The sequence below is a fragment of the Aquipseudomonas ullengensis genome, assembly GCF_014174475.1.
Classification (GTDB): Bacteria; Pseudomonadota; Gammaproteobacteria; order Pseudomonadales; family Pseudomonadaceae; genus Aquipseudomonas; species Aquipseudomonas ullengensis.
This window is the reverse complement of record NZ_JACJUD010000005.1, coordinates 169,045-225,431: the sequence shown is the minus strand read 5'-3', so window position 1 is coordinate 225,431 and position 56,387 is coordinate 169,045. Positions and strand designations below refer to the sequence as shown.

50 protein-coding genes (2 of these 50 only partly in view) are annotated in these 56,387 nt (G+C 64.0%); 33 read left to right on the top strand and 17 right to left on the bottom strand.

The window, feature by feature from the left end:
- Positions 1-505, top strand: partial view of an iron-sulfur cluster carrier protein ApbC gene (gene apbC / locus H3H51_RS16130; RefSeq protein ID WP_183090082.1) — the 3' portion only. The gene continues 590 nt to the left of window position 1, outside the view; only the last 505 of its 1,095 coding nucleotides appear in the window; its start codon lies beyond the left edge, outside the window; its stop codon occupies positions 503-505.
- Here the strand turns inward: apbC and qhpR are convergent.
- Positions 492-1,550 carry an AraC-like transcriptional regulator QhpR gene (gene qhpR / locus H3H51_RS16125; RefSeq protein ID WP_183090081.1) on the bottom strand — a complete coding sequence of 353 codons (1,059 nt, stop codon included), beginning with the start codon at positions 1,548-1,550 and terminating at the stop codon, positions 492-494. The two genes, apbC and qhpR, sit on opposite strands and share 14 nt — an antisense overlap.
- Before the next feature lie 149 nt (positions 1,551-1,699).
- Entirely contained in the window at positions 1,700-2,716 is a 1,017-nt protein-coding gene (locus H3H51_RS16120; protein ID WP_183090080.1) for a phosphotransferase enzyme family protein, read from the bottom strand.
- Between the two features lie 215 nt (positions 2,717-2,931).
- Here H3H51_RS16120 and fabG point away from each other — a divergent pair, with 215 nt between their 5' ends.
- The 3 genes from fabG (at position 2,932) to dcd (ending at position 5,699) form a co-directional block, all read left to right on the top strand.
- Entirely contained in the window at positions 2,932-3,705 is a 774-nt protein-coding gene (fabG, locus tag H3H51_RS16115) for a 3-oxoacyl-ACP reductase FabG (protein ID WP_183090079.1), read from the top strand.
- Entirely contained in the window at positions 3,705-5,018 is a 1,314-nt protein-coding gene (locus H3H51_RS16110; RefSeq protein ID WP_183090078.1) for an aspartate aminotransferase family protein, read from the top strand. The genes fabG and H3H51_RS16110 overlap by 1 nt, the downstream gene beginning before the upstream one ends.
- Before the next feature lie 114 nt (positions 5,019-5,132).
- Positions 5,133-5,699: a dCTP deaminase gene (gene dcd / locus H3H51_RS16105; RefSeq protein ID WP_183090077.1), complete on the top strand. Its 567-nt coding sequence runs from the start codon at positions 5,133-5,135 to the stop codon at positions 5,697-5,699.
- Positions 5,700-5,786: 87 nt separating this feature from the next.
- Here the strand turns inward: dcd and H3H51_RS16100 are convergent, their stop codons facing one another.
- Genes H3H51_RS16100 through H3H51_RS16080 form a run of 5 tightly spaced genes read right to left on the bottom strand, consistent with a single transcriptional unit; the run spans position 5,787 to position 10,968 of the window.
- Positions 5,787-6,233, bottom strand: coding sequence for a potassium channel family protein (locus H3H51_RS16100; protein WP_183090076.1), 447 nt, complete (start codon positions 6,231-6,233; stop codon positions 5,787-5,789).
- Entirely contained in the window at positions 6,224-7,261 is a 1,038-nt protein-coding gene (locus H3H51_RS16095; protein ID WP_183090075.1) for a DUF2955 domain-containing protein, read from the bottom strand. Before H3H51_RS16095 ends, H3H51_RS16100 begins: the two co-directional genes overlap by 10 nt.
- Complete coding sequence (locus H3H51_RS16090) at positions 7,261-8,370, bottom strand: HlyD family secretion protein (protein ID WP_183090074.1); 1,110 nt, start codon at positions 8,368-8,370, stop codon at positions 7,261-7,263. Before H3H51_RS16090 ends, H3H51_RS16095 begins: the two co-directional genes overlap by 1 nt.
- Complete coding sequence (locus tag H3H51_RS16085) at positions 8,367-9,887, bottom strand: efflux transporter outer membrane subunit (protein ID WP_183090073.1); 1,521 nt, start codon at positions 9,885-9,887, stop codon at positions 8,367-8,369. The genes H3H51_RS16090 and H3H51_RS16085 overlap by 4 nt, the downstream gene beginning before the upstream one ends.
- Complete coding sequence (locus tag H3H51_RS16080) at positions 9,877-10,968, bottom strand: AI-2E family transporter (protein WP_183090072.1); 1,092 nt, start codon at positions 10,966-10,968, stop codon at positions 9,877-9,879. Before H3H51_RS16080 ends, H3H51_RS16085 begins: the two co-directional genes overlap by 11 nt.
- Before the next feature lie 166 nt (positions 10,969-11,134).
- Between H3H51_RS16080 and H3H51_RS21190 the strand changes: the two genes are divergently transcribed.
- Positions 11,135-11,266 carry a hypothetical protein gene (locus H3H51_RS21190; RefSeq protein WP_407926512.1) on the top strand — a complete coding sequence of 44 codons (132 nt, stop codon included), beginning with the start codon at positions 11,135-11,137 and terminating at the stop codon, positions 11,264-11,266.
- 3 nt (positions 11,267-11,269) lie between these two features.
- Here H3H51_RS21190 and nadE read toward each other — a convergent pair whose 3' ends face one another.
- Entirely contained in the window at positions 11,270-12,097 is an 828-nt protein-coding gene (nadE, locus tag H3H51_RS16075; protein ID WP_183090071.1) for an ammonia-dependent NAD(+) synthetase, read from the bottom strand.
- 301 nt (positions 12,098-12,398) lie between these two features.
- Between nadE and H3H51_RS16070 the strand changes: the two genes are divergently transcribed.
- From H3H51_RS16070 to H3H51_RS16045, 6 genes are all read left to right on the top strand, one after another.
- A complete protein-coding gene (locus H3H51_RS16070) occupies positions 12,399-13,073 on the top strand; it encodes a methylamine utilization protein (protein WP_183090070.1) in 675 nt (224 codons plus the stop codon).
- Complete coding sequence (locus tag H3H51_RS16065) at positions 13,057-15,405, top strand: putative bifunctional diguanylate cyclase/phosphodiesterase (RefSeq protein ID WP_183090069.1); 2,349 nt, start codon at positions 13,057-13,059, stop codon at positions 15,403-15,405. The genes H3H51_RS16070 and H3H51_RS16065 overlap by 17 nt, the downstream gene beginning before the upstream one ends.
- Before the next feature lies 1 nt (position 15,406).
- Positions 15,407-16,267: a DUF3034 family protein gene (locus tag H3H51_RS16060; RefSeq protein WP_183090068.1), complete on the top strand. Its 861-nt coding sequence runs from the start codon at positions 15,407-15,409 to the stop codon at positions 16,265-16,267.
- Between the two features lie 2 nt (positions 16,268-16,269).
- Positions 16,270-16,689 (top strand): group I truncated hemoglobin, encoded by a 420-nt coding sequence (locus H3H51_RS16055; protein WP_183090067.1) that lies wholly within the window; start codon positions 16,270-16,272, stop codon positions 16,687-16,689.
- Positions 16,690-17,158: 469 nt separating this feature from the next.
- Complete coding sequence (gene putP, locus H3H51_RS16050) at positions 17,159-18,649, top strand: sodium/proline symporter PutP (RefSeq protein ID WP_183090066.1); 1,491 nt, start codon at positions 17,159-17,161, stop codon at positions 18,647-18,649.
- 173 nt (positions 18,650-18,822) lie between these two features.
- On the top strand, positions 18,823-19,761 hold the full coding sequence (locus H3H51_RS16045) for a class I SAM-dependent methyltransferase (RefSeq protein ID WP_183090065.1): 939 nt from the start codon (positions 18,823-18,825) through the stop codon (positions 19,759-19,761).
- 226 nt (positions 19,762-19,987) lie between these two features.
- On the opposite strand, the gene H3H51_RS16040 is transcribed toward H3H51_RS16045, so the two are convergent.
- From H3H51_RS16040 to H3H51_RS16030, 3 genes are all read right to left on the bottom strand, one after another.
- On the bottom strand, positions 19,988-20,518 hold the full coding sequence (locus tag H3H51_RS16040) for a flavodoxin family protein (RefSeq protein WP_183090064.1): 531 nt from the start codon (positions 20,516-20,518) through the stop codon (positions 19,988-19,990).
- A 217-nt stretch (positions 20,519-20,735) separates the two neighbouring features.
- The gene (locus tag H3H51_RS16035; protein WP_183090063.1) at positions 20,736-22,088 is read right to left on the bottom strand and encodes an SPFH domain-containing protein; all 1,353 of its coding nucleotides are present in this window, start codon (positions 22,086-22,088) and stop codon (positions 20,736-20,738) included.
- A 96-nt stretch (positions 22,089-22,184) separates the two neighbouring features.
- On the bottom strand, positions 22,185-22,325 hold the full coding sequence (locus tag H3H51_RS16030) for a hypothetical protein (RefSeq protein ID WP_183090062.1): 141 nt from the start codon (positions 22,323-22,325) through the stop codon (positions 22,185-22,187).
- Between the two features lie 135 nt (positions 22,326-22,460).
- Between H3H51_RS16030 and H3H51_RS16025 the strand changes: the two genes are divergently transcribed.
- Both H3H51_RS16025 and H3H51_RS16020 read left to right on the top strand, forming a co-directional pair.
- Complete coding sequence (locus tag H3H51_RS16025; protein ID WP_183090061.1) at positions 22,461-23,312, top strand: substrate-binding periplasmic protein; 852 nt, start codon at positions 22,461-22,463, stop codon at positions 23,310-23,312.
- Positions 23,309-26,167 carry an HD domain-containing phosphohydrolase gene (locus tag H3H51_RS16020; RefSeq protein WP_183090060.1) on the top strand — a complete coding sequence of 953 codons (2,859 nt, stop codon included), beginning with the start codon at positions 23,309-23,311 and terminating at the stop codon, positions 26,165-26,167. The genes H3H51_RS16025 and H3H51_RS16020 overlap by 4 nt, the downstream gene beginning before the upstream one ends.
- Positions 26,168-26,270: 103 nt before the next feature.
- On the opposite strand, the gene lpxH is transcribed toward H3H51_RS16020, so the two are convergent.
- Both lpxH and H3H51_RS16010 read right to left on the bottom strand, forming a co-directional pair.
- Positions 26,271-26,993, bottom strand: a complete 723-nt coding sequence (gene lpxH / locus H3H51_RS16015; RefSeq protein ID WP_183090059.1) for a UDP-2,3-diacylglucosamine diphosphatase — start codon at positions 26,991-26,993, stop codon at positions 26,271-26,273.
- Positions 26,994-26,997: 4 nt separating this feature from the next.
- Positions 26,998-27,492 carry a peptidylprolyl isomerase gene (locus H3H51_RS16010; RefSeq protein WP_183090058.1) on the bottom strand — a complete coding sequence of 165 codons (495 nt, stop codon included), beginning with the start codon at positions 27,490-27,492 and terminating at the stop codon, positions 26,998-27,000.
- Positions 27,493-27,826: 334 nt separating this feature from the next.
- Between H3H51_RS16010 and H3H51_RS16005 the strand changes: the two genes are divergently transcribed.
- The 7 genes from H3H51_RS16005 to H3H51_RS21290 all read left to right on the top strand — a co-directional run bounded on the left by H3H51_RS16005 (position 27,827) and on the right by H3H51_RS21290 (position 39,006).
- Entirely contained in the window at positions 27,827-29,509 is a 1,683-nt protein-coding gene (locus H3H51_RS16005; RefSeq protein ID WP_183090057.1) for a glutamine--tRNA ligase/YqeY domain fusion protein, read from the top strand.
- Positions 29,510-30,895 carry a cysteine--tRNA ligase gene (gene cysS / locus H3H51_RS16000; protein WP_183090056.1) on the top strand — a complete coding sequence of 462 codons (1,386 nt, stop codon included), beginning with the start codon at positions 29,510-29,512 and terminating at the stop codon, positions 30,893-30,895.
- A 462-nt stretch (positions 30,896-31,357) separates the two neighbouring features.
- A complete protein-coding gene (locus H3H51_RS15995) occupies positions 31,358-32,581 on the top strand; it encodes an OmpP1/FadL family transporter (RefSeq protein ID WP_183090055.1) in 1,224 nt (407 codons plus the stop codon).
- A 590-nt stretch (positions 32,582-33,171) separates the two neighbouring features.
- Positions 33,172-35,094 carry an alkyl/aryl-sulfatase gene (locus H3H51_RS15990; RefSeq protein WP_220791037.1) on the top strand — a complete coding sequence of 641 codons (1,923 nt, stop codon included), beginning with the start codon at positions 33,172-33,174 and terminating at the stop codon, positions 35,092-35,094.
- A gap of 229 nt (positions 35,095-35,323) precedes the next feature.
- Positions 35,324-35,992 carry a DUF3313 domain-containing protein gene (locus H3H51_RS15985; RefSeq protein ID WP_183090054.1) on the top strand — a complete coding sequence of 223 codons (669 nt, stop codon included), beginning with the start codon at positions 35,324-35,326 and terminating at the stop codon, positions 35,990-35,992.
- 93 nt (positions 35,993-36,085) lie between these two features.
- Positions 36,086-36,907 (top strand): transporter, encoded by an 822-nt coding sequence (locus H3H51_RS15980; RefSeq protein ID WP_183090053.1) that lies wholly within the window; start codon positions 36,086-36,088, stop codon positions 36,905-36,907.
- A 164-nt stretch (positions 36,908-37,071) separates the two neighbouring features.
- Positions 37,072-39,006 carry a putative bifunctional diguanylate cyclase/phosphodiesterase gene (locus tag H3H51_RS21290; protein WP_183090052.1) on the top strand — a complete coding sequence of 645 codons (1,935 nt, stop codon included), beginning with the start codon at positions 37,072-37,074 and terminating at the stop codon, positions 39,004-39,006.
- A 45-nt stretch (positions 39,007-39,051) separates the two neighbouring features.
- Here the strand turns inward: H3H51_RS21290 and H3H51_RS15970 are convergent, their stop codons facing one another.
- On the bottom strand, positions 39,052-40,659 hold the full coding sequence (locus tag H3H51_RS15970; RefSeq protein WP_183090051.1) for a methyl-accepting chemotaxis protein: 1,608 nt from the start codon (positions 40,657-40,659) through the stop codon (positions 39,052-39,054).
- Positions 40,660-40,895: 236 nt separating this feature from the next.
- Here H3H51_RS15970 and H3H51_RS15965 point away from each other — a divergent pair, with 236 nt between their 5' ends.
- Positions 40,896-41,318, top strand: coding sequence for a YciI family protein (locus H3H51_RS15965; RefSeq protein ID WP_183090050.1), 423 nt, complete (start codon positions 40,896-40,898; stop codon positions 41,316-41,318).
- Positions 41,319-41,328: 10 nt separating this feature from the next.
- Positions 41,329-41,751: a VOC family protein gene (locus H3H51_RS15960; protein ID WP_183090049.1), complete on the top strand. Its 423-nt coding sequence runs from the start codon at positions 41,329-41,331 to the stop codon at positions 41,749-41,751.
- Positions 41,752-41,762: 11 nt separating this feature from the next.
- Here H3H51_RS15960 and H3H51_RS15955 read toward each other — a convergent pair whose 3' ends face one another.
- A complete protein-coding gene (locus tag H3H51_RS15955) occupies positions 41,763-43,010 on the bottom strand; it encodes an MFS transporter (protein WP_183090048.1) in 1,248 nt (415 codons plus the stop codon).
- A 121-nt stretch (positions 43,011-43,131) separates the two neighbouring features.
- On the opposite strand from H3H51_RS15955, the gene arfB reads away from it, so the two are divergent.
- Complete coding sequence (arfB, locus tag H3H51_RS15950; RefSeq protein WP_183090047.1) at positions 43,132-43,545, top strand: alternative ribosome rescue aminoacyl-tRNA hydrolase ArfB; 414 nt, start codon at positions 43,132-43,134, stop codon at positions 43,543-43,545.
- A 97-nt stretch (positions 43,546-43,642) separates the two neighbouring features.
- Complete coding sequence (locus H3H51_RS15945) at positions 43,643-44,623, top strand: sensor domain-containing diguanylate cyclase (RefSeq protein WP_183090046.1); 981 nt, start codon at positions 43,643-43,645, stop codon at positions 44,621-44,623.
- Positions 44,624-44,860: 237 nt separating this feature from the next.
- On the opposite strand, the gene H3H51_RS15940 is transcribed toward H3H51_RS15945, so the two are convergent.
- Together H3H51_RS15940 and phhA are read right to left on the bottom strand one after the other, a co-directional pair.
- Entirely contained in the window at positions 44,861-45,217 is a 357-nt protein-coding gene (locus H3H51_RS15940; protein ID WP_183090232.1) for a 4a-hydroxytetrahydrobiopterin dehydratase, read from the bottom strand.
- Positions 45,218-45,436: 219 nt separating this feature from the next.
- Positions 45,437-46,222 carry a phenylalanine 4-monooxygenase gene (phhA, locus tag H3H51_RS15935; protein WP_183090045.1) on the bottom strand — a complete coding sequence of 262 codons (786 nt, stop codon included), beginning with the start codon at positions 46,220-46,222 and terminating at the stop codon, positions 45,437-45,439.
- Positions 46,223-46,490: 268 nt separating this feature from the next.
- Here phhA and H3H51_RS15930 point away from each other — a divergent pair, with 268 nt between their 5' ends.
- The 9 genes from H3H51_RS15930 to H3H51_RS15890 form a co-directional block, all read left to right on the top strand.
- On the top strand, positions 46,491-48,047 hold the full coding sequence (locus tag H3H51_RS15930) for a sigma-54-dependent transcriptional regulator (RefSeq protein ID WP_183090044.1): 1,557 nt from the start codon (positions 46,491-46,493) through the stop codon (positions 48,045-48,047).
- A 162-nt stretch (positions 48,048-48,209) separates the two neighbouring features.
- Positions 48,210-48,788, top strand: a complete 579-nt coding sequence (locus tag H3H51_RS15925) for a hypothetical protein (protein ID WP_183090043.1) — start codon at positions 48,210-48,212, stop codon at positions 48,786-48,788.
- Positions 48,789-49,059: 271 nt separating this feature from the next.
- Positions 49,060-51,015: an acetate--CoA ligase gene (gene acs / locus H3H51_RS15920; protein ID WP_183090042.1), complete on the top strand. Its 1,956-nt coding sequence runs from the start codon at positions 49,060-49,062 to the stop codon at positions 51,013-51,015.
- Between the two features lie 506 nt (positions 51,016-51,521).
- Positions 51,522-52,298, top strand: coding sequence for an ABC transporter substrate-binding protein (locus H3H51_RS15915; protein ID WP_183090041.1), 777 nt, complete (start codon positions 51,522-51,524; stop codon positions 52,296-52,298).
- 100 nt (positions 52,299-52,398) lie between these two features.
- Complete coding sequence (locus H3H51_RS15910) at positions 52,399-53,088, top strand: ABC transporter permease (RefSeq protein ID WP_183090040.1); 690 nt, start codon at positions 52,399-52,401, stop codon at positions 53,086-53,088.
- A gap of 16 nt (positions 53,089-53,104) precedes the next feature.
- Positions 53,105-53,803, top strand: coding sequence for an ABC transporter permease (locus tag H3H51_RS15905; protein WP_183090039.1), 699 nt, complete (start codon positions 53,105-53,107; stop codon positions 53,801-53,803).
- A gap of 36 nt (positions 53,804-53,839) precedes the next feature.
- Positions 53,840-54,604 carry an ABC transporter ATP-binding protein gene (locus H3H51_RS15900; RefSeq protein WP_183090038.1) on the top strand — a complete coding sequence of 255 codons (765 nt, stop codon included), beginning with the start codon at positions 53,840-53,842 and terminating at the stop codon, positions 54,602-54,604.
- Between the two features lie 16 nt (positions 54,605-54,620).
- Entirely contained in the window at positions 54,621-55,607 is a 987-nt protein-coding gene (locus tag H3H51_RS15895; protein ID WP_183090037.1) for a GlxA family transcriptional regulator, read from the top strand.
- A 403-nt stretch (positions 55,608-56,010) separates the two neighbouring features.
- Positions 56,011-56,387, top strand: partial view of an aspartate aminotransferase family protein gene (locus tag H3H51_RS15890; RefSeq protein WP_183090036.1) — the beginning only. Its footprint extends 844 nt past the window's final position; 377 of the gene's 1,221 nt are visible here — the first part of the coding sequence; it begins with the start codon at positions 56,011-56,013; its stop codon lies off the right edge, out of view.

Below are 56,387 nucleotides of genomic sequence, written 5' to 3'. Positions count from 1 at the left end.
GCTGCAGCTGATCACCCAAACTGCCTGGGACAACCTCGACTACCTAGTCGTCGACATGCCGCCGGGCACCGGCGATATCCAGCTGACCCTGGCGCAGAAGGTGCCGGTGGCTGGCGCGGTGATCGTTACCACGCCGCAGGACCTGGCCCTGCTGGATGCCCGAAAGGGCGTGGAGATGTTCCGCAAGGTCAACATCCCGGTGCTCGGTGTGGTCGAGAACATGGCGGTGCACATCTGCTCCAACTGCGGGCATGCCGAGCACCTGTTCGGCGAAGGCGGCGGCGAAAAGCTGGCCAACCAGTACGGTGTCGACCTGCTGGCCTCCTTGCCGCTGTCGATGGCCATCCGCCTGCAATCAGATGGCGGCAAGCCGACCACCATCGCCGACCCGGAAAGCCAGATCGCCATGATCTACCAGGAAATGGCCCGCAGCGTCGGTGCGCGCATCGCCCAGAGCGGGCTCGGCGCCAGCGCCATGCCGAACATCGTTATCAGCGACGACTGAGCGGCGCGTCTGCGTTGCCGTGGGCCTGGCGCCACTGTCGTGGGCTGACCGCGAACCAGCGGCGGAAGGCTCGCGAGAAGGCGCTGATTTCCGAGTAGCCGAGCAGCACGGCCAGCTCGGAAATCGGCAGGCTGGCCTGTTGCAGGTAGTGGGTGGCCAGCTCGCGGCGCACCAGATCGACTAGGGCAGTAAAGCTCAGTCCCTGGTCGCTCAAGCGCCGTTGCAGGGTCCACACTGGCAAGCGCAGTTGTTCGGCGATGTGCTCCAGGCTCGGGTCGCCATCGGCGAGTTGCTGGTGTATCTGTCCCTTCACCTCATCCACCAGCGCCGGCCTGGCGTCGCCGCTGCTGCCCAGTTTCTGCATGCTTTCCAGTATCAGCGTCAGCAACCGGGGATCACGGCCGGGCATCGACCGGCCAAGCAACTGGCTGCGAAAGATCAGCGAATTGCTCGGCTGGTTGAACAGCACCGGCGCATCGAAGGATTTGCAGTGCTCGTGCCAGGCTTCCGGCTGTGCGTGCTCGAAATGCACCTTCTCCGGCGCCCAGCGCTGGCCGAGGGCCTGGCGCATCAGGTTGGCAAACATGCCCAGCGACAGCTCGGCGTCCTGGCGCTTGTGCGCGATGGCGCCGTGCAGCACCTGATAATCCAGGCGGCTGTATTCACCGAGTTCGACCAGTTGCAGGGTGCTGCCCTGCTGGTGGCAGGGGAACATGCGCACGACATTGCGCAGGGCCTGGCCGAGGGTGTCGGAGCACAGGCCAACGTAGCCGAGCAGGCCCAGTGATTCGGGGCGGAACTGGCTGCCGAAGCGCAAGCCGAAGTTGGGGTTGCCGGTTTGCTGCGCGGCGACCTCGAAGACCCGGCAGTACTGGCCGAGGTCGAGGTGCAGGGTCGGGTTGTGCAGGCGTTCGGGGTCGATACCGCTGTGGCCGAGGATACGATCGGCATCACCACCTTCGTCGGCGATGAACTCGATCAGGCCGCTGGCGGCGCTGGCCAGTACGCCGGCCGGGCGCTCGGAGCTGCGCGCTAGGCTGTCCACGGTTCCCTCCCGCTGATGAGGTTGTTACAGGCGGGCTGCAACTCCTGTACCAGCCGCTCAGGCGTGGTCTGGGCGGTGCGCTGCGCTGAACCGGCGGCAGGTGCGTGCCGCACGCCTGTGCGTGAGCAGGCGCGGCGCCCCGAACTGGTTCAGTCGGCGATCACCGCGCCCACCGGCTTGCCACGCAGGTAGCGCTGGCACAGCTGCAGGGTCGATCCCACCCATTCCCGGCCCAGTCCCTCGGCAGTCGGCGTGCCGCGGTGGCTGCCGAACCAGGCCAGCAGTTGCAGGCGGCGCTGCATGATCAGCGTGGGCAGGATCAGCAGGTCGTCGCGCTCCAGCCGCGCAACCCGCTCGTAGCCCAGCAGCCAGTTGTCCAGCCACATCGGCACATCCGCATGGTGTTCGTGAAAGCTCAGCGCTGCGGCGAGATCGTGAAGGTACCAGCCGAAACCGCAGTCATCGAAATCGATGGCGCGGGTCCGGCCGTCGTGTTCGAGCAGGTTGGCCAGGCGCAGGTCGGCGTGGATCAGGCCGAAGCGTTCCGGGCCTTCGCCGTAGCCCGCCATGCGCTGGCCGATCAGGCTCACGGTTTCGTCTACCAGCGCGGTCGCCGCGGCATCCAGGTACGGCGCAGCCTGCCAGCGGCCCCAGTGGCCGTGCTCGCCAAGCATGCTCGGGTGATTCCAGGTGATGCGCTGGAAGCCTGCCGGGCGCTGCCAGTCGCGGGCCTGGCGGTGCAGACGTGCGTTGATCGTGCCGAGGCGCTGGAAGGCAGGGCCGAGTGCCTGCTGCGGGTCCGGCTCATGGCCGTCGATCCAGTGGAACAGGACCACGAAGCGCGTGCCCGACTGCGCGTCGCCGGCGGCCTGGATCAGTTCACCGTCGGCACCGGCAATGGCTACCGGCACCTCTATATCGGCCTGTTGCAGGGCGGCCAGCCAGGCCAACTCACTGGCGATGGCACTGCGCGCGTGGTAATCCGGGCGGTGCACACGCAGCACATAGCGCTGGCCGCGGGGCGTGGTGACGGCGCAGGTGGCGTTTTCCGAATGGCAGAGCAGCTGCAACTGGCCTTGATAGACCGGGCCGTAGCTGGCCAGCGCCAGGTGGGCGATGCGCTCGATACGCGCCAGTTCCTGCTGCAAGGTGAGTTCGCTGAACATGTGGGTTTCCCGGGCCGGATAACGATGCATCGATGATGCGCGGCCAGCGCGGTGCCGGGCTTGACCTGCGGCCGCGATGATTTGACCGTGGAGCACAGGCGGCGCCCCGGCCGCCGGGAATTTGATCGCTGGCGGTGCAAGTTGTGGTCTGCGGTCAACTGTCTGCACGTGGGGCAGCCGCATCATCAGGCCATCAACCATTGATGGAGGCAGGCATGCTCACTTCGCTCGCAGGCAAAAGCGTTCTGGTGACCGGTGGCAGCAGCGGTATTGGTCTGGGCATCGCCCGGGTCTTCGCCCAGCAGGGCGCCAAGGTGGCGATCAGCGCCCGCAGCGCCGACCGGGTCGAGACGGTGGCGGCGGCATTGCGCAACGAAGGCCTGGACGTGCACGGCTACGTGGCCGACGTCGCCGATGCGGCGGCGGTGCGCTCCATGGTCGACGCGGTGGCCGCGGCGCAGGGCGGTATCGACGTGCTGTGCGCCAATGCCGGGATATTCCCCTCCGGTTCGATCGACGAGCTGACGCCCGAGGACTGGGACCTGGTGCTTAACACCAACGCCAAGGGCAGCTTCCTCGCCGTGCAGGCGTGCCTGCCTTACTTGCGCAAGGCCGAGTACGGCCGGGTCATCCTCACGTCTTCGATCACCGGGCCGATCACCGGCTTCCCTGGCTGGTCGCACTACGGCGCGAGCAAGGCGGCGCAACTGGGCTTTATGCGCACTGCGGCCATCGAGCTGGCGCGCGACAACATCACCATCAACGCCGTGCTGCCGGGCAACGTGCTCACCGAAGGGCTGATCGGCATGGGCCAGGCCTACTGCGACAGCATGGCCGCCTCGGTGCCACTGAAATGCCTGGGCACAGTGGAGGACATTGCCTACGCCGCGCTGTTCTTCGCTTCCCGCGAGGCCGGCTACGTCACCGGCCAGGCGCTGTCCATCGATGGCGGCCAGGTGTTGCCGGAGTCCCTGGCGGCGCTGGGCTGATGCTCAAGGTCAACGCGTTCGAAGCGGCCCAGGCCGCCGCGCTGCCGGCTGCCGAGCAGGCGCTGATCGCAAGGCGCGAGCGCCTGCTGGGGCCGGCCTACCAGTTGTTCTACGACCAGCCGCTGCACTTGGTGCGCGGGGAGGGCGTGTGGCTGTTCGACAGCAGTGGCCAGCGCTATCTGGACCTGTACAACAACGTGCCGTCGGTTGGTCATTGCCATCCCCATGTGCTGGCGGCGCTGACCCGCCAGGCTGGGCAGCTCAACATCCACACCCGCTACCTGCACGAAACCGTGCTGGATTATGCGGAGAAGTTGCTCTCGACCATGCCCGCCGCACTGGGCCAGGTGATGTTCACCTGCACCGGCAGCGAGGCCAACGACCTGGCGTTGCGCATCGCCCGTGACTTCACCGGTGGCAGCGGGGTGATCGTCACCCGTTATGCCTACCACGGCATCACGGCGTCGATTGCCGAGCTGTCGCCTTCGATGGGCGAGTACGTGCCGCTGGGCCGCGACGTGCGCGTGATTTCGCCGCCGTTGCACGATCCGGCCGACCCGGAGCGGGTTGGCCGCGAGTTTGCCGCCGAGGTGCGCGCGGCCCTGGCGGACATGCAGCGCTGCGGCATCCGACCGGCGGCGTTGCTGGTCGATACGCTGTTCACCAGCGACGGCGTGTTCGCCGACCCGCCGGGCTTTCTCGCCGAAGCGGTGTCGGCGGTGCGCGAGGCGGGCGGCCTGTTTATCGCCGACGAGGTGCAGCCCGGTTTCGGCCGCACTGGCAGCCACATGTGGGGCTTTCAGCGCCACGGCCTGGTGCCGGACCTGGTAACCCTGGGTAAACCAATGGGCAATGGTCATCCGCTGGCGGGGCTGGTGGCGCAGCCGCACATTCTCGAGCGTTTCGGGCGCAACGCCTGCTACTTCAATACCTTTGCCGGCAACCCGGTATCCGCCGCAGTGGGCCTGGCGGTGCTGGAGGTGATCGAGTCAGAAGGGCTGCAGGCCAACGCCGCGCAGGTCGGAGGTGTGCTGAAACAGGGGTTGGAGGCGCTGGCACAGCGCTTTGCCATGCTCGGCGAGGTGCGTGGTGTGGGCCTGTTCATCGGCGTGGATATCGTCGATCAGCAGGGCGAGCCGGATGGGGGAGGGGCGCGGCAGTTGGTCAACGCGCTGCGCCAGCGTGGCGTGCTGATCGGCGCCTCGGGCCTGTACTCCAACGTGTTGAAGATTCGCCCGCCGCTGTGTCTGGGGCAGGCGCAGGCGCAGCTTTTCCTCGATGCCCTGGAGCAGGTGCTGGCTGGTCTGCCCTGACGTGCCGCCGGTCACGGTGCGCCCGCCCGACGGATGTGGCCTTTGAACACGGCCCTGCCTCCCGGTAAGATGCGCGCTCAGTTTTTCACCACACCTTGAGTCAGGACGCCCGCCATGAGCATCAAATCGGACAAGTGGATTCGCCGCATGGCCCAGGAACACGGGATGATCGAGCCCTTCGTCGAGCGCCAGGTGCGCACCGAAGGCGCCGAACGCCTGATTTCCTACGGGGTTTCCAGCTACGGCTACGACGTACGCTGCGCCGACGAGTTCAAGGTGTTCACCAACATCCACTCGGCCACCGTTGATCCGAAGAACTTCGATGAGAAGAGCTTTGTCGACGTCAAAGGCCCGGTGTGCATCATTCCGCCGAACTCCTTCGCCCTGGCCCGCACCGTCGAGTACTTCCGCATCCCGCGTGACGTGCTGACCATCTGCCTGGGCAAGAGCACCTACGCGCGCTGCGGCATCATCGTCAACGTCACCCCGCTGGAACCCGAGTGGGAAGGCCACGTGACCCTGGAGTTCTCCAACACCACCACCCTGCCGGCGAAGATCTACGCCAACGAGGGCGTGGCGCAGATGCTGTTCCTGCAGTCCGACGAGCCTTGCGAAGTGTCCTACGCCGACCGTGGCGGCAAGTATCAGGGCCAGACCGGTGTAACCCTGCCGCGCACCTGATTCCCGTCGTACCCCGAAAAAGCCGAGCACTTGCTCGGCTTTTTCGTTTCCGGCCCCGTCATAAGGGATTTACGTTATTACGCGTGCTCAGTCCGCTTTCGCGTGAAAATGATCGCGGACGTAGTGCTTGAGCACGTCGCTCAGCGCGGCGGTCATCACGGCAGTGGACACGCCGAACATGAGAATGCCATTGGCCGCCTCCAGTGCGCTCAGCAGTTGCCGCGGCGGCGAGAGCACCAGGTCGCCGTAACCCAGGGTGGCGAAGGTCACGCCAGAGAAGTACAGGGCCTGGGAGAAACTCTGGAATTCGTCGAGCGCGACGAACAGGCCGGCCCACAAGGCCATCTGCAGGAAGTTGCCGAACAACAAGAACAGCATCACCAGGGCCAGGATCAGGGTGGTGCTACCGGGAGACGGCTGACTCAGGCCATGCCGGTACTCGACATAGCGGCGCAGGCTGAGGGCGACCATCACGGCCTGCAGCAGCAGGCACAGTACGGTCATGGGCAGGCCGATCAACAGGTTCAGGAGCATGGGGCTTCCTCTAAGGGGCGCTTGCCGCGCTGGTCGATCAGGTAGACCGCCGCGCAGGCGTACAGGGTAACCAGGACGAACAGGCCCATGCGGATGGCGAAGGCCGTGTAGACGTCCTTGCCGGCCGCACTGTCCTGTACCGACTGGCCGAGCAGGATGATCAGGGTCGTGGCGCTGTTGAGCCAGAAGCTGGCGCCGAAGCGCGTGCTGCTCAGCCGGTACAGGCGGCGGGCGATGAGCAGGATGAACAGCAGCATCAGCAGGAAGAACAGCCACAGGTGCGGCAGGATGCTCAGCAGCGTCCAGAAAATAATCGCCAATGCGCCGCCGAGCAGGGTCGAGCCGAGCAGTTCGCGGGCGGCGTCACGGGCATTGGTGCTGCACACCTGCTGGCCGAGGTTGACCGACTTCATCACCAGCGGCATGTAGCTGGCCGGGTCGATCAGGGCCAGCAGCCAGGCCGGCATCACCACCAGCATGGCGCGCAGGGCGATCCAGTTGGAGCGCTGGTTAGCCATGGCAGCGGGTTTGGCCGCTGGTGGCAGGTTCGCGGGTTCGGGGAACAGCAAATGGCTGAAGGCCACGCACAGGGTGGTCAGCAGCACCGCCTTGACCAGCGCCTCGACCACCGTCTGGCCCAGCGCCAGGGAGGCCGTGCCGGCGGCAGTGATCAGAGTCAGGCCGACGATCTGCAACGTCGCGAGCAGGCCGTTGCCGCCGCGCAGGCTGAAGCGAAAGATCAGGAACAGGCCCAGCGCCACCAGCAGCACGCCGCTGACCGGCGAGTGGCGCAGCAGGGGGCTCAGCAGCAGGCCGCTGCCGCAGGTCAGGGTGACCACCAGGGTCAGGCTCAGGCCGGCCTTGGCGCTCAACGGCTGGTTGCTCGACACCAGCAGCACCAGTACCAGCATGGGCGTGAGGAAGGGCAGCGGCAGGCCCAGGCCGAAGCCCAGCGCGTTGCCACAGGCCACGCCGCAGGCCAGGCGCAGGGCGCGGCGGGGGCGTGGATCGGCGGCCGAGGTGTCCATCAGTAGGCGAACGACAGCCAGCTCATCACGCGTAGAAAGGCGCGACCGAGCAGGTTCAGCGGATTGCCTGCGCTGGGGAAGGCCATCACTTCGGCCTGGCCGCCGACGCGCAAGCCGCGGTAGTCGCCCAGTTCGCCGGCCTCGAACTCGACGATCACCGGGAAGCGTTGCGCCGCGCGCAGCCAGTCGCGGTTGTTCTCCACGGTGGGCAGACTGCCGGGAGGTGCCGCCTGGCCGACGCTGATGCCGTAGCCGATGCTGCGGATGCGCCCGTGATAGACCTGCCCGGGGCGGGCGTCGAGGACGATGGCCACCGGCGTGCCGGGTTGCAGGTGGCCGAGGTTGTTCTCGCTCATCTCGGCGCTGATCCACAGGTCATTGAGGGCTATCAGGGTCATCTGCGGGCTGCCTGCGGCGGCGAACTGGCCGACTTCGCTGCGCAGGTCGGTGATCAGCCCGGTGGAGGCGGCATGCACCCGGGTTTTTTTCAGGTCCAGCTCGGCCTGTTCCAGCGCGGCGGTGGCACTGCGCAGGCGGGCGTTGTCCTCGCCGCTGCCGCCTTCGGTTTCGCGGGCCCGCTGCACTTCGGCCTGGGCGGCGGCCACCTGGCTGCTGGCCTGCTGCAGGTTGGAACGGGATATTTCCAGGCGGCGCAGGGAAATGGTTCCGGAGTCCTCGCGGTACAGGCGTTCGAGGCGGTCGCGATCCTGGCGCGACTTGAGTTCGCCAGCCTCGGCGGCGCGCAGTGAGGCGAGTGCCGAGTCAATGCCGGCGCTGCTGGCGCCGACCTGGCCGCGCATGTTCTGCAGCTCGGCGCGGGCCTTAGCCACGGCGATTTCGTAGGGCTCTGGGTTGATCTCGAACAGCACATCGCCGGCCTTGACCATCTGGTTGTTGCCGACCAGCACCCGGCTTACGCGGCCGCTCACCTCCGGCGCCACCGCCACCACGTAGGCCTGCACCCGCGCCTGTTGGGTGTAGGGGGTGAAGCGGTCGGCCAGCAGGTACCAGGCCAGGGTCAGGACGATCACCACCAGGGTGATCTGCACGCCACGGCGGCTGGGGTCCTGGCTCTTGGCAGGGGCGGGGGGCTTGGCTTTGTCGGTCATGGCGCTTCTGCCTGGGCTGGCGGGGCGGGCGGCTCGTCGAGCAGATCGCCCCAGTCGGTGCGTTGGCGCATCTGTTCGCGGGTGGTCGGGTCAAGCAGCGGCTGGCTGCTGTACCAGCCGCCGCCAAGGGCGCGGTAGAGGTCGATCAGGTTGCTCAGTGCGGCGCTGCGTGCCAGCAGGTAGCCGTCCTGTTGGGCGAACAGGGCGCGCTGGGCGTCCAGTACGCGCTGGAAGTCGGAATAACCTTCGCGGTACTGGGCGCTGGCCAGGGTCAGCGAGCGCTTGGCCGAGAACGAGGCCTCGCGCAGGATGCGTTCGCGCTCCAGGGCCTTGGTCAGGCCGGTGGCGGCGTCATCGGCCTCGCGGGCAGCCTGGCGTACACGATCACGGTAGGCCTCGATCAGCTGTTGCAGGCGGGCGTCCTGCACGCGCACGTTGTTGCGCAGGCGGCCGTGGTCGAACAGGTTCCAGGTCAGGCTGGGGCCGGCGCCGAGGCTGACGGTCTGCGGGCTGCCGTTGAGGCTACTGGCCGACCAGCCGATGGTGCCGAGCAGGCTGATCGAGGGGTAGAGGTCGGTCTCGGCGATGCCGATCAGTGCGGACTGGGCGGCCACTTGCAGCTCGGCGGCGCGCACATCCGGGCGGCGCAGCAGCAGGTTGGCCGGTACGTCGTCGAGCAGGGCCTGCTGGACCAGCGGCACCAGGGCGGTTTCTGCGTTCAGCTCGGGCAGGCTGCCCGGTGGCTCGCCGATCAGTACCGCCAGGGCATTGCGGGTCTGGGCGACCTGGGTTTCCAGCTCGGGAATGCTGCTCAGGGTTCCCAGGTATTGGGTCTTGGCCTGCTGCAGGTCGAGTTCGTCGCTGTTGCCGCTGTTGAACAGGCGCTCGGTGATATCCAGGCTGCGCTTTTGCAGCGTGGCGTTGTCGCGGGCGATGGCCAGGCGCGCCTCGGCGGTACGCAGGGCGAAATAGGTTTGCGCCACCTGGGCGCGCAGCAGCACCAGGGCATCCTCGTAGTTGGCCTGGGCGGCGAAATAGCTGGCGTCGGCCGACTCGATGGCGCGGCTATAGCGGCCCCAGAAGTCCAGCTCCCAGCCGATATCGAAGCCGGCGCCATACTGCCAGGCGCTGCTGTCCAGCGCGGGGCTGCCGTCGTACTGGCTGCGATCGAGGTAGAGCGCGTCGGTGCTGGCCTGCTGCACCTGCGGGTAGCGCCCGCTGCGGGCGATGCCGAGCTGGGCGCGGGCCTCGAGGATGCGCAGGGCGGCGATCCGCAGGTTGGGGTTGTTTACATCGGCTGCGCCGATCAGGCGATCGAGCAGATGGTCGTCGAACTGCGCCCACCACTGGCGCTGGTCCGGCTGGGGCTGCTGGGTGCTAGCCGCAGCCAGGGCGTCGCTGTCCCAGTGATCGATCCAGCCCTGGCGCGGTGACTGGAAATCCGGGCCCAGCTGTACGCAGCCACCGAGGGTGGCTGCGACCAAGAGAGCCCAGGGGCGCTGGCGCTTATTCGGCATCCTGCGGCCCGGCCGCGGCGGTTGGCAGCGGTGTGTCGACCCATTGCCAGAACAGCTTGTAGCCCACGGCCAGCAGGACCGGGCCGATGAACAGGCCGATGATGCCGCCGCTGACCATGCCGCCGAGGGCGCCAATCAGCACCACCGGCATCGGCACATCCACCCCCCGCCCGAGCAGCAGGGGCTTGAGTACGTTGTCGGCAAGGCCGGCGATGATGACGTAGATGGCGAAGGCGATGGTGCCAAGGGTGGCCCCTTCGGCAAAGAACACATAGCCGATTACGGGCAGGATGATCAGCATCGCCGGCAGCTGCATGATGCCGATGATCAGGACGCCCAGTGCCAACAGGCCGGCGCCCGGTACGCCCTTGACGATGAAGCCGGCGCCGATCAATACCATCTGGATGAAGGCGATGCCGATCACGCCCTGGGCTACGGCACGGATGGTGGAGGTGCACAGGTCAACCAGCATGTCGCTGCGGCTCGGCTCGACGATGCGCGCAGAGATGCGTTTGGCGCTGCGGTGGCCAGTCTGACCGTAGGCCATGATGATCCCGGCGATGATCAGAGAGCCGATGAATGCCAGCAGGCCGATACCGGCCCCGGCCAGCTTGCCCAGCAGCCCCAGTGCGGTGTCTTTGGCGTAGGGCACGACCTGCTGCAGCACGCTGCTGATGTCAGCGGCCGCTTGAGACCAGAAGGCATGCAGGGGCTTGCCGATCAGTGGCCACTGGGCCACGGCGTCGGGTGGCGCCGGCAGGTGCAGGTTGCCTTCCTTGACGACGGCGATGGCGCTCTGCACGGACTCGGTCAGCGAGGCGCCGAGCAGGTAAGCGGGCACCAGCAGGATGGCGATGGCGATCAGCACCAGCAGCGTCGCGGCACGGCCTTCGCCGCCGCCGATACGGCGCTTGAGCATGCCATGCAGCGGGTAGAGGGTAACGCCGAGGATCAGTGCCCAGACCAGCAGGCTGAGAAAGGGGCGGAAGATTTCGTAGCAGGCCACCACCAGGGCGGCAATCAGACCCGCACGAATCAGGGTGTCCAGCAGGTTGCGGTTAAACAGCTTGTCCGATGTCATTAGCGTTCCTTGGCAAGTGGGTGGGGCTGAGGCTAGAGCATAGTCGTGCAATTGAACGGAATTGTTATAGCGAACCAAACTCTACCTTCAGACCCCTTGTGTTTCGGAGGTAAGCATCATGTTCACTCTCTTTCAGGCTGCCAGTCCCGTGAGTCGGCAGCCAGCCATGTCCGTTACAGGTGAGGTGCTGGGATTCTGGCTGAACGGCGGTATTCCTGGCCAGCCCGACCCCGATACACCGGAGGAGCCGGGCGTACCGACCGTGCCCGATCAGCCGCCGCCTGTGCCGGTGGCTTGATCCTCAAGGAACCAGCGGCAACTCGCGCTTGTGGCGTGTGTTGTCGTAGGTGCGCACGATGATGGCGTAAGCCTCGTCGCGTACCGGCTGGCCGTGCAGGAAGGCGTCGATCTCGGCGTAGGTCACGCCGTGGGCGTCTTCGTCGGGCTTGCCCGGGCGCAGTTCTTCGAGATCGGCGGTCGGCACCTTGAACACCAGGTTATCCGGGGCGCCGAGGTGCTTGGCGATGGCCCGTACCTGGCCTTTGACCAGGCCGGACAGCGGCGCCAGGTCGCAGGCACCGTCGCCGAACTTGGTGAAGAAGCCCATCACCGCTTCGGCCGCGTGGTCGGTGCCGATCACCAGGCCGTTGTTGGTGTTGGCGATGGCGAACTGGGCGACCATGCGGATGCGCGCCTTGATGTTGCCGGTGACGAAGTCGCGGCGGGCATCGCTGAGTTTCTGCAGGTGGGCGACCTGCTCGCCGAGGCCGAGCACGCTGCCGGCGATATTCACCGTGTCGTCCTCGTCGGCGCGGATGAACTGCAGCGACGCCTGGGCGTCGTGCTCGTCGTGCTGGGTGTTGTAGGGCAGGCGTACGGCGATGAAGCGGTAAGCGTCGTCCCCGGTTTCGCTGCGCAGCTCTTCCACCGAGAGTTGTGCCAGGCGCCCGGCGGTCAGCGAATCGACCCCGCCGCTGATGCCCAGTACCAGCACTTTCAGGCCGGAATCGCGCAGGCAGCGCTTGATGAAGGCCTTGCGCTTGTCGATCTGCGCGACCAGCGCGGCCTCGTCGACAAAGGGCGGCACCACATCGAGGGCGGCGGCGATTTCGGCTTGGCGGTTGCTCATTTCAAGGTCCTCACAGGGTGTCGCTGACGCGAAAAGCGGTTTCAGCGTGCTGACGCAGTGCGGCCCCAGCTCAGGCCTGTTGCAGGTCAGATCGCTATCGATGGCGAAGCTTACGATGAACCGCCGCTAAAGTGCAGGGTAGAGCTGCAGCGCCGAGGGCTGGGCAGGCCTGTTGCGGCGGCCCGGATTGCCGCGTGATCTTCACCGTGGCCTCAGCTACTCTGCTGAAAAGTACAAGATGTTTGCCAGGACGGCATGTATTCAGCTTGCCGCCCCGCACTGCGGGGGTATGGGAATCCGCATGACCCAATTTGCCCTCCTTGTCATTTGCCTGGCGCTTGTCGGCCAGAGTGTGCACGCCGCCAGCCTGAGCGCCGAGCTGCGCGACGACGCCGGTCGCCCGCTGGGCAATGCGGTGCTCAGTCTGGCCGGTTCGGGCGCCAGTGCCGTGCCGGCGCCGGGCATCATGGACCAGCGCGACAAGCAGTTCGCCCCCACCGTACTGGCTGTGCGCAGCGGTACCGCGGTGCAATTCCCCAACAGCGACAACATCCGCCATCAGGTTTATTCCTTCTCGCCGACCAAGCGCTTCGAACTGCGCCTTTACCAGGGCACGCCCAGCGAACCGGTGGTGTTCGACAAGCCTGGCGTGGTGGTGCTCGGCTGCAATATCCACGACTGGATGCTCGGCTATGTGTATGTCACCGACGACGCCTGGTTCGCCGTCAGCGACGCCGCCGGCAAGCTGCAGATCGACGACCTGCCGGCGGGCACCTACCAGGCGACCCTGTGGCACCCGCAAAGCCCGAACATGCTGCCGGTGCCGGCGGGCGAGGTAAACGTGGCGCAGTCGGGTGCGCAGCAGCGTTTTACCCTGCAACTGGTCGGCGGCGCGGCCGCTGCCATCCCCACGGCTCCCAAGCCCAGCGCCTTTGGCGATGCGTTCAAGAAGGCGACGCGTGAAGTTCAGCAATAGTTTCCAGGCGCGCATCGCCAGTGTGTTGATCCTGCTGCTGGTGGTGGTGGTCGGTGCGCTGTATTTCTCGGTCAAGGCCGCTACCGGGGTGGCGGTGCAGAATCAGCTGCGTGAAGAACTGGGCGTAGGCGGCCGGGTGTTCGAGCAGTTGCTGGCCGTGCGCGGCCGCCAGCTGCATGACGCGGTGCAGGTGTTGGCGGCGGATTTCGGCTTCAAGGATGCAGTGGCCAGCGGTGACCAGGAGACCATCCGCTCGGCCCTGGCCAACCACGGCGCGCGGATCAACGCCGGCACCGTGATGCTGCTCGGCCTGGACGGCAGCCTGCAGGTCAGCACCGACGAGCGCATCGACGCCGATTCGGTCAGCCGCCTGGCCCTGCAGATGCACGAGCGGCAAGGGCAGGGCGCCCAGGTGTTCCTGCTGCCCATCGATGGCGAGGTGTTCCTGCTGGTGGAGGCCACGGTCAACGCGCCGCTGCCGATTGCCCGGGTGGTCATGGGTTTTCATGTCGACGAGGAACTGGCCCAGGAGCTGCGCGGCCTGACCCACCTGGAGTTGACGCTGGTGTCGATCGAGCAGGGCCGGCCTGTCGGCTGGATCAGTACCTTGCCGGCCGCGCTGCACGAGCGCCTGCGTGAAGAAATCCTCGAGCAGCGCCTGGACAGCGGCAGCCGCCTGCTGGAGGCCGGCGGCCAGCGTTATCTGGGCGAGTGGCGCACCCTGGCCAGCGGCCCGGATTATCAAGTGCTGGCGCTGCTGCACAAATCCGTCGACCAGGCCGAAGCGGCGTTCGCCCCGCTGGATCACGACATTCTATTGATCGCCCTGGCAGCATTCTTCGGCTCCCTGCTGGGTGCCTTGCTCCTGGCGCGCAGCCTGTCGCAGCCGGTGCGCCAGTTGGCGCAGGTGGCCGAGCGGGTCGGCCAGGGCGACTACCAGACCGCCATCGAGGTGCGCCGCAGCGATGAGCTGGGCAGCCTGGCCCAGGCCCTGCGGCGCATGCAGGGTGATATCGCCGAACGCGAGCGGCAACTGGCGCACAACGCCCTGCATGACCCGCTGACCGGGTTGCCCAACCGTACCCTGGCGCTGGAGCGGCTGGGCAGCGCGATCACCGCCGCGCGGCCGACGGCGCTGCTGCACTTTGGTATCGCCAACTTCCGCACCCTCCACGAAAGCTGCGGCGCCGACGGTGCCGACCTGTGCCTGCAACAGTTCAGCCGGCGCCTGCAGGCCACCCTGCGTCCCGGCGACAGCATGGCGCGGCTGGTGGCCGATGAAATGCTGCTGTTGCTGGAGAACAGTGACAGCGACAGCGCGGTGGCAGCGGCGGACAAGCTGCAACAGATGCTGCTCAAGCCCATGCAGATCGGTAGCCTGAGCGTGGTGCTGGATTGCGCCATCGGCATCGCCGCCTTTCCTGCCCACGGTGAAACTCCGGAAGAGCTGCTGCGCCGCGCCGCCATCGCTCTGCAGGATGCGGCCCAGCAACCCGGCCGTTTGCAGGTCTACCAGCAGGGCAGCGACGCCGCGCACCAGCGCCAGGTCAACCTGGTACGCGACCTGCGCCACGCCGCGCAAAATGGCGAGCTGCTGCTGTATTACCAGCCCAAACTGGATATCCGCGCCGGCCGGGTGACGGCTGCCGAGGCGCTGCTGCGCTGGGTTCATCCGCAATACGGGATGGTTTCGCCGGGCGAATTCATTCCGCTGGCCGAACGCACCGGCAGCATCCAGATCCTCACGACCTGGGTGATCGAGGAGGCCGTGCGCCAGTTGCACGAGTGGAACCAGCGCGGCCTGCGCCTGCAGGTGTCGCTGAATATCTCCGCCGATGACCTGGTCAATCGCGGCCTGGCCGAACAGGTCGGGCAATTGCTGGCGCGCCATGGGGTAGCGGCCGAGCAACTGGTGTTCGAAATCACCGAGAGCGCGATGATGCAGGACCCGCAGCTGGCCCTGGAAGTGCTGCACAGCCTGCGCGCCTGCGGCATTCACCTGTCGGTGGACGACTTCGGCACCGGCTATTCGTCCCTGGCCCAGCTCAAGCGCATGCCGGTGCAGGAGCTGAAGATCGACCAGTCGTTTATCCGCGACCTCGACGAGCACAGCGAAGATGCGGTGATCGTCCGCTCGACCATCGAGATGAGCCACAGCCTCGGCCTCAAGGTGGTGGCCGAGGGCGTCGAATACAGCTACATCCTGGACCTGCTGCGGCGCTGGAACTGCGACACGGCCCAGGGTTACCTGATCAACAAGCCGCTGCCGCCCGCCCAGTTCGAGAGCTGGGTGCGGCAACCGCTGAGTTCCACCCTGGCCACGGAGCACTGATATGCCGCGCAACCTCTCGCGGGTTCTGTTCGCCCTGCTGTTGCCGGGGCTGGCGCTGGCCGCAGACAAGGGCCGCCTGCTGGCCACCGGTGGTGCCACCAGCATCGACGGCGCGGCCGGCGGCGGCATCGTGCCCTGGGCTGTGCTCGCGGGTTATGGCGAGCAGGGCGAGTGGGGCGCCACGGCCTTCGCCACACGGGTCGAGACGGGCGACTACCGCCTGGATGTCGCCGGCGTGGCGGCGTCCTACGACAACCGCGTGGAACTGTCCTACGCCCGCCAGCGTTTCGATCTGGGCACCCTGGCCCGCGACCTGAGCCTGCCGGACAACAGCCTCAGCCAGGATATTTTCGGCCTCAAGGTGCGCCTGTTCGGCGACCTGATCTACGACCGCCTGCCGCAAGTGTCGCTGGGTATCGAGCACAAGCGGCAGAAGGACTTCCTGGTGCCGAGTTTGGTCGGCGCCCAGCGCGACGAAGACACCGAAGGCTATCTTGCCGCCAGCCGGCTGTTTCTCGGTGGCGCCTTTGGCTACAACCTGCTGCTCAACGGCAACTTGCGCTACAGCCGGGCCAACGAGCAGGGCCTGCTGGGCTTCGGCGGCGACCGCCGCGACAAGCATTCGGTATTGAAGGAAGGCTCCGTGGCGGTGCTGTTCAACCCGCGCTGGGCGCTGGGTGTGGAGTACCGCGAGAAGCCGGACAACCTCAATTTTGCCGGCGAGAACGACTGGTCGGATGTGTTCCTCGGCTACTTCCCCAACAAACACCTGGCCGTGGTGCTGGCCTACGCGCGCCTCGGCGAGATCGCCGGGCTGGATAACCAGGACGGCGCCTACCTGTCCCTGCAGGGGAGTTTCTGAGCATGCGTTATCTGTTCCTCGTCCTGGCCCTCGCGTTGACGGCCTGCGCCACCCAGCCGCCCAAGGACGACAGCCTATATCGCGGCCTCGGCGAGCGGGAGGGCATCACCCGCATCGTCGAAGGCATGCTGCTCAACGCCGCGCGCAACCCGCGCATTTCCGAGCGCTTCCAGGAAATCGACATCGAGCGCCTGCGCGACAAGCTGGTCGAGCAGGTCTGCGTTGAGGCCGGCGGGCCCTGTGAATACACCGGCGACAGCATGGAAGAGAGCCACAAGGGCATGAACCTGACCCGCAGCGACTTCAACGCCCTGGTCGAAGACCTGATCGATGCCATGGACAGCGAGGGCGTCAGCGTGCCGATGCAGAACCGCCTGCTGGCGCGCCTGGCGCCGATGCGTGCGCAGGTGATCGAGCGTTAGGCGGCAGGTAGACCCTCAAGAGGGCGGCGCACGCTCTAGGTTGCACCTTTGGGTGCAACCAGTGGCCGGAATAATCAAACGGCCGTATCTATAAAGTTGCACCTCTCGGAGTTTTTTATAAAAACTCCGGAGTTTCTCGCAAGAACCTGATATCCCACCGCCACTAGAGTCCTGCCTCCCTCCTGCCGGCCACAGGGAGCTATTGCTCGCTGTCGCCTCGCTTATGGGGTTGCAAGGCATCGACTGTCGGCACGCACCCTGGGTGCTGCCTGCAAAGTGTTAGACAGAGCATCAGCCCCGTTTCCGGGAGGGAAGCGCGGTGAACCGCCGCGCGCGGACGCATCAATCTGTCTAATCTCAGGGTTAAGCCCCTGGCGTGATCACCCGTTCGCCACAAGCGGACGTTTCTGCCAACCAGGCTGTGGCCAACCGCCGCGCCGTCATAACAACAAGCGAGAGGTTATCCTCCATGACCGCTAGTACCCCCATGCTGATCACCTTCGTGGTGTATATCGCCGCGATGGTTCTCATTGGCCTTTTTGCCTACCTGCGTACCAAGAACCTCTCCGACTACATCCTCGGTGGCCGCAGCCTCGGTAGCTTCGTGACCGCGCTGTCCGCTGGCGCCTCCGACATGAGCGGCTGGCTGCTGATGGGCCTGCCGGGCGCCGTGTACATGTCCGGCCTGTCCGAAAGCTGGATCGCCATCGGCCTGATCGTCGGTGCCTACCTGAACTGGCTGTTCGTCGCCGGCCGTCTGCGCGTGCAGACCGAGCACAACGGCAACGCCCTGACTCTGCCGGACTTCTTCACCAACCGTTTCGAAGACAACAGCAAGCTGCTGCGCATCTTCTCGGCCGTGGTGATCCTGGTGTTCTTTACCATCTACTGCGCCTCGGGCGTGGTGGCCGGTGCCCGCCTGTTCGAAAGCACCTTCGGCATGAGCTACGAAACCGCCCTGTGGGCCGGTGCCGCCGCGACCATCGCCTACACCTTTATCGGTGGCTTCCTGGCAGTGAGCTGGACCGACACCGTGCAGGCCAGCCTGATGATCTTCGCCCTGATCCTCACCCCGGTGATGGTCATGGTCGCCACCGGTGGCATGGACAGCACCTTCGCGGCCATCGAACTGCAGAATGCGACCAACTTCGACATGCTCAAGGGCGCGACCTTCGTCGGCGTGATTTCGCTGATGGCCTGGGGGCTGGGCTACTTTGGCCAGCCGCATATCCTGGCGCGTTTCATGGCTGCGGATTCGGTCAAGTCGATCCCCAATGCCCGTCGCATCTCCATGGCCTGGATGATCCTCTGCCTGGGCGGCGCGGTTGCCGTGGGCTTCTTCGGTATCGCCTACTTCGCCGCTCATCCGGAGCAGGCTGGCGCCGTAACCGAGAACCCGGAGCGCGTGTTCATCGAGCTGTCCAAGATCCTGTTCAACCCGTGGGTTGCCGGTGTGCTGCTGTCGGCCATCCTGGCGGCGGTCATGTCGACCCTGAGCTGCCAGCTGCTGGTGTGCTCCAGTGCTCTGACCGAGGACTTCTACAAGGCCTTCCTGCGCAAGGGTGCCAGCCAGACCGAACTGGTCTGGGTCGGTCGCGCCATGGTGCTGCTGGTAGCGGTGATCGCCATCGCCCTGGCTTCCAACCCGGAAAACCGCGTGCTGGGCCTGGTGTCCTACGCCTGGGCCGGCTTCGGTGCCGCCTTCGGGCCGGTGGTGATCCTCTCCCTGCTGTGGAAAGGCATGACCCGCAATGGCGCCCTGGCCGGCATGATCGTCGGTGCCGTGACCGTGGTGGTGTGGAAGAACTGGGTTGGTCTGGGTCTGTACGAAATCATCCCGGGATTCATCCTGGCCACCCTGGCCATCCTGGTGTTCAGCCGCATCGGCAATGGCCCGTCCAGCTCCATGCTCAAGCGCTTCGACGAAGCCGAGAAGGAATACCAGGACGCGAGCATCTGATTGCATGCGTGGCTGCCTCTTAGTCGGGCGCCACGTACAACCTGCTAGTGCTTTCCGGCCCACGCCTCGCGGTGTGGGCCGGTTTTTTTTGCCTGCGATTTAGCCGCGTGGCGTACAGCTACGGCGAGCGTATCCGGCTTAAAATGCGCGCTTTCGCAGCCAGACACGTCGTTATGAACCCGCACGCCATCGCCACCCTGCAGCAGCACCTGCTGACCGCCCTGGACGCTGTACCCGCCGACGCACGCCGCCTTTTCCACGGCCGCGGGCGTTGCTGGCCGGGACTCGAACAGCTCACCGTCGACTGGCTGCAAGGCGTGTTGCTGGTGTCGCTGTTCCGTGAGCCGGAGGAGGCTGAGCTGGCCGGGCTGAGCGCCATGCTCCTGGCGCTCAGCCAGACGCCTGTCTGGCAGCGCAGTGGTGCGCACAGCCTGCTGCTGCAGCACCGTTATCTGCTCGACAGCCGTACCGACTACCTGCTCGGCGAACCGCTGGAGGAATGGCTGATCAGCGAGGATGGTCTGCGCTACAAGCTGGACCTGGGGCGCAAGCAGAACAATGGCCTGTTCCTCGACATGCGCCTGGGCCGGCGTTGGGTGCAAGCCCAGGCGCAGGGCCAGCGCGTGCTTAACCTGTTCGCCTACACCTGTGGTTTCTCTGTCGCGGCGTTGGCTGGCGGTGCTGAACATGTGGTCAACCTGGACATGGCCCGCGCGGCGCTGAGCCGTGGTCGCGACAACCACCGGCTGAACCAGCATGACGTCAGCCGGGTGACGTTCCTCGGCCATGACCTGTTCAAGTCCTGGGGCAAGCTGCGCAAATGCGGGCCCTATGACCTAGTGATCATCGACCCGCCAAGTTTCCAGAAGGGTAGTTTCGTGCTGACCCAGGACTACCAGAAGGTCTTGCGCCGCCTGCCGGAGTTGCTGACCGCCAACGGCAGCGTGCTGGCCTGCGTCAATGACCCGGCCATCGGCCTGGAATTCCTGCTCGGTGAAATGGCCCGCGAGGCGCCGAGCCTGCGCTTCGTCCAGCGCCTGGATAACCCGCCAGAGTTTGCCGAAAGCACGCCGGAAGGCGGCCTCAAGGCACTGGTGTTTACCCAGGGCTAAGGACATGTACCGCTGGCGCGGGCCTGTAGGCTGGGTTAGCCGTGCATAAGTTTGCCCGCGTTTGTCGCAAAAGCTCGGCGCGGCGTAACCCAGCGCGGCATGCACGGTCCCGTGGCCCCGCTGCTGGGTTACGCCGCTGCCCATTCAGTTGCCAGAGCTGAGCATCGTGTTGGCGGCTAACCCAGCCTACGTTCTGAGGTGCAGGGGCAAATATCCTATGCAGGCGCTAAGACGCGACCGGCGACAGCCAGGTCGAGCGCTGCCGGTCACGCTGGTAGGTGCTGGAGGCCAGTACCTGAACCACGAAATCTTCCAGGCTTTGTGGCGACAGCCCGCTCAATACCTCGCGCTGCAGCAGGATCTGTACGGGCGAGGGGATCTGCCCGGTCAGCGTGGCGATTTCCTCCACCGCATTGAAGCCGCCGCGCCCGCCCTGGGTGCAGATCACCGAGACGCGCTTGTCGCCCAGGTCGTACTCGCTGAGAAAGGCGCGCAGCGGGGCGGCCAGCCCTTTCATCCACACTGGGGTGAGCAGCACCACATGCTCGAAACGGTCGAGGTCGGGGCCCTGGTAGTGGAACGTCGGGCAGGTCTTGAAGAAGGCGTCGTACATGCAGCGCAGGTCACCTGTCAGGCCGGCGCGTGGCTCGCTGTCGCTGATCAGGGCCAGCGGCCAGCCGGTGAGCCGGGCCAGTTCGTCGGCGACCAGGTGGGTATTGCCGGTGCGCGAGTAGCACACCAGAAGTATGTCGTTCATCGTGACCTCCATGGCGCTGCAAACCAGTGGCCTGGACACTCGTCCGGGCGCTGATCGCAGCCTACCTGTCGAGGAGTCAGCGGCCTTGATCCGCGTCAAGCAAGTCATGGGTCGTGCACGGCGCAGCAACAAAAACGCCCCGCAGTGCGGGGCGTTCGAGTAGGGCGGGTGCAACCCGCGTTTCTGCTGTCGCGGGTCCACCCGCCCTGCGGCGGCCCTATTCCTTGACCTTGAGATCCAGCGACAGGTCGCGCGCGGCCTTGGTGGCGAGCACGCCCATCAGTTGGCCGATCTCGTCCTGGCGGCTGGCGGCGCCGTTCTGCCCGCTAGCGGCCATCATCACGCTGGGTACCGGCGCCTGGGCGGCGGCCTCGGCCCAGACCTTGTTGATCGCTACCAGGGCGTCGAGCTTGGGCTGCAGCGCGCCGTCCGCCTCGATCACCGCCTTGCGTGCATAGGCTTCGGCGTCGGCGGTGATCTTGGTCGCCTGGCCGGTGATGCTGGCCTTGTCGCGCAGCAGTTCGGCGGTTTGTTTCTCGATCTCGGCGCGGCCTTTCTCGCGTTCGGCGTTGATGATCGCCAGCTGCTTCTCGGTCTCGGCCTGGGTGGTGCGCTCGATCTGGTCGCGCAGTGTTTCCTGGCGCCGGGCTTCCACTTCCTTCTCGCCACGGGCGGTCACCAGCAGCTTCTCTTCCTCTTCCTTCAGGCGGTTCTGCCGCGCCACGGCCAGCTCGGCCAGCGCCTGCTGGACCTTGACCATGCGCTGCTTGTACTGCGGGTTGGGGTCGACGTTGGTGATGCGCGCCTCGACCACTTCCACGCCGTATTTGCGGAACTGCTGCTGTTTGCGCACCGGTAGGCCTTTGCTGTCGAGCACCTTCTCGGTAATGAACTGGCTGGCGTTGTTGTCGCCGAAGCTGCCTTGCTCGGTGCCGGCCTGGAGGATGGCGGTCTGCGTCGGCTGGTGGCCGCGCGGGCCGCGGATTTCACGGCGCTTGATCAGGTACAGGCCGTCGTTGAGCTGGTTTTCGAACTCGGCGGCAAACTCGCTGCGCGCTCCGGCGTAGAAGTCGTCTGCGCTCATCAGCGAGGCGGTGGCCTGCAGGGTTTCCTTGATCGCCGGGACCAGCGCGGTCTTGATGAAGTTTTCCGGGTTGCGGTACTCCTGGGCGATCTTCAGGAACTGCTCGCCCGCCGGCAGGCGAAAGCGCGCCGAGGACTCGACCTTGGCGTCGACGTTGCCGAGAAACACGATGGGGAAGGCTTCGATGGTAGCGCCGAGGGAGTCGTTGTCGCTGGTGTCGTCGATGGCCAGGGCTTCGGTGAGCACCGACTGCACGCTCAGCGCCTTCTTCCACGGGGTGGCGCGGCCGAACCATTTGGTGGCGTAACCGACGTCGTCGACGATTTTCTCTTCACCGAAGATGGTCCGTACATGGGTGGCGAAGCCGGCTTCGTTGTAGAAGAACACGCCGTTGAAGGTGACGAAGCCGATGGCGGCCACCAGTGCGGGCACGCCGATGTACTTGAACAGGGAGAGTTTTCTGGGGATTTCGCCGGGCAGTTGCATGCTTCGTCCTTGAATGCAGGAAAGGTGGTGCATGCTGCTCAGCGCCTATTGGGGCGTCAAGTGGCACATGGGCGGTATGTGCGAGAGTCAGCGCTCCTACCACAGGCCCCTGAGTGCGCGACGAGCGGCGGCGCGCCCGTTGTCCCGGTAGTCGCGATCCATGCCCCAGCGTTCGGTGCTTTCGCTGGCGTTCAGGCCGCGATGCCTTGGCGGCAGGGCGCGCAATAGCTGGAGCATGCGGGTTGTTGATTGGCCGGTTAGGCAGGAGTCTTGCATCGCAGCACGCCTGGTGCCAGCAGATTGCCCAGAGACGATTACACTGATTCGCAATGCGCCTGTTTGACAGGTTGACACTGGGTTGGAGCGCACGGAATGGGCTGGACAACTTATCGCTATCGGCAAGGCTGCATAGGCCTTCTACTCGCCGGGATACTCGGCTCGGCGCAAGCGGATGAGGCAGCGCAGCGCTATGGCTGCGCAAAGCCGATTCGTTTGGCCTGGTTTCAGAACAGCATCGTCTATCGGGATGGCAAGGGTTTCGATCCGGATCTGGTTGCCGAGCTGCAACGCCGTAGTGGTTGTGTCTTCGATACCCAGCAAGTGCCGCGCAGCGAAGTGTGGAGCGGCCTGGCCGAGGGATGGCTAGATATGCTCCCCAGTGGTGTGCCCAACCTGGAGCGGCGGCGCTACAGCTTCTTTATTCCAAGCGTTTATTTCCGCAACAAGCTGATCGTGCGCGCCGACCTGGCCGCGCAGGTCACTACGTTCAGCGATTTCCAGAAAATCCCCGATGCCCGGCTTGGTTCCGTACGCGGCTACTGGAATGGCCCCTACTACGAGGCGGGTGTGCGTGCGCTCTATGGCGCCGGGCGGGTGCGCGAATACGTCGACGATGCCGAGCGTTACGCCGCGTTGCGGCGTGGCGAGGTCAACGGCCTGATTTCCCATGACATCAATCTGCAGCAGCAACTGCCAGCCGAGGAACAGCTGAATTACCGGGTGCTGGACCTCAGTCCAGGGCCATCGCTGGCGGTCGGGCTGATGTTGTCGCGGCGCACCTTCAGCGCCGCTCAGGCTGCCGAATGGATGCGTCTGGTCGAGGGGATGCGCCTGGATGGGCGCCTTGCAGAAATGATTCGAGCGAACATGCCGGAACATCTGGCCGGTGAGTTTCTGAACAGTGGTTATCGCTACGAATTGAGCAAAAGGGGCAACGGCCAATGACGGCTTCTCCACGTGGTATTTCTCTGCAGCTGTTGATTGCCCTGGCGATCATGGTCAGTACCCTGCTGATGGGCGGAGGCCTGGCCTGGCAAGGCTATCGCGGGATTCAGGAAACCCTGGTGGCCGCTGCCGGTGATGCGGCGCAGCAGCTTGGCCGCACCATCAACGAACAGGCGCAGCGCCTGATCGATCCGGCGAAGAGCTCGATCCGTTTGTTGGCGTATGACTCCCTGTCGCAGGCAGACAACCTGCCGCAGCGCCTGGAGCGCTTGCCGCTGCTGGTGGAGAGCCTGGAAGCCAACAAGATGCTCAGCACGGCCTATGTCGGCTATCCCAACGGCGAATTCCTGCTGGTGCGCAAGCTGCGCAGTGCGGAGCTGCGCAAGCAGATGCAGGCGCCCAGCAATGCGGCTTTTCTGGTGCAAAGCATCACACTGGCGGCGGCAGGGGAGATGGTCGGGGAGTGGCGTTTCTATGATCGCGAGTTGGGTTTGCTCAAGGCGCAGGTCAAGGCGGATTACCGCTACGATCCGCGCACGCGTCCCTGGTTCCAGTCCGCCATGCAGAACACCAGCACGGTGCTGACTCCGCCTTATGTATTTTTCACCACGCGGCAAATCGGCCTGACCCTGGCGCAGCGAAGCCTGGATGGTGCGGCAGTGCTGGGCATGGACGTCGCCGTCGACGATCTGGGCAGCGAGACCCAGAACCTTCGCCTGACACCCGGAACCGAAATCGCCGTGACAGATGGGCAGGGCCGCGTGGTGGCCTATCCGGATCTGGACCGGGTGCTGGTCAAGAGCGGTGAGACATTGCGCCTGGCACGCATCGACGAACTCGGCGTGCCCAGCCTGAGCCAACTGCATGCCTCCGCTATCGAGGGTTCCAAGCCCCGTCTGTTTCAAGCCGATGGGCAGGACTGGTATGGCATGAGTTTGCCGTTATCCACCTTTGCCGATCAGAACGTGCAGGTGCTGCTGGCCGTACCGGCCAAGGAGTTGCTGGCGGGCGCACGCAAGGTGCTGTTCGAGCAGACGCTGTCGGCGGCGGTGCTGATTATCGTGCTGCTGCTGGTGGGCTGGGCGCTGGGGCGGCGCATCGGTGGCCCGCTGCGGGCGTTGGCCGATCAGGTGCGGGCACTGGCCGGATTCGACTTTGGCCGCGAGGTCGGGGTGCGCTCGCGGGTGGCCGAGGTCGGCGAACTCAGCCATGTGCTGCGGCGCATGGCCGGTACCATTCAGAACTTCCAGTCGCTGACCCTGACCCTGAGCCGCGAGACGCAACTGGACAGCATGCTCGGTGGTGTCTTGACGCAACTGGTCGAGGCCACCAGCGTGGCGTCTGGCGCCATCTACCTGCATGACGAGAGTGGCCTGTTGCGCTTGGCCAGCGAGAGTAACGGCCAGGATTATCCGAAGGAGCTGAACCTGGAGGCCGAGTCCCATGCCGATCTGGCCGAGGCGGTAGCCCATGAGCTGGAGCTGCGCGGACACTGCCTGGCCCTGCCGCTCAATGATCGCAGCAATCAGCTGCTTGGCGTGCTGGTGCTGCAACTGCAGAGCGAGCACGAACGCGAGGAGGTGCGCGCGCCGTTCCGCCGTTTCGTCGAGGAGCTGTCCGGCGCCGCCGCCGTGGCCATCGAGACGCGCCAATTGATCGAGTCCCAGCAGCGCCTGCTGGACGCCATCATCAAGTTGCTGGCCGACGCCATCGACGCCAAGAGCCCCTACACCGGCGGCCATTGCGAGCGGGTGCCAGAGTTGGCGCAGATGCTCCTGGACAAGGCCATTGCCGACCGTGGGCCTTACGCGGATTTCGCCATGAACGAGGCCGAACTGTACGAGTTCCGCATCGCTGCCTGGCTGCACGATTGCGGCAAAGTCACCAGCCCGGAATACGTGGTGGACAAGGCGACCAAGCTGGAGACCCTGTACAACCGCATCCACGAGGTGCGCATGCGTTTCGAGGTGCTCTGGCGCGATGCCGAGATCGATTACTGGCAGGGCCTGGCTGGCGGCGGCGACCAGGAGGCCCTGCAACTGACCCTGGAGCGGTGCCAGGCCGAGCTGCAGGAGGAGTTCACCTTCATCGCTGGCGCCAACGTCGGCGGCGAGTTCATGCGCGACGAAGACATCGAGCGCTTGCGCCATATCGGCCAGCGCAGCTGGCAGCGTCACTTCGACAATCGCCTGGGTATTTCCCACGACGAGGCCGAGCGCTTCGCCGGCGTGCCCCAGGTGCAGTTGCCGGTGACAGAGTCGCTGCTGGCCGATCGTCCCGAGCACGTGGTGCCCTGGGGCGAGCGCAAGCCGCCGGTGGAAAAGGACGATCCACGCAACGTCTGGGGCTTCGACATGCGCCTGCCGGCCCAGGCGCAAAACTACGGCGAGCTGTACAACCTGGGCATTCGCCGGGGCACGCTGAACGAGGAGGAGCGCTTCAAGATCAACGACCACATCGTGCAGACCATCATCATGCTCAGCACCTTGCCGTTGCCACGTCAGCTCAAGCGGGTGCCGATCATTGCCGGTAACCATCACGAGAAGATGGATGGCACCGGCTACCCACGCCGCCTGAACAAGGACGACATGAGCATCGCCGAGCGGGTGATGGCTATCGCCGACATCTTCGAGGCGCTGACGGCTGCCGACCGGCCGTACAAGGCGCCGAAGACGCTGTCCGAGTCGGTGAAGATCCTCGCTTTCATGGCGCGCGATCAGCACATCGATGCGCAGCTGTTCCGGCTGTTTCTCACCAGTGGCGTGTACCGTGAATACGGCGAGCGCTTCCTGCGTCCGGAACAGATCGACGAGGTGGATATCCAGCCCTGGCTGGCGATGATCGACGGGCTCTAGGGGCAGAGCCGGGGCAGCCGGTAGCCCGGACTTCAGTCCGGGGCATGCCGAACACCCTCCCGGACTGAAGTCCGGGCTACGTCACCAGGATCGCTCCCAGTCTCTAGCTCAGAGGGAAAGGCGCCTGGTGCATACCGTTCTCGTCCACCTGCAGGGCCCAGCCCTGCTTGTCCCAATCGCCGAGAACGATACGTTGCGCCGGCTGGCCGTCGACCTGCAGCGCGTGCACGGCGGGGCGATGGGTGTGGCCGTGGATCAGTGTGCGCACGCCAAAGGCGGCCATCACCTTCGGCACTTCCTCGGGGGTCACGTCGACGATCTCGCTGGCTTTCATCCGCGTTTGCGCGCGGCTTTCGTTGCGCAGCTTGCGCGCCAGCTTGTGCCGGGTGGACAGCGGCAGGTTGCGCAGGATGAACAGCGACAGCGGGTTGCGCAGCAGGCGGCGCAGCTTCATGTAGCCGACGTCCTGGGTGCACAGGCTGTCGCCGTGCATTAGCAGCACCGGCTCGCCGTTGAACTGCACCAGGCTCGGGTCTTTCAGCAGGGTACAGCCGGCTTCGCAGCAGAATGCACGGCCGATGAGGAAGTCGCGGTTGCCGTGCATCAGGAATAGTTGGGTGCCGCTGTCGCTCAACTGGCGCAGGGCGGCGGCAATCTCGTGCTGGAACGGCGTCATGCCGTCGTCGCCGATCCATACCTCGAAGAAATCGCCGAGGATGTACAGGGCTTCGGCCGTGCGGGCGCGCGTCTGCAGGAAATGTAGAAACGCCCGGGTAATGTCCGGGCGTTGTTCTTCCAGGTGCAGATCGGAGATCAGCAGGATCATCGAATTACTCGACGATTTCGGCCTTCTCGATGATCACGTCGTCTACCGGAACGTCCTGGTGGCCGGACTTCATGGTGGTCGCCACGCCTTTGATCTTGTTGACCACGTCCATGCCGTCGGTCACCTGGGCGAATACGGCGTAGCCCCAGCCCTGCATGGTCGGTGCGCTGTGGTCGAGGAAACTGTTGTCAGCGACGTTGATGAAGAACTGCGCGGAGGCCGAGTGCGGCTCCATGGTGCGCGCCATGGCCACGGTGCCGACCTTGTTGGCCACGCCGTTGTTGGCTTCGTTCTTGATGGTGGCGCGGGTGGCTTTCTGCTTCATGCCCGGCTCGAAACCGCCGCCCTGGATCATGAAGTTGCTGATCACGCGGTGGAACACGGTGCCGTCGTAATGACCGCTCTTCACATATTCCTTGAAGTTGGCCGTGGTTTCCGGGGCCTTGTCTTCGAAGAGTTCCAGGGTGATGACGCCGTGGTTGGTGTGCAGCTTGATCATGGTATTCGCTCTCGGGTTACGGGCAACGCGGGTGGCATGGGTCGGCAGGGGAGGAGGCCAGAGCCTCGCTTTCGCGCCATATCGTCACGCCTGGTCGCTTTGCGGCTGTCAGGGGGTTGACGGGTTCGCTATCATACGGCCTTTGATTTGACCGGCCTACCCTGAGAGCCAGTCTCGGATCTGCTGCGCGTCGGCGATACGGCGTTAAAAGCAGCCTCGGAATGCTCATTTACAGCCTGTAAACTGCGCTTCCTCGGCTGCTTTTGCCTTGTCTCGCTCTAGCTCGCTAGACCCGAAACCGGCTCTACGCCGCGCATTCGCATTCAAGGACATCATGAGCAAGCCCACCGTCGATCCCAAAGCCAGTCCCGCAGCCGCCAACTTCCTGCGCCCGATCGTTCAGGCCGACCTGGACAGCGGCAAGCACGCCAAGATCATCACGCGCTTCCCGCCGGAGCCCAATGGTTACCTGCACATCGGTCATGCCAAGTCGATCTGCCTGAACTTCGGCCTGGCCAAGGAGTTCGGTGGCGAGTGCAACCTGCGCTTCGACGACACCAACCCGGCCAAGGAAGACCAGGAATACATCGACGCGATCAAGAGCGACGTCGAGTGGCTGGGCTTCCAGTGGGCCGGCCAGGAGCGTTACGCCTCCAACTACTTTGACCAGTTGCATGACTGGGCCGTCGAACTGATCAAGGCCGGTAAGGCCTACGTCGACGACCTGTCGCCGGAGCAGGCTCGTGAATACCGCGGCAGCCTGACCGAGCCGGGCAAGAACAGCCCGTTCCGCGAGCGTTCGGTGGAAGAGAACCTCGACCTGTTCGCCCGCATGAAGGCCGGCGAGTTCGCCGATGGCGCCCGTGCCCTGCGCGCGAAGATCGACATGGCCTCGCCGAACATGAACCTGCGCGACCCGATCCTCTACCGCATCCGTCACGCCCATCACCACCAGACCGGCGACAAGTGGTGCATCTACCCGAGCTACGACTACACCCACGGCCAGTCGGACGCCATCGAAGGCATCACCCACTCCATCTGCACCCTGGAGTTCGAAGACCACCGCCCGCTCTACGAGTGGTTCCTCGAGCAACTGCCGGTGCCGGCGCAGCCGCGTCAGTACGAGTTCGCCCGTCTCAACCTGAACTACACCATCACCAGCAAGCGCAAGCTCAAGCAGCTGGTCGATGAAAACCACGTCAATGGCTGGGACGACCCGCGCATGTCGACCCTGTCCGGGTTCCGCCGCCGTGGCTACACGCCGGCGTCGATCCGTACCTTCTGCGACATGATCGGCGTCAACCGCGCCGGCGGCGTGGTCGACGTCGGTATGCTCGAATTCGCCATCCGTGACGACCTCGACGCCAACGCCGCGCGCGCCATGTGCGTGCTCAAGCCGCTGAAAGTGGTCATCAGCAACTACCCGGAAGGCCAGGTCGAGAACCTCGAGCTGTCGCGCCATCCCAAGCAGGACATGGGCGTACGCGTGCTGCCGTTCAGCCGCGAGATCTACATCGACGCCAGCGACTTCGAAGAAACCCCGCCGGACGGCTTCAAGCGCCTGATCCCGGGTGGCGAAGTGCGCCTGCGCGGCAGCTACGTGATTCGCGCTGACGAAGCCATCAAGGACGCCGCCGGCAACATCGTCGAGCTGCGTTGCAGCTACGACGAAAACACCCTGGGCAAGAACCCCGAAGGCCGCAAGGTCAAGGGCGTGATCCACTGGGTGCCGGCCGCCGAGAGCGTGGAATGCGAAGTGCGCCTGTACGACCGCCTATTCCGCTCCGCCAACCCGGAGAAGGCCGAAGAGGGCAGCAGCTTCCTCGACAACATCAACCCGGATTCCCTGGTGGTGCTCAAGGGCTGCCGCGCCGAGCCGTCGCTGGCCAATGCGGCGCCGGAAGAGCGCTTCCAGTTCGAGCGCGAAGGCTACTTCGTCGCCGACCTGAAGGACTCGCAACCCGGTAAACCCGTGTTTAACCGTACCGTAACCCTGCGCGATTCCTGGGGTTCGTAAATGGCACTCTCCATCTACAACACCCTGAGCAAGGTCAAAGAGCCGTTCAAGCCGCTGGTGGCCAACCAGGTGCGCATGTACGTATGCGGCATGACCGTGTACGACTTCTGCCACATCGGCCACGCCCGCGTGATGGTGGCGTTCGACGTGGTCACCCGCTGGCTGCGTCATCGCGGCTATGACGTGACCTATGTGCGCAACATTACCGACATCGACGACAAGATCATCAAGCGCGCCAACGACAACGGCGAGCCGTTCGACGCGCTGGTCGAGCGCATGATCGCCGCCATGCACGAGGACGAGGCGCGCCTTTCCGTGCTGCGCCCGGACATCGAGCCGCGTGCCACCGGGCACATCGACGGCATGCACCAGATGATCCAGACCCTGATCGACAAGGGTTACGCCTACGCCCCGGGCAATGGCGACGTGTACTACCGCGTCGGCAAGTTCGTCGGCTACGGCAAGCTGTCGCGCAAGAAGATCGAAGACCTGAAGATCGGTGCGCGCATCGAGGTCGACGAAATCAAGGAAGACCCGCTCGATTTCGTCCTGTGGAAGGGCGTCAAACCGGGCGAGCCGAGCTGGCAGTCGCCCTGGGGCGCGGGCCGGCCGGGCTGGCACATCGAATGCTCGGTGATGTCCACCTGCTGCCTGGGCGAGACCTTCGACATCCACGGCGGCGGCCCGGACCTGGTGTTCCCGCACCACGAGAACGAGATCGCGCAGAGCGAGGCGGCCACCGGCAAGCTCTACGCCAACGCCTGGATGCACGCCGGCGCGGTGCGCGTGGACGGCGAGAAGATGTCCAAGTCCTTGGGCAACTTCTTCACCATCCGTGAGGTGCTGGAGAAGTACCATCCGGAAGTGGTGCGCTACCTGCTGGTGTCCAGCCACTACCGCAGCCCGATCAACTACTCCGAAGACAGCCTCAAGGAAGCCAAGGGCGCCCTGGAGCGCTTCTACAACGGCCTGAAAGGTCTGCCCGAGGCTGCACCGGCCGGTGGTGAGGAATTTGTCGAGCGCTTCGCCGTGGCGATGGACGACGACTTCAACTCGCCGGAAGCCTGCGCCGTGTTGTTCGAGATGATTCGCGAGGTCAATCGCCTGCGTGAGTCGGACGTACAGGCTGCCGCCGGCCTGGCCGCTCAGCTCAAGGTCCTGGCCAGCCTACTCGGCGTGCTGCAACTGCAGCCGGACGACTTCCTCAAGGCCGGCGCCGCCGGCAAGGTCGACGCCGCCGAAGTCGAAGCGCTGATCGCTGCACGCCTGCAGGCGCGTGCCGAGAAGAACTGGGCTGAGTCCGACCGCATCCGCGACCAGATCACCGCCCTGGGCGTGGTCCTGGAAGACGGCAAGGGCGGCACCACCTGGCGCCTGGCTGAGTAAGCTGTTCGCTGCAATGAAAAAGGCCGCTCTGAGAGCGGCCTTTTTTATGGCTGGCGCGTGGAGGGTGTGTTTCGTCTCGCCAAGTCACGTCGCGAAATAAGAGCGATATTCGCATTCTGCTGCGACCAAGTTGCGTGTTCGTCTCCTCTGACTAGGCTACTGCTTGTCATGGCAGGGGATGCTCAATGTGGCGTACCAGCGCCCTCGCGGCGCATTTTTCGGCGCAGAACAACTGGGCGACCAGCTTGACTCGCAATGGAAGCTGCTCAGCAGGGGGCAGGGTTGGAGCGAGTCCGGCGATATCCGTATGGATAACCCTGCCGCTCGGCTATCGGCCTACCACGTCATTCTGCCGTGCAAACCAGCGCTCGCTCGGCACTCCCCAATGGAACAGCCAAATTCGCTGAAGAATTGAGCAGGCGCTGCCGTGCGGTCTTATTTCTCACCAGCCAAGGAGGTTTCATGAGAGTTGCATCGCTACAGGTGTTGACCGGCGTGTTCGTGTGTCTCGGTGCCGCGCCCGTGCTGGCCGGTTCGGCAGGCTTTGCCGGTATAGCAGCCAGCGCCGATAGTGCGGAAACCGCCAGCGATAACCCCGCCGGCATGGCTCGCCTGGACAAGCCCAGTACGTCCATCAGTCTGATGCAAGCCACCGGGTTCGGTACCTTCGAGGTAGATGAGGGGAGGACCACTACCAGTGGTGGCGACCCGGATAACGACCTCAACCCTGTGATGATTCCCCAAGCCTATTATGTCCGGCCGCTCACCGAGACAATCCATGCCGGTATCTCGCTAACCATTCCGTCCGGGTTCGGCTCGCAATACGGCTCCGACTGGGCCGGCCGCTACTACAGCGACAGCTACTCGCTGGTATACGTGGCCGTCACACCGGCGCTGTCCTGGCGCATCAACGAGCAGTGGTCGCTAGGGGCCTCTGTGGGCATCAACTACATCTCGTCGCAATCGGAAGTGGCCATCAACACGCTGACGCCTGGCGCCGGTGATGGAAAGCTGGAGGCCGACCTCGACGGAGTGGGCACCAACTTCAGCCTCTCGCTGCTGTGGGAAATGACCGAGAAGACCCGCTTCGGTCTGGTCTATACCAGCGAGTCGAAGACCGATATTGACGGCGATCTCAAGTTCCGCAACACCGGGCCAGTGATCGGAGGCCTGCTGGAGCGAGGCACCTTGGATGACGAAATCGAGGTCGAGCAGGTGATGCCGCAGCGGATCATCGGCGGCGTGCACCACGAATTGGATTCGGGGGCGTTCATCGTCGCCGACCTTGCCTGGGTAGAGTTCTCCAGGTTCGGTGCCAACTCCATATCTATGGACGGTACTACCCTCGACCTGGATGACGGCGGCTTCAACAACTTCTGGGCCGGCACCCTGGGCTACGGCTTCCCGGCTAACGGGGGCCTTCGCTATACCCTCGACACCTTCTACGTACAGGCACCGGTGGACGACGACAAGCGGACCTTGGCCATGGCGCTAGACCGCATGTGGGGCGTAGGTGCCGGGGTGCAGGTGGACCACGGCAACGGCAAGGCCGTCGAGTTCAATTTGCACCTGGTGGACTTCGGAAAGTCACCCGTGGATACCGGCCCCTCGGCCTTGCGCGGGCGAGTGGTGGGCGAAACAGAGCACCCTTACGCCGTAATCGTTTCCGGGGCCTATCACTTTTAACGCTTGCGAAGGGCAGCTTCTTGCCGACTGGGTGGAAAAGCACTGCCTGAAAGAGCGGCTACTCGGCCGCTCGAAAACGCCGATTGTGGTGCTGCTAAGTAAAAGCCAAGACAGCTCCGTTAAACGTCGCCCACGCTCTTTCGTGACGATATCGAGGCGGTTTTTTCAACAGAATCGGCCTAGCGTTTGTAACAAATTCTTTTGCATCTGGCCCCGCCCTCGTCACCATGGCTATAGCCCATCCCCCCCCACAAATGACGCATCAATTTCTATAGCGCCCCTCCCAAAACGACCGCTGTAGAAGCCCCGCTTTCTCATCGGTGCTTGCAACTTCATCATTTCGGGCTACGTTTTTTTCTGAGTCTATTTGACCGAATAGTCGGGAAGTGCCATCTGGCTGAAACCGCCTTGAACTCGCGGTATTGGCACCCTCGACGCGTACTGCTGGCAGTTGCCGGGAACGGCACAGCTCATTAAGTAATAGGGAGATTTCAATGCGTATGACCGCCTCCACCGCCCTGCATGCCCGTTCTTCTTCTGCGAAGATTTTCAGGTTCGGTGCTTCTTTCCTGCTCGCCGCGAGTGTCTCGATGGCCACTCAAACGTGGGCCGCAGAAGCTCCCAAGCCAGCAACCAGCGCCACCAAGGCCGCAAACGACGCGTTGCTGAAGGAGCTGCCGTTCGACGACAAGACGTCGTTCGAGTTGGCTCATAAAGGCTTCATCGCACCGCTGCCGGCGGAGCCGATCAAGGGCGCCAAAGGCAACATGATCTGGGACCCGGCCAAGTACAACTTCATCAAGGAAGGCCAGGCGGCCCCCGACACCACCAACCCCAGCCTGTGGCGCCAGTCGCAACTGATCAACATCTCCGGCCTGTTCAAGGTCACCGAGGGTCTCTATCAGGTGCGTAACTACGACCTGTCGAACATGACCATCGTCGAAGGCAAGTCCGGTATCACCGTCATGGACCCGCTGATCTCCAGCGAAACTGCCAAGGCCGCCCTCGAGCTGTACTTCAAGCATCGGCCGAAGAAACCCGTGGTAGCGGTGATCTACACCCACAGTCACGTCGACCACTACGGCGGCGTGCGCGGCGTGGTGGACGAGGCCGATGTCACCTCCGGCAAGGTCAAGATTTATGCCCCACTGGGCTTCCTCGAGCATGCGGTTGCCGAGAACGTCATGGCCGGCACCGCTATGAGCCGCCGAGCCAGTTATATGTACGGCAACCTGCTGCCGCCGAACGAAACCGGCCAGCTGGGCGCCGGCCTGGGCACCACTACCTCCGCTGGCACCGTAACCCTGATCCCGCCGACCGATATCATCCAGAAGACCGGCGAGACCCACGTGATCGACGGGCTCAACTACGAGTTCCTCTACGCGCCGGGCAGTGAGGCGCCGGCCGAGATGCTCTTTTACATCAAGGAGCTGAAGGCCCTGAATACGGCCGAAGACTCTACCCACACCCTGCACAACACCTACTCGCTGCGCGGCGCGAAGATCCGCGAGCCGCTGCCTTGGTCCAAGTACCTCAACGAGACGCTGAAGCTATGGGGCGACGATGTGCAGGTGATGTACGCCATGCACCACTGGCCGGTCTGGGGCAACAAGGAGGTCAAGGAGCAGCTGTCGTCGCAGCGCGACATGTACCGTTTCATCAACGACGAGACCCTGCGCCTGGCGAACAAGGGGTACACAATGACCGAGATCGGCGAGCAGGTGAAACTACCTAAAAACATCGCCACGCACTTCTCCAACCGCGGCTACTACGGCTCGCTGAACCACAACGTCAAGGCCACCTACGTCCTGCACCTGGGCTGGTTTATCGGTAACCCCGCCACCCTCAACGAGCTGCCACCGGAGGAAGGAGCCAAGCGCTATGTCGACATGATGGGCGGCGCTGACGCAGTACTGAAAAAGGCCAAGGAGTACTACGACAAGGGCGATTTCCGTTGGGTAGCCGAGGTGGTCAACCACGTGGTGTTCGCCGACCCGAACAACCAGGCGGCGAAGAACCTGCAAGCCGATGCGCTGGAACAGCTGGGCTATCAGGCCGAGAGTGGCCCGTGGCGCAACTTCTACCTGACCGGCGCCCAGGAGCTGCGCAATGGCGTGCAGAAACTGCCGACACCGGACACCGCCAGCGCCGACACCGTCAAGGCCATGGACCTGGACCTGTTCTTCGACTATCTGGCCATGCGCCTGAAAGGGCCGGAGGTTGCAGACAAGCACATCACCCTCAACTTCGATTTCACCGACCTGAAGCAGAAATACGTGCTGGAGATGGTCAATGGCGTGCTCAACCACACCGAGGGCATGCAGTCGAAAGATGCCGACGCGACCATCACCCTGACCCGCGCCACCCTGAACAAGGTCATGCTCAAGGAGACCACCTTGAAAGACGCGGAGAGTTCAGGTGCGATCAAGGTGCAGGGCGAGCAGGGCAAGCTGGAGGAGTTGATGAGCTACATGGATAACTTCGACTTCTGGTTCAACATCGTCACTCCGTGACGCACCGCCTGGTGCTTGATGGCATCAAGGGCAAGCCATTGGCGGAAGCTGATGGTTTGCCCTTCCTTTTGCCGAAGCGTCGCCCTCACACATCAGGGGGCAATGCAACTCGGCCACCAGGACCTCCCTTGCGCATCTCATGTTCTGGCAGCGCGTGGCTGTCGCAAGCGCAACGTTGCCCACTTATGCCAAGCGTTCTCGCAGGATCGCTATCACCAGGAGCAGTACGATGAAGACGAAGTCGCTGGCGTTACCCGTTTCCCTTGCACTCATCATTCTCACGGGCTGTACGAGCAAGTACGTCGAGCCCGAGCAGTACTCCGGGTTTCTGATCGATTACAGCATCCTCAAGGAAGACAAATCGCCGTCCGGGGCGCCCGTCATGCGCTGGGTACAACCGGGTGTGGATGTGAGTCGCTTCACCAGTGTCTATATCGAGCCCAGCCAGCTCTACCCGCAGCCTCAGCCTACCGAGAAAGTCCCGGCGAGTACCTTGCAGGGCATTACCCAATACTACGATCAGGTCCTGAAAACGCAGTTCGCCAAGGCCTTGCCGTTGGCCAACGGCCCTGGACCGGGTGTATTGATCGTGCGCCCTGCTATTACTGCCGTCAGTGCCAAGACCAAGGGGCTACGGCCCTACGAGGTGATTCCCATCGCCCTGGTTGCCGCTGGGGTTAGTGTCGCTACTGGTATTCGTGACCAGGACACCAGCCTCTCAACCGAAGCAATCTTCCTCGACAGTGACAACAAGGTGGTGGCCGAAGTGGTGCGAAAGGGCGCAGGTAAGGAGCTGGAAAACTCATCTCAGGTCCTGCAAGCCACAGACGCTCGTGCCGTGCTCGATGGCTGGGCAGCGGACATGTTCAAGTCATTCGAGATGCTCAAATCTAAGTAGGAGGGGAGCCCTACGCTGTACTCACGGCGTGGGCCTACTGAACTCAATAGAGCCGTCTTTGCGCACACACTTCTGACTCGGCAGGTGACAACTATGGCTTCAAACAATCAGTGGATATGTACCGCTTCGACCCTCGCAGCAGCACTGTGCCTGGCACCTGCCACCCATGCCGAAGACTCGGCGGAGCTGGCCAAGCAAGCCCTCAACCCGGTCGCGGCCATGTACAGCCTTCCGGTGCAGTACAACTGGGACCAGAAGATGGGGCCAAGCGGTGACGGCATGCGCAGTCTCACCAATATTCAGCCCGTGTTGCCCTTTACGCTGAATGACGACTGGAACCTGATTTCTCGCACCATCCTGCCTGTCATCGATCAGCATGGTCTGGCTGCGAATGGGGCAGCAGACAAATCCGGGGTTGGCGATATCACCCAAAGTTTCTTCTTCTCGCCGAGAAAGCCCACGGCCAGCGGCTGGATTCTGGGGGCGGGCCCTGCGCTGCTGATACCCACCGCCAGTGACGAGTTGCTGGGCAGCGAACAATGGGGGCTCGGCCCGACGGTGGTCGCACTGAAGCAATCCAATGGCTGGACGCACGGCGTCCTCGCCAACCATATATGGGGCCTGGAAGGCAGTCCTGCGGATGACAAGGACAAGGTCAACCAGACATTCATGCAGCCCTTCCTTTCGTATACCAACGCAACGCTCACCACGTTTGGCGTCAACAGCGAGTCGACCTACAACTGGCAATCGCGTGAATGGTCGGTCCCGGTCAACCTGACAGTGACTCAATTGTTGAAGCTCGGTGGGCAGCCTTTGACTGTGCAAGCAGGGCCGCGGTATTGGCTAGACAGCCCGACGGATGGGCCGCAAGGCTGGGGATTTCGTGTGGCCGTGACGTTTTTGTTCCCCCGCTGAAAAGCTATGAGTCGGCCCGGATTTTGTAATCAGCGAATAGCCATATCTGGCCGACAGTCGCCCACCACACACTTGCCCCGACCTCTCACTTTTGGTTAGCGTGCGTCCCTTCGGTCAGAATCTGGCCACCTCGCAGTAGTCGCCTCATGGAAGTGAAGTCGTATATGACGCGTGCGCAAAATACGCAGGACCGGGTCGAGCAGGGCGATCCGCTGGATCGGCGCCTGCAGGCCCGGCGCTTGGCGCAGATCGCCAATGTGGTGTCTGTGGTGCTGCTGTCTATCGGTATCTATCCCTTGCTAGTGGGGGACTGGCTGAATGCCGCGATGGTGCTGTCGGCACTGGTGATGGTGCTGCTCGGGCGGTACCTGAACCAGCGTGGCGCCACCGAGGTGGCGATTACGCTGGTGCTGGTGTCGCTGACCCTGCTGCTGAGCATTTCCCTGTGGTTCAGCCAGGGCTTGTACAGCGGTGCGCTGCTAGCGTTTCCCGGTGTCCTGATCGTCGCGGGCATGGTGGCGCCGCTGCGCCAGTTCATCGGCCTGCTGCTGAGCATGCTGGCGGTGGTGGCGTTCCTCACTTATGCGGCGCTCAGTGGCCTGCAGCATTTCGAACCGCGGCCGCTGAGCATCGGGCGGATGGTCAACGTCAGCAGCATCCTGCTGATGTGTGCGGCGGCGGTGTGGCTGCTGGCCAATGACCTGCGCCGCACGCTGTTGCGCCTGCAGCAGGAAATCCTGCGGGTGAAGGATTCCGAAGCCAACTTTACCCACCTGGCGCAGCACGATGCGCTGACCAATCTGCCCAACCGCCTGCTGGTCCACGACCGCATGGAACAGGCCATCGGCCAGGCGCGGCGCTACGGCAAGCGCGTGGCGCTGCTGTTTCTCGACCTGGACAACTTCAAGACCATCAACGACTCCCTTGGCCATAGCGCCGGCGACGAGTTGCTCAAGGAGGTTGCCCTGCGCCTGCAGGGCTCCGTGCGCGAGATGGATACGGTGAGCCGCCAGGGCGGTGACGAGTTTCTGATGACCCTGGCCGATGTCGACGACCCGGCGGCGGTGTCGGCCGTGGCCGCGCAGGTGCAGGAGAAACTGGCGCAGCCCTTCGCCCTCAAGGGCATGCAGATCGTCACCTCGATCTCCATCGGCATCGCCCTGTTTCCCGAGGATGGCGACGATTTCGAAACACTGCTGATGCATGCGGACATGGCCATGTACCAGGCCAAGGCGGCGGGGCGTAATGGCTTTTGCTTCTTCGACGCGCAGATGAACGCCGATACCCACGAGCGCCTGGGGCTGGAGCTGGACCTGCGTCAGGCCCTGGCCCGCGAGGAGTTCGTGCTGCATTACCAGCCGATCGTGGATATCCGCAGCGGTCGCCTGTTGGCCACCGAGGCGCTGATCCGCTGGCAGCACCCGCAGTTGGGGATGATCGCGCCGGATCGCTTCATCGGCGTGGCCGAGCGCTCGGGGCTGATCGTCGAGATCGGCGAGTGGGTGCTCAACGAGGCGTGCCGGCAGATGATGCTCTGGCAGGCCGCGGGTCTGCCGCGCATGGTGGTGTCGGTCAACCTCTCGGCTGTGCAGTTTCGCCGCAGCAACCTGGAGGTCATGGTGCGCGCGGCCCTCAACCGCTACGGCCTTAACCCGGCCTGCCTGGAACTGGAACTGACCGAGTCGATTCTGCTGCAGGATTCCGAAGCCTTCATCGACATGCTCTATCGCCTCAAGGCGCTGGGCGTGAAGCTGTCCATCGATGACTTCGGCACCGGCTATTCCAACCTGTCCTACCTGCAGCGTTTTCGCGTCGACAAGCTGAAGATCGACCAGTCGTTCGTGCGCCGCCTGCAGGACAATGCCCAGGATCAGGCCATCGTCACGGCGATCATCCAGATGGCTAAAAGCCTCAAGCTGCTGACCACCGCCGAGGGCATCGAGGATGAGGCCGTGCGCCAGTTGCTGGCCGAGCTGGGCTGCGATCAGGGGCAGGGCTACCTGTTCGCCCGGCCGATGGCGGCTGAGTATTTCGCGGATTTTGCCAGGTCGACTGTCTCGGCGAGCAGCCCGCTGTCAGGTTTGCAGGCACCGCGCTGAGTCGGGCAGGGCGCCGGCGGTTTGCCTGCTCGGGGGCCGCCTCATTCACGTCTGAAACTGCAGCACCGAGTTCTGCATGCTGCGCACCACGCCTTCCAGGCGCTGGGCGGCGCCGGCCAGGTCATGCACAGTGCGGTTGTTCTGTTGCGACATCTGGGCGATGTGTTCGACGCGCTGGGCCACTTCGCTGCTGGCCTTGCTCTGCTCGCCGATGGTGTGGGAAATCTCCTCCACCACTTCCGCTGCGCGGTGCGCGCCGCCCCTGATTTCATTGATCGACTCGCCGGCCTGGCGGGCCAGGCTGACGCCGTCGTTCACCCGCGTCACGCCGGTCTGCATGCTGTTCACCGCTTGCTCGGTGCTGCTGCGGATACGCTCGATCATGCTGGTGATTTCCTGGGTCGATTGCGCGGTGCGGGCCGCCAGGTTGCGCACCTCGTCGGCGACCACGGCAAAGCCACGTCCGGCCTCGCCAGCCCGTGCCGCTTCGATGGCGGCGTTGAGGGCGAGTAGGTTGGTCTGCTCGGCGATGCTCTTGATCACCTGGATGATCGAGTGGATTTCTTCGGACGACTGGCCCAGGGCGGTGATGGTGGTGGAGGACTCGTTGACCGCGTCGGCGATCCGGCTCATGCCTTCGACCACGCCGAGGATCACCTGGCCGCCGCTGCTGGCCAGGTCTTCGGATTGCGAGGAGATTTCCTGGGCATCGCGGGCGTGGACGGCGATCTGCGCGATGTTCTGGATCATCTGTTCCATGGCGGCGGCCATGCTGGTGGCGCTGTCGGATTCGGCATTGGCGCTGTGCACGATGCTTTGCGAGGCGTCGTTGAGGTGCTGGGCGGTCTGCTGCAACTGGGTGCTTTCCTGGCGGATGGTTTCGATCATCTGCCGCAGGTTGCCCTGCATGTCGGCCAGGGCCTGTTGCAACTGGCCGGCTTCGTCGTTGCTGTCGACGCTGATGATGCTGCGCAGGTTGCCCTGGGCAATGGCGCGGGCCACGGCTACGGTCTTTTCCAGCGGGCGCAGCACGGCTTTCATCAGCTGGCCGGTGAGCAGGGTGAGCAGGCAGCATACTACCAGGATGCCGCCGATCAGCAGCCAGGCGGCCTGGCGTACCGCGGCTTCGCTGTCGCTGCGGGTTTTTGCGGCATGCTGTTCGATCAGCCCGCTGAGCGCTTCATTCTTCTCTTCCAGCACGCCGAAGCTTTGCATGAAGTTGGGTAGCTCGCTGCGCGCGGCCTGTGGATCACGCAGCGCACTGGCGCTGATGCGTTCGGCTTCGGCGATGTAGGTGGTCAGTGCCGGCTTGGAGTCGGCAATCGCCTGGCGGATGTTGGCGCTCAGCGGCAACTTGGAGTTGGCTTCCAGGGCGCGCTGGAACCAGGCGCTGTGCTCATGCAGGTCGCTGCGCACCTGCTCGGCTGCGGCGCTGTCACCGGCCTCGGCAACGAAGGCGGCGAGCACATCGGCGCGCAGGGCGTCGTGCATCATGTCGCCCTCCAGGTGATTGCGCAGGGCGGTTACGCTCAGCTCGTTCTCGGCCAGTGCCTCGGCCAGGCGGGTTTGTCCCCAGAAACCGATGCCGCCGAGCAGGGCAGCGGCGATCACACTGATGACGCCGCTGGCGATCATCTTCTGGCGAATTTTCATGGGTAGCACTCCAACGCAGTCGGGCGGTGGACTAAGCCTAGTTCACCGCTGGACGGGCAGGATCAGGCTTTTCCTGGCCTGCAGAGGCTGTCGACTCAGGGCGCTGGAAGGCTGGTTGGCGAAATTCGACTAAAAATCTCAGGCAGCTGTCGAATGGCCGTGTGCTGCTTCGACTACTCCACAGAGCCGCAGCACGTGCGGCGGTAACCAGGGATGTATAGAAGAGGAGAGCGACAATGCGTTTCATGGTGATAGTCAAAGCCACCCCGGAGTCGGAAGCCGGTGAAATGCCCAGCGAGGAGCTGCTGGCGGCCATGGGCCAATACAACGAGGAACTGGTCAAAGCCGGGGTGATGCAGGCGGGCGAGGGGCTGCATCCCAGCTCGCGAGGTGCCCGGGTGCGCTTTTCCGGCAGCCAGCGCAGCGTGGTCGATGGCCCGTTCGCTGAGACCAAGGAGCTGATCGCCGGCTTCTGGCTGTGGGAAGTGGCCTCGCTGGCCGAGTGCATCGACTGGGTCAAGCGCTGCCCCAACCCGATGCCGGGCGACAGTGAGATCGAGATTCGCCAGATATTTGCGGCCGAGGACTTCGGCGAAGCCTTCACTCCCGAGTTGCGTGAGCAGGAAGAACGCCTGCGCGCCCAGATGAACAAGAATTGAGGAGGACGAAATGAAACTCCATGCCTACCTGATCTTTGACGGCCAGTGTGCCGAGGCTTTCCGCTTCTATCAGCAGGTGTTCGGCGGCGAACTGATGGTGATGCCGTTCGCCGACAGCCCGGCCTGCGGCGACGTGCCAGCGGAACACCGCGACCGCACCATGCACGCCAGCCTGAGTGCGGGCGGCGAGCTGCTGATGGGCTCTGACAACATGCCGGGCGATTCCCATGGTGGGATCAAAGGCTGCCATATTTCGATCCAGGCCGACGACCTGGCGCATGCCGAGCGCCTGTATCGCGAGCTGGCGGCTCAGGGCTCGGTGCAGATGGAGTTGCAGAAGACTTTCTGGGCCGAAGGCTTCGCCATGCTCACCGACCGTTTCGGCGTGCCATGGATGATCAACTTCTCTGGCGACTGCCAGGCACTCGCCTGAGGTGAGCGGGATTAACGGGTGCCTGGTGGTTCGGCGTCTGGCGTAGGTGCCTCTGGCACCATTTCCAGCGCCGTCGGGCCGGTACGCAGCATCGGCACGAACTGCGCCGGCGACTCGGCGATCAGGTCGCTGACCCGGTGGATGCGGTAGAAGGCGTACATGGCCAGCACGCCGAGCGTGGCGGTGAAGTAAACCGGTAGCGCCACCGCGCCGAACTGCTGCATCAACAGACCGGCCAGCAACGGGCCGCAGGACGAACCGATGCCGTTGACCAGCAACAGGCTGGCCGAGCCGCTCAGGACTTCGTCCGGGTGCAACTGGTCGATCAGCAGGGCCACCGCCAGTGGGTAGATGGCGAACGACAGGCCGCCGAACAGGAAAAACAGCGCGAGCAGCGGCGTACCCGGGCCCAGTATCACCATCGTGGCGGCGGCTAGCGCGGCGCCGGCCACCACCCAGCTCAGCACCTTGCGTCGATCGTGGCGGTCAGAGTAACGGCCGATAGGCCATTGCAGCAGGGCGCCACCGAGGATGGTCAGGGTCATCAGCAGGCCGACGCCAGCGGCGTCCAGGCTGATCAGGTTGGCGTAAGCCGGCGCCATACCCCAGAAGCCACTCAGCCCGAGGCCGGACAGCGCCGAGGCCGCCAGCGCCAGCGGGGCGATGCGCAGCATCTCGCGCAAGTTGGCACTCGGCGAGTCTGGCAGGGTGGGCTGCAGCTGGCGGGTGAGGGTGACCGGCATCAGCGCCGAGACGATGATCATGCCGGCCAGGGCGAACAGGGTGAAACCGAGCGAGGTGTCGAGGCGCAGCAACTGCTGGCCGAGCGCCAGGGCGCCCAGGTTGACCGCCATGTACAGGGCCAGGATCTTGCCGCGGTTGTCGCTGTTGGCGCGGGCGTTGAGCCAGCTCTCGATGACCATGTACAGGCAGATCAGGGCGACGCCGTAGATCAAGCGCAGTGCCACCCAGACCCAGGGGTTGATGATCAGCACATGCAGCAGCGCGCAGATGGCGGCCAGCGCGCAGCAGAAGGCGAAGGCGCGGATATGGCCGACGCGGCGGATCAGCGGCCCACCCAGCCAGTTGCCGAGAAAGTAGCCGGTGAAGTAGCCGGACATGATCAGCCCGAGCAGGGTCGTCGAGTAGCCCTGTTCCGCCCCTTTGAGGGTGAGCAGGGTGTTGAGCAGGCCATTGCCGAGCAGCAGGAGTGCGACTCCGGTCAATAGCGAGCTGATGGGGGCGATCTGAGGCCACATGCTTTTTACCCTAGGAGAAGCCGGCGGAGCTGACAAGACTGGGTGTTTGGTCAGGCGGGTGTGGGCAAATGTTCCCCGTTCGTTCTGCGTTATGCTGTGCGCCCCTGTTTCGGACTCCGCCATGCTGGTGATCTCCAACTCCGTTCATCTGCCCGACGACGAAGTCGAGCTGACCGCCATCCGCGCCCAGGGCGCCGGCGGGCAGAACGTCAACAAGGTATCCAGCGCCGTGCACCTGCGCTTCGACAGCCAGGCCTCGTCGTTGCCGCCGTTCTACAAGGAACGCCTGCTGGAGCTGCGCGACAGCCGCATCACCGCCGAAGGCGTGGTGATCATCAAGGCCCAGCAGTACCGCACCCAGGAACAGAACCGCGCCGATGCCCTGGAACGCCTCGGCGAGCTGATCCGCAGCGCCGGCAAGACGGAAAAGGCGCGGCGCCCGACCAAGCCCACCCTGGGCTCGAAGAAGCGCCGTCTGGAAGGCAAGACCAAGCGCGGTGCGATCAAGGCCGGGCGTGGCAAGGTGGATTTTTAAGCGTTTGCTTGTATAAACGAAGCAGACGCTGCTTCGGCAGTGGCCTTCCCCTAGCCGTGTGATTCGCGCCGAACGAATCGCGTGTGGAGTTCACCCCATGACCGACCTCAACCAAGCCGTAGAAACCGACAGCGCGGTGTACAAGACCCTGCTCGAGTCGACCAAGGCGATCCCCTGGAAGATCGACTGGAAGACCATGACCTTCGCCTACATCGGTCCGCAGATCGAGAGCCTGCTGGGCTGGACGCAGCAGAGCTGGATCAGCGCCAACGACTGGGCCGAGCGCATCCATGAGGATGAGCGCGAGACGGTGGTGAATTTCTGCATCTCGCAGTCGCAGAACGGCGTCGACCACGAGGCCGATTACCGCGCCCTGACCAAGAGTGGCGACTATGTGTGGATTCGCGACGTGGTGCACGTGGTGCGCAACGCGGCGGGCGAGGTGGAGGCGCTGGTTGGCTTCATGTTCGACATCAGCGAGCGCAAGAAGACCGAAGAGCAAGTGCTGCGCCTGCAGAAGGAGCTGGAGGAGTTCTCCTACAAGGACGGCCTGACCGGCATCAACAACCGGCGCATGTTCGACTCGACCCTGCAGATCGAATGGGCCAACGCCCAGCGCACGCGCAAGCCGCTATCGCTGATCCTGCTGGATATCGACTATTTCAAGCAGTACAACGACCACTACGGCCATATCAAGGGCGACGACTGCCTCAAGCGCGTCGGCCAGGCGCTGCAAGACCTGGCGGTGCGCCCGCGGGACTGCATCGCGCGCTACGGCGGAGAGGAGTTCGTCCTGGTGCTGCCGGAAACCGACGGCCAGGCGGCCCGGCAAGTGGCCGAGCGCTGCCGCAAGCTGATCCACAAGCAGCAGATCCCCCACGAGCACTCCAATGTCGCGCCGTTGCTGACCATCAGCCTGGGTGTCGGCACCATCATCCCGGCCGTGGACGACACGCCGCTGAGCTTTATTGAGGCGGTGGACAAGCTGCTCTACCGCGCCAAGCAGCAGGGCCGCGATCGCCACGAACAGGCGACGTTCCTCGGCGAGCCGCAGGTGGGGCGCTCGGACCAGGGCTGAGCTCCACTCCTGTCGTCCTCGCGAAGGCGGGGATCCAGAAAAGCCATAACCGACTCGGTGATCCCGGGATGGGATTGGTATCTTCCGGCACGGATGAGGCTGCTTGCGGGGCTGTCATGGTGGATAAGCAGAGCGTTATCCACCCTACGGCGCCTGCAGGTTTGGGTAGGGTGGAAAACTGCGAAGCATTTTCCACCGATATGGCCCGGCGCAAGCAGCCGCTACGGTCAGATCAGCTCACTTGCGGCCTTCGGCACCAGCAGCAAGCAGGTCGGTGCGGGCGGCCATGATGAAGTCGTTGCGGTGCAGGCCCTTCATCTCATGGCTCCACCAGGTCACGGTGACCTTGCCCCACTCGGTGAGCAGGGCCGGGTGGTGGCCGACTTCCTCGGCGATCACGCCCACCGCATTGGTGAAGGCCAGGGCATGGCGGAAATTCTTGAACAGGTAGCTGCGCTCCAGCTCCATGTGGCCGTCGCGGACTTCGATATTCCAGTCCGGAATCTCGCGGATCAGCTCGGCCAGTTCCGCTTCGGACACATGGGGCGCATCGGCGCGGCAGGCTTCGCAGTTGGCTTGGGCAAGGCTCATCAGGTTTTCTCCAGGATTCGAGGGGGAACACAGCGTAGGTTGGCTTGAGCTTTGCGCCTCTCAATCCAACCAGCAGTTGTCAGAACCTGTTTAGGATCTTTTGAGCTAGAGCCAGGCAAGGCGCAATTGGGCGAGGCCGCGGAGTTTACGAGGTGTAAATGAGCAGGCCGAGCCCGATTGCAACGCAGTATGGCTGACGATCAAGAGATCCTAGGCAGGTTATCAAGCGGCCTTCGGCGGAAATTTCGGGCTATGCAGGCCCAGCTGCCGGGCGCGCTGGACCATGCCCATGATGTCTTCATGGGACAACTGGAACAGGCGCTTGAGTTCCGGCAAAACGAAGTACAACGGCTGCAGGATGTCGATGCGGTAGGGCGTGCGCATCGCTTCCACGGGGTCGAAGGCCAGGTGTTCCGGGGCGCTGGACAGGCTGTAGACGGTCTCCTTGGGCGAGGAAAGGATGCCGCCGCCATAGATGCGCCTGCCCTGCGGCGTGTCGATCAGGCCGAATTCGATGGTCAGCCAGTACAGCCGAGCCAGGTACACCCGCTCTTCCTTGCTGGCGGCCAGGCCGAGCTTGCCATAGGTGTGGGTGAACTCGGCGAACCAGGGGTTGGTCAGCAGCGGGCAGTGGCCAAAGACCTCATGGAAGATATCCGGCTCCTGCAGGTAATCGAGTTCCTCGGCCGTACGGATAAAAGTGGCGACGGGAAACTGCTTGCTGGCCAGCAGCTCGAAGAAGGTCTGGAACGGAATCAGCGCCGGCACCCGGGCCACGCTCCAGCCGGTGGCGGCCTGCAACACCCGGTTGATATCGCCCAGCTGCGGGATGCGCTCGTGGGGCAAACCGAGTTGTTCGATGCCGTCGAGGTATTCCTGGCAGGCGCGGCCTTCGATCACCTTGAGCTGGCGGGTGATCAGGGTATTCCAGCGTTCATGCTCGTCGGCCGGATAGTGGATAAAGCCGCTGACATCGGGCTCCCGGGCCACGTATTGCGTGGTTTTCATCGCCTGCCTCGCGTCCGCCGTCAACCCGGCGCTTGTTGTTGTGTTGACCTAGCAATAACGCAGCAGGTCCGGCAAAACAGCAGGTTGGTGCGGGCGCATGGGCGTTTGAGAGGGTTTAGCTTGTAAATAAAACATTACGAGTTGGCTGGAGTGGCGCATCGTCGCCTTGTTGCTTTGTGTTTTTGTCACATATTCTTGACGAATAATCTGTCGCAGCCAGCGATTGTTCCTGGCTGATCGCCATAACAAGACCGAACAGAGTCCCGCCATGCGCATCAAAGTCCACTGCCAGAACCGCGTCGGCATCCTGCGCGACATCCTCAACCTGCTGGTCGACTACGGCATCAACGTCGCCCGTGGCGAAGTCGGCGGCGAGCAGGGCAACGCCATCTATCTGCACTGTCCGAACCTGATCAACCTGCAGTTCCAGGCATTGCGGCCCAAGCTGGAAGGCATTGGCGGGGTGTTCGGGGTCAAACGCGTCGGCCTGATGCCCAGCGAGCGTCGGCACCTGGAGCTGAATGCGCTGCTCGGTGCGCTGGATTTCCCGGTGCTGTCGATCGACATGGGCGGCTCGATCGTCGCCGCCAACCGCAGCGCCGCGCAGCTGCTCGGGGTGCGTGTCGACGAGGTGCCGGGCATGGCGTTGTCACGCTATATCGACGATTTTGACGTGCCCGAACTGGTGCGCGCCAACCAGGCGCGGATCAATGGCCTGCGGGTGAAAGTGAAGGGTGACATCTTTCTCGCCGACATCGCGCCGCTGCAGTCCGAACACGACGAGAGCGAGGCTCTGGCTGGCGCCGTACTCACCCTGCACCGCGCCGACCGCGTCGGCGAGCGCATCTACCATGTGCGCAAGCAGGAACTGCGCGGCTTCGACAGCATCTTCCAGAGCTCGAAAGTGATGGCTGCGGTAGTGCGCGAGGCCCGGCGCATGGCGCCGCTGGACGCGCCGCTGCTGATCGAGGGCGAAACCGGTACCGGCAAGGAACTGCTGGCGCGGGCCTGCCACCTGGCCAGTCCGCGCGGGCAGTCGCCGTTCATGGCGCTCAATTGCGCGGGGCTGCCGGAATCCATGGCCGAGACCGAGCTGTTTGGCTACGGCCCCGGCGCCTTCGAGGGCGCGCGGCCGGAAGGCAAGCTCGGCCTGCTGGAGCTGACCGCAGGCGGCACCCTGTTTCTCGATGGCGTAGGCGAGATGAGCCCACGCCTGCAGGCCAAGCTGCTGCGCTTTCTGCAGGACGGCTGCTTCCGCCGGGTCGGCAGCGACGAGGAGGTCTATCTGGATGTGCGGGTGATCTGCGCCACCCAGGTCGACCTGTCCGAGCTGTGTAGCAAGGGGGAATTTCGCCAGGACCTGTACCACCGCCTCAACGTGCTCAGCCTGCACATTCCACCGCTGCGCGATTGCCTGGATGGCCTCGGCCCATTGGTCGAACACTTCCTCGACTCGGCCAGCCGGCAGATCGGCTGCTCGCTGCCCAAGCTGGCGCCCCAGGCCTTCGAGCGCCTCGGTCGCTACCATTGGCCAGGCAACGTGCGCCAGTTGGAGAACGTGCTGTTCCAGGCCGTTTCACTGTGCGAGGGCGGCACGGTCAAGGCCGAGCACATCCGCTTGCCGGACTATGGGGCGCCGCAGCCGTTGGGCGAGTTTTCCACCGAGGGCAACCTGGACGACATCCTCGGGCGCTTCGAAAAGGTGGTGCTGGAGCGCCTGTATGCCGATCACCCGAGCAGTCGCCTGCTGGGTAAGCGCCTGGGTGTGTCGCACACCACCATCGCCAACAAGTTGCGTCAGCATGGCTTGGGCAAGGAGTCCTGAGCGTCAGGAGCTTGTCGAATATTCCAAGCCGTTCACAGTCAGGCCGGGCAGTTCCTACTTTTGGTGGATAGGTGGCTGACTGTCTGGGGGTAAGTCGCGTTGCTAGCATTCTGGCCGCAAGCCCGACTGGGCCTTGCCCAGAACGCAGGCAAGGACGGTGCAATGCTCAAAACCCTACTGGTTTACGCCCATCTGCTGGCGAGCTGCCTGGCCCTCGGTCGTGTGCTGGTTGCCGACCATAAACTCTGGCAGTGGCGGGCCAGCCCGCTGAATGCGCTGCAACTCGACTACCTCGCGGAAACCCAGCGCATTGTCAGCCTGGCCTTGCTGGCACTGTGGATCAGCGGTCTGCTGCTGGTGCTGCAAGGTTATCTCGACGAAGGCCAGGGCTACCTGCTGAACCAGAAGCTCTGGGCCAAGGTCGTCATCGTCGTGTTGCTCAGCTTCAATGGCGTGCTGCTGCACCGGATCGGTTTCCCCGCGCTGCAGTGCGGTTCGTTCTGCTCCCTGCCTTTTCCACTGCGCAGCCGTTTGGCGCTGCTGGGTGCGCTGTCCACCACCGGCTGGCTGTTCGCCGCGTTTCTCGGCGTGGCGCGGCTGTGGAATCACGTCTTGCCTTGCCAGCATGTGCTGGCAGTGTTCACCGCTCTGTTGCTGATGGCCTGTGGCGCTGCGCTGGTTTTCGCCTGTGTGGCCGGGATGCCGGGAAGGGGGCGGGCGCGCCGCGTGCGGCCAGGCTAGTCGGCCGGGCATGCGACTTAGGTGGAATGGTGCAGTGACCGGCGGCGGGTAACAATCTGCAGCGTCCGGTTCCTGCGAATCCCGGACAGCGTTTCTGACATTCCCTCCCCGGAATGAATTGTGGGCGACCCTCAGGGTCGCCTTTTTTTTGCCTCACAAATGGCTTGGGACGAAGGTCGTAGAGCGGTAAGACGATGGTCGAATGGCCCTGAAAAGGGCAGGGGGATACAAAAGGCGCCATACAAGAACAACTCCTCACTGAGGTATAACCATGAGTGCTGCTTCCCTGTATCCCGTCCGTCCCGAGGTCGCTGCCAATACGCTGACCGACGAGGCCACCTACAAGGCCATGTACCAGCAGTCGGTGATCAACCCCGATGGTTTCTGGCGCGAGCAGGCTAAGCGGTTGAACTGGATCAAGCCGTTCACCAAGGTCAAGCAGACCTCCTTCGACGACCACCACGTCGATATCAAATGGTTCGCCGACGGCACCCTCAACGTCTCGGCCAACTGCCTGGACCGCCACCTGGCCGAGCGCGGTGATCAGCTGGCGATCATCTGGGAAGGCGACGACCCGTCCGAGCACAAGGAAATCACCTACCGCGAACTGCACGAACAAGTCTGTAAGTTCGCCAACGCCCTGCGCGGCCAGGACGTGCATCGCGGCGACGTGGTGACCATCTACATGCCGATGATTCCCGAAGCCGTGGTGGCCATGCTGGCCTGTGCGCGCATTGGCGCCGTCCACTCCGTGGTGTTCGGCGGTTTCTCGCCGGAAGCCCTGGCCGGGCGCATCATCGACTGCCAGTCGAAAGTGGTGATCACTGCGGACGAAGGCCTGCGCGGCGGCAAGAAAGTCCCGCTGAAAGCCAACGTCGACGACGCGCTGACCAACCCGCAAACCGCCAGCATCCAGAAAGTCATCGTGTGCAAACGCACCGGTTCCGACATCAAGTGGAACCAGCACCGCGACATTTGGTTCGAGGACCTGATGAAGGTCGCCGGTAGCGTCTGCGCGCCGAAGGAAATGGGCGCCGAGGAAGCGCTGTTCATCCTCTACACCTCCGGCTCCACCGGCAAACCCAAGGGCGTGCTGCACACCACCGCCGGCTACCTGCTGTACGCTGCTCTGACCCATGAGCGGGTGTTCGACTACCGCCCGGGCGAAGTCTACTGGTGCACTGCGGACGTCGGTTGGGTCACCGGGCACAGCTACATCGTCTACGGGCCGCTGGCCAATGGCGCGACCACGTTGCTGTTCGAGGGTGTGCCGAACTACCCGGACGTGACCCGTGTGGCCAAGATCATCGACAAACACAAGGTCAACATCCTCTACACCGCCCCGACCGCGATCCGCGCCATGATGGCCCAGGGCAAGGCGGCGGTGGAGGGCGCCGATGGCTCCAGCCTGCGTCTGCTCGGTTCGGTCGGTGAGCCGATCAACCCGGAAGCCTGGCACTGGTACCACGAGAACGTCGGCAAATCGCGCTGCCCGATCGTCGATACCTGGTGGCAGACCGAAACCGGTGGCGTGCTGATCAGCCCGTTGCCGGGCGCCACCGCGCTCAAGCCGGGCTCGGCGACCCGTCCGTTCTTCGGCGTGCAGCCGGCGTTGGTGGATAACCTGGGCAACCTGATCGAGGGCGCCGCCGAAGGTAACCTGGTGATCATCGACTCCTGGCCGGGCCAGGCGCGCACCCTGTACGGCGATCACGACCGTTTCGTCGACACCTACTTCAAGACCTTCCGCGGCATGTATTTCACCGGTGACGGTGCTCGCCGCGATGAAGATGGTTACTACTGGATCACCGGCCGCGTCGATGACGTGCTCAACGTCTCCGGCCACCGCATGGGTACTGCCGAGATCGAAAGTGCTATGGTCGCCCACCCGCAGGTCGCGGAAGCGGCGGTGGTCGGTGTGCCGCACGACATAAAAGGTCAGGGCATCTACGTCTACGTGACCCTGAATGGCGGCGTGGAGGCTTCCGAGCAGCTGCGCCAGGAATTGAAGAATTGGGTGCGCAAGGAGATCGGTCCGATCGCCTCGCCAGATGTCATCCAATGGGCGCCTGGTCTGCCAAAGACCCGCTCGGGCAAGATCATGCGCCGCATCCTGCGCAAGATCGCCGTCGCCGAATACGATGCCCTCGGCGACATCTCCACGCTGGCTGACCCCGGTGTGGTGCAACATCTCATAGAGACTCACCGCACCATGCAAGCCGCCTGACCTGGCGTTGCGCACCCCAAACGACCCCGGCCACAAGCCGGGGTTGTTCTTTTTAATGACGATGAATATCGGTTTTGTCGCGCTCAGTAACACCGATCGAGTAACACCCTGCGCTGTTTCGGGGTGCGGTGGGTGCGAATGCCCCTTTGCGGGGCGTAAAGGTCGTCGAGAAAAATCGACTTAAAGGCGCAACCCCTAGTGTTTACAAGGTTGCCGAAAAAGTGGCGTGGCTATTGCTTTGATACTGGGTTGTCTTTTTCTGTCCCGCTGGTCATGTTCTGATCGGGCTGTCAAGGCTCGCCCCCGGCCTGTACGGGCCTTCTGTAACTTGTTGTCGCTTTCAAGAAATATCGACCTTCCCCCTCTCGTTAGAATGCCGCCCACCTGGCCGGCCCTCTTGTTTGCCCCTCGCGGGCGGCAAAGATGGTGACACTTCCTACAATTCACCCACGGCCCTGGCGAATCGCATTCTGCCCACCGCAGCCCTATCTCGAAGGAGTCACAAGATGAAGAAGATCGTACTTCTCGGCGCCCTGGCGCTCTCTGCTTTCGCCGCGCTGGTTCAGGCCGATGACAAACCCCTGCGCATCGGTATCGAAGCAGCCTACCCACCGTTCGCTTTCAAGCAGCCCGACGGCAGCATCAGCGGCTTCGACTACGACATCGGCAACGCCCTGTGCGAAGAGATGAAGGTCAAGTGCCAGTGGATTGAGCAGGAGTTCGACGGCCTGATCCCGGCCCTGAAAGTGCGCAAGTTCGACGCCGTGCTGTCGTCCATGTCGATCACCGACGATCGCAAGAAGTCGGTCGACTTCACCGGCAAGTACTACGCCACCCCGGCCAAGCTGGCGATGAAGGCTGGTGCCGAGATGAAAGATCCGGCCACCGACCTGAAAGGCAAGAAGATCGGCGTACAGCGCTCCTCCGTGTATGACCGCTACGCCACTGACGTCTTCGCCGCCGCTGGCGCCGAGATCGTGCGTTACAGCTCGCAGAACGAAATCTTCCTCGACCTGGCTTCCGGTCGTCTGGATGCAACCCTGGCTGACTCGGTGAACATCGATGACGGCTTCCTGAAAACTGACGCTGGCAAAGGCTTCGCCTTCGTGGGCCCGGACTTCACCGACGTCAAATACTTCGGCGAAGGCCAGGGTATTGCCGTGCGCAAGGGCGACAAGGCCCTGGCCGACAAGATCAGTGCTGCCATCCTGGCGATCCGCGCCAACGGCAAGTACAAGGAAGTCCAGGACAAGTACTTCCAGTTCAACGTCTACGGCGAGTAATCGCCTTTCAGAAAAGTGGCGCAAACTTCCCCCGTGCGGTTTGCGCCACTTTTTCGTTGTAGCGGACGCTGTCCCGCGTAACGCCTGAGGAATTCCGATCATGCTCAACGGCTACGGCTCGACCATTCTCGACGGCGCCTGGCTCACTTTGCTGCTGGCGCTGTGCTCCATGGCCATGGCGGTCGTGCTGGGGCTGTTGGGCGCGGCTTTTCGCCTGTCGCCGATGCGCTGGTTGTCACTGCTGGGCGAGACCTATGCCACGGTGATTCGCGGGATCCCCGATCTGGTGCTGATCCTGCTGATCTTCTACGGCGGCCAGGACATGCTCAATCGCCTGGCGCCGATGCTGGGGTACGAGGACTACATCGACCTCAACCCTTTCGCTGCCGGTGTCGGCACCCTGGGTTTCATCTATGGCGCCTACCTGTCGGAAACCTTCCGCGGTGCGTTCATGGCGATTCCCAAGGGCCAGGGCGAGGCGGGTGCGGCTTATGGCATGAGCGGGCTGCAGGTGTTCTTCCGCATCCTCGTGCCGCAGATGATTCGTTTCGCCATTCCTGGTTTCACCAACAACTGGCTGGTGCTGACCAAGGCCACCGCGCTGATTTCCGTGGTCGGCCTGCAAGACATGATGTTCAAGGCCAAGAGCGCCGCCGATGCGACGCGTGAGCCGTTCACCTTCTTCCTGGCCGTGGCTGCGCTGTACCTGGTGCTGACCACCGTCTCCCTGATCGCCTTGCGCTTCCTGGAGCAGCGTTACTCCACGGGCATCAAGGCCGCTGAGCTGTGAGCAAGAGGGCGCAAGCGTGATCTTCGACTACAACGTGATCTGGGACAGCCTGCCGCTGTATTTCGGTGGTGTGCTGGTAACCCTGAAATTGCTCGCCATCTCCCTGGCCCTGGGCCTGGTGGCGGCGGTGCCACTGGCGCTGATGCGGGTGTCCAAGCAGCCGGCGATCAACTTCCCGGCCTGGCTGTACACCTATGTGATTCGCGGCACGCCGATGCTGGTGCAGCTGTTCCTCATCTACTACGGCCTGGCCCAGTTCGAGGCCGTGCGCAACAGCGTGCTATGGCCGCTGCTGTCCAATGCGACCTTCTGTGCCTGCCTGGCCTTCGCGGTCAACACCAGCGCCTACACCGCAGAAATCCTTGCCGGCAGCATCAAGGCCACGCCCCACGGCGAGATCGAGGCAGCCAAGGCCATCGGCATGTCGCGCTACAAACTGTACTACCGGATCCTGCTGCCGTCGGCCCTGCGCCGCGCGCTGCCGCAGTACAGCAACGAAGTGATCATGATGCTGCATACCACCAGCCTGGCGTCCATCGTCACCCTGGTCGACATCACCGGTGCGGCCAAGACCGTCAACTCGCAGTTCTACCTGCCGTTCGAGGCCTACATCACCGCCGGCCTGTTCTACCTGTGCCTGACCTTCATCATGGTGCGCCTGTTCAAGCGCGCCGAGCGCCGCTGGCTGGCCTACCTGGCCCCGCGCAAGGCCTGACCGTTCCTACCGAATTCGCATACGAGAACCCAGACCATGTACAAACTTGAAGTCCAGGATCTGCACAAACGCTACGGCGATCATGAAGTGCTCAAGGGCGTCTCGCTGGCGGCCAAGGCCGGTGACGTGATCAGCATCATCGGCTCCAGCGGCTCGGGCAAAAGTACCTTCCTGCGCTGCATCAACATGCTCGAGCAGCCCTGGAGCGGCAAGATCCTGCTCAATGGCGAAGAGCTCAAGCTGGTGAAGAACAAGGACGGCGCGCTCAAGGCCGCCGACCCCAAGCAGCTGCAGCGCATCCGTTCGCGCCTGGCCATGGTGTTCCAGCACTTCAACCTGTGGTCGCACATGAGCGCCCTGGAAAACGTCATCGAAGCGCCGGTGCATGTGCTTGGCGTGTCGAAGAAGGAAGCCATCGAGAAGGCCGAGCATTACCTGGCCAAGGTCGGCGTGTCGCACCGCAAGGACGCCTACCCGGCGCACATGAGCGGCGGCGAGCAGCAGCGCGTGGCGATTGCCCGTGCGCTGGCGGTGGAACCCGAGGTGATGCTGTTCGACGAACCGACCTCGGCGCTCGACCCCGAGCTGGTCGGTGAAGTGCTCAAGGTCATGAAGGACCTGGCCCAGGAAGGCCGCACCATGGTGGTGGTCACCCACGAAATGGGCTTCGCCCGCGAGGTGTCCAATCAACTGGTGTTCCTGCACAAGGGCATCGTCGAAGAGACCGGGTGCCCGCGCGAAGTGCTGGCCAACCCGCAGTCCGATCGGCTCAAACAGTTCCTTTCCGGCAGCTTGAAGTAGGCACTAGACTCCCAGCATGACAGCTACTGCCCACTGCATCGGTTTCCTGATCTGGCCGCAAACCAGGCCCATGACTCTGGCCCTGGCCGAGGAAGCGCTGCGCGTGGCGCAGCGCGTGCACCCGGAGGTGCGCTACGAGCTGCGCTTCCTGCAGGCCGAAGCGGCTGCCGAGGGGGATTGGCGTCTGCCCGGCGAGCCCTGGGCCGGGCGACTGGAAGGTTGCCAGAAGCTCTTCCTGCTCGCCGATGAGCCGCCGACCCAGGTGGCGCAGCCTCTGGGCATGGCGCTCAAGCAACTGGTGCGCGCGGGTTGCCAGGTGGGTGGCCTGTCCGCCGGGGTTTACCCGCTGGCCCTGCTGGGCCTGCTCGATGGCTACCGCGCCGCCGTGCACTGGCGCTGGCAGGATGATTTTGCCGAGCGCTTCCCCAAGGTTATTGCCACCAGCCACTTGTTCGACTGGGATCGTGATCGCCTCAGCGCATGCGGCGGCCTGGCGGTGCTCGACCTGCTGCTGGCTGTGTTGGCCCGTGACCACGGTGCCGAGCTGGCCGGTGCGGTGAGCGAGGAGCTGGTGGTCGAGCGCATCCGCGAAGGCGGCGAGCGCCAGCGTATTCCGCTGCAGAACCGCATCGGCTCCAGCCATCCCAAGCTGACCCAGGCCGTGCTGCTGATGGAAGCCAACATCGAAGAGCCGCTGACCACCGACGAGATCGCCACCCATGTGTGCGTGTCGCGCCGTCAGCTGGAGCGCATCTTCAAGCAGTACCTCAATCGCGTGCCCAGCCAGTACTACCTGGAGCTGCGCCTGAACAAGGCGCGCCAGCTGCTGATGCAAACCAGTAAATCGATCATCCAGATCGGCCAGTCCTGCGGCTTCTCTTCCGGCCCGCACTTCTCCAGCGCCTACCGCAACTTCTTCGGCGCCACCCCGCGCGAAGACCGCAACCAGCGGCGCAGCACCAGTCCCTTCGAAATCGCCCCGAGCACGTCCGAGCGCGGCTGACTCAGCGTCGATTGCCCGCTCCGGGCTTTATGTAGGAGCCAGCTTGCTGGCGATCCACTCCATCAGGTCGTGCGATTCTTCGGTGTCTCGGTAGGGCGGGTGAAACCCGCGCCACCCGGCAACGCGGGTTTCACCCGCCTTACGTGCGGCTTATCTGATTGCTTGTTTCGACTGCCCTGCAAAAGCGCTGCGTTAAATTCCCGGCTGCTACCCCGAACCTCACGCGCAGCGTTTAAACTGCGCAATTCCGGTGCTTTCTGTCGCTTTGCCGAAAGCCTAGGAAATTCGCGGGTTGCCGCTGTAAGAAGTTGTCGCATGGCGACAATGCGACCCCGCCAGCAGTCCCTACAATCCTTCCATCACCTGCCATTTTGTGCGGTGTGCCTTTATCAGGAGAGCCTCGATGTCCGTTCAGCACGATCCGGTGCAACGCGCCGATTTCGACCAGGTCATGGTCCCCAACTACGCTCCCGCTGGCTTCGTGCCGGTGCGTGGTCAGGGTTCGCGAGTCTGGGATCAGAGCGGCCGTGAACTGCTCGACTTCGCCGGCGGTATCGCCGTCAACGCCCTTGGTCATTGCCACCCGGCGCTGGTCAAGGCGCTGACCGAGCAGGCCAACACCCTGTGGCACATCTCCAACGTGTTCACCAACGAGCCGACCCTGCGCCTGGCACACAAGCTGGTCGATGCCACGTTCGCCGAGCGCGTGTTCTTCTGCAACTCCGGCGCCGAAGCCAACGAGGCCGCCTTCAAGCTGGCCCGTCGCGTCGCCCACGACAA

What these genes read in the sequence shown, in the direction of transcription:
- H3H51_RS16005 (WP_183090057.1), top strand. Translation starts at nt 27,827, where the DNA reads ATGAGCAAGCCCACCGTCGATCCCAAAGCCAGTCCCGCAGCCGCCAAC.
- H3H51_RS16060 (WP_183090068.1), top strand. Translation starts at nt 15,407, where the DNA reads ATGCCGCGCAACCTCTCGCGGGTTCTGTTCGCCCTGCTGTTGCCGGGG.
- H3H51_RS16035 (WP_183090063.1), bottom strand. Translation starts at nt 22,088, where the DNA reads ATGCAACTGCCCGGCGAAATCCCCAGAAAACTCTCCCTGTTCAAGTAC.
- H3H51_RS16085 (WP_183090073.1), bottom strand. Translation starts at nt 9,887, where the DNA reads ATGCCGAATAAGCGCCAGCGCCCCTGGGCTCTCTTGGTCGCAGCCACC.
- H3H51_RS15895 (WP_183090037.1), top strand. Translation starts at nt 54,621, where the DNA reads ATGACAGCTACTGCCCACTGCATCGGTTTCCTGATCTGGCCGCAAACC.
- phhA (WP_183090045.1), bottom strand. Translation starts at nt 46,222, where the DNA reads ATGAAAACCACGCAATACGTGGCCCGGGAGCCCGATGTCAGCGGCTTT.
- H3H51_RS16025 (WP_183090061.1), top strand. Translation starts at nt 22,461, where the DNA reads ATGGGCTGGACAACTTATCGCTATCGGCAAGGCTGCATAGGCCTTCTA.
- dcd (WP_183090077.1), top strand. Translation starts at nt 5,133, where the DNA reads ATGAGCATCAAATCGGACAAGTGGATTCGCCGCATGGCCCAGGAACAC.
- H3H51_RS15925 (WP_183090043.1), top strand. Translation starts at nt 48,210, where the DNA reads ATGCTCAAAACCCTACTGGTTTACGCCCATCTGCTGGCGAGCTGCCTG.
- H3H51_RS15910 (WP_183090040.1), top strand. Translation starts at nt 52,399, where the DNA reads ATGCTCAACGGCTACGGCTCGACCATTCTCGACGGCGCCTGGCTCACT.
- H3H51_RS15945 (WP_183090046.1), top strand. Translation starts at nt 43,643, where the DNA reads ATGACCGACCTCAACCAAGCCGTAGAAACCGACAGCGCGGTGTACAAG.
- H3H51_RS16090 (WP_183090074.1), bottom strand. Translation starts at nt 8,370, where the DNA reads ATGACCGACAAAGCCAAGCCCCCCGCCCCTGCCAAGAGCCAGGACCCC.
- fabG (WP_183090079.1), top strand. Translation starts at nt 2,932, where the DNA reads ATGCTCACTTCGCTCGCAGGCAAAAGCGTTCTGGTGACCGGTGGCAGC.
- acs (WP_183090042.1), top strand. Translation starts at nt 49,060, where the DNA reads ATGAGTGCTGCTTCCCTGTATCCCGTCCGTCCCGAGGTCGCTGCCAAT.
- H3H51_RS16080 (WP_183090072.1), bottom strand. Translation starts at nt 10,968, where the DNA reads ATGACATCGGACAAGCTGTTTAACCGCAACCTGCTGGACACCCTGATT.
- H3H51_RS15965 (WP_183090050.1), top strand. Translation starts at nt 40,896, where the DNA reads ATGCGTTTCATGGTGATAGTCAAAGCCACCCCGGAGTCGGAAGCCGGT.
- H3H51_RS15930 (WP_183090044.1), top strand. Translation starts at nt 46,491, where the DNA reads ATGCGCATCAAAGTCCACTGCCAGAACCGCGTCGGCATCCTGCGCGAC.
- H3H51_RS16120 (WP_183090080.1), bottom strand. Translation starts at nt 2,716, where the DNA reads ATGTTCAGCGAACTCACCTTGCAGCAGGAACTGGCGCGTATCGAGCGC.
- arfB (WP_183090047.1), top strand. Translation starts at nt 43,132, where the DNA reads ATGCTGGTGATCTCCAACTCCGTTCATCTGCCCGACGACGAAGTCGAG.
- H3H51_RS16070 (WP_183090070.1), top strand. Translation starts at nt 12,399, where the DNA reads ATGACCCAATTTGCCCTCCTTGTCATTTGCCTGGCGCTTGTCGGCCAG.
- H3H51_RS16030 (WP_183090062.1), bottom strand. Translation starts at nt 22,325, where the DNA reads ATGCTCCAGCTATTGCGCGCCCTGCCGCCAAGGCATCGCGGCCTGAAC.
- lpxH (WP_183090059.1), bottom strand. Translation starts at nt 26,993, where the DNA reads ATGATCCTGCTGATCTCCGATCTGCACCTGGAAGAACAACGCCCGGAC.
- cysS (WP_183090056.1), top strand. Translation starts at nt 29,510, where the DNA reads ATGGCACTCTCCATCTACAACACCCTGAGCAAGGTCAAAGAGCCGTTC.
- H3H51_RS15995 (WP_183090055.1), top strand. Translation starts at nt 31,358, where the DNA reads ATGAGAGTTGCATCGCTACAGGTGTTGACCGGCGTGTTCGTGTGTCTC.
- H3H51_RS15980 (WP_183090053.1), top strand. Translation starts at nt 36,086, where the DNA reads ATGGCTTCAAACAATCAGTGGATATGTACCGCTTCGACCCTCGCAGCA.
- putP (WP_183090066.1), top strand. Translation starts at nt 17,159, where the DNA reads ATGACCGCTAGTACCCCCATGCTGATCACCTTCGTGGTGTATATCGCC.
- H3H51_RS15955 (WP_183090048.1), bottom strand. Translation starts at nt 43,010, where the DNA reads ATGTGGCCTCAGATCGCCCCCATCAGCTCGCTATTGACCGGAGTCGCA.
- H3H51_RS15985 (WP_183090054.1), top strand. Translation starts at nt 35,324, where the DNA reads ATGAAGACGAAGTCGCTGGCGTTACCCGTTTCCCTTGCACTCATCATT.
- H3H51_RS16055 (WP_183090067.1), top strand. Translation starts at nt 16,270, where the DNA reads ATGCGTTATCTGTTCCTCGTCCTGGCCCTCGCGTTGACGGCCTGCGCC.
- H3H51_RS16010 (WP_183090058.1), bottom strand. Translation starts at nt 27,492, where the DNA reads ATGATCAAGCTGCACACCAACCACGGCGTCATCACCCTGGAACTCTTC.
- H3H51_RS15970 (WP_183090051.1), bottom strand. Translation starts at nt 40,659, where the DNA reads ATGAAAATTCGCCAGAAGATGATCGCCAGCGGCGTCATCAGTGTGATC.
- H3H51_RS21290 (WP_183090052.1), top strand. Translation starts at nt 37,072, where the DNA reads ATGACGCGTGCGCAAAATACGCAGGACCGGGTCGAGCAGGGCGATCCG.
- H3H51_RS15960 (WP_183090049.1), top strand. Translation starts at nt 41,329, where the DNA reads ATGAAACTCCATGCCTACCTGATCTTTGACGGCCAGTGTGCCGAGGCT.
- H3H51_RS16045 (WP_183090065.1), top strand. Translation starts at nt 18,823, where the DNA reads ATGAACCCGCACGCCATCGCCACCCTGCAGCAGCACCTGCTGACCGCC.
- H3H51_RS15990 (WP_220791037.1), top strand. Translation starts at nt 33,172, where the DNA reads ATGGCCACTCAAACGTGGGCCGCAGAAGCTCCCAAGCCAGCAACCAGC.
- H3H51_RS16020 (WP_183090060.1), top strand. Translation starts at nt 23,309, where the DNA reads ATGACGGCTTCTCCACGTGGTATTTCTCTGCAGCTGTTGATTGCCCTG.
- H3H51_RS16110 (WP_183090078.1), top strand. Translation starts at nt 3,705, where the DNA reads ATGCTCAAGGTCAACGCGTTCGAAGCGGCCCAGGCCGCCGCGCTGCCG.
- H3H51_RS15915 (WP_183090041.1), top strand. Translation starts at nt 51,522, where the DNA reads ATGAAGAAGATCGTACTTCTCGGCGCCCTGGCGCTCTCTGCTTTCGCC.
- H3H51_RS21190 (WP_407926512.1), top strand. Translation starts at nt 11,135, where the DNA reads ATGTCCGTTACAGGTGAGGTGCTGGGATTCTGGCTGAACGGCGGTATT.
- H3H51_RS16095 (WP_183090075.1), bottom strand. Translation starts at nt 7,261, where the DNA reads ATGGACACCTCGGCCGCCGATCCACGCCCCCGCCGCGCCCTGCGCCTG.
- H3H51_RS16100 (WP_183090076.1), bottom strand. Translation starts at nt 6,233, where the DNA reads ATGCTCCTGAACCTGTTGATCGGCCTGCCCATGACCGTACTGTGCCTG.
- nadE (WP_183090071.1), bottom strand. Translation starts at nt 12,097, where the DNA reads ATGAGCAACCGCCAAGCCGAAATCGCCGCCGCCCTCGATGTGGTGCCG.
- H3H51_RS15900 (WP_183090038.1), top strand. Translation starts at nt 53,840, where the DNA reads ATGTACAAACTTGAAGTCCAGGATCTGCACAAACGCTACGGCGATCAT.
- H3H51_RS16040 (WP_183090064.1), bottom strand. Translation starts at nt 20,518, where the DNA reads ATGAACGACATACTTCTGGTGTGCTACTCGCGCACCGGCAATACCCAC.